This window comes from Frigoribacterium sp. AP1 (genome assembly GCF_056680555.1).
This window is the reverse complement of sequence record NZ_CM155288.1, coordinates 1,859,077-1,915,716: the sequence shown is the minus strand read 5'-3', so window position 1 is coordinate 1,915,716 and position 56,640 is coordinate 1,859,077. Positions and strand designations below refer to the sequence as shown.

At 72.8% G+C, this 56,640-nt stretch carries 51 protein-coding genes and 2 pseudogenes (2 of these 53 cut by a window edge); 17 read left to right on the top strand and 36 right to left on the bottom strand.

The features are described from left to right. A protein-coding gene (locus tag AC1MBW_RS09170; protein WP_480024259.1) for an MFS transporter crosses the window boundary here: on the top strand, positions 1-1,265 show its 3' portion. It extends 175 nt beyond the left edge of the window; 1,265 of the gene's 1,440 nt are visible here — the last part of the coding sequence; its start codon lies off the left edge, out of view; it ends in the stop codon at positions 1,263-1,265. A gap of 27 nt (positions 1,266-1,292) precedes the next feature. Here AC1MBW_RS09170 and AC1MBW_RS09165 read toward each other — a convergent pair whose 3' ends face one another. The 3 genes from AC1MBW_RS09165 to AC1MBW_RS09155 all read right to left on the bottom strand — a co-directional run bounded on the left by AC1MBW_RS09165 (position 1,293) and on the right by AC1MBW_RS09155 (position 3,130). Next, positions 1,293-1,838 carry an MOSC domain-containing protein gene (locus tag AC1MBW_RS09165; RefSeq protein WP_054147088.1) on the bottom strand — a complete coding sequence of 182 codons (546 nt, stop codon included), beginning with the start codon at positions 1,836-1,838 and terminating at the stop codon, positions 1,293-1,295. Positions 1,839-2,042: 204 nt separating this feature from the next. Continuing rightward, positions 2,043-2,546, bottom strand: coding sequence for a hypothetical protein (locus tag AC1MBW_RS09160; RefSeq protein WP_480024258.1), 504 nt, complete (start codon positions 2,544-2,546; stop codon positions 2,043-2,045). 65 nt (positions 2,547-2,611) lie between these two features. Beyond that, positions 2,612-3,130, bottom strand: coding sequence for a DinB family protein (locus AC1MBW_RS09155; protein ID WP_480024257.1), 519 nt, complete (start codon positions 3,128-3,130; stop codon positions 2,612-2,614). Between the two features lie 261 nt (positions 3,131-3,391). Here AC1MBW_RS09155 and AC1MBW_RS09150 point away from each other — a divergent pair, with 261 nt between their 5' ends. Continuing rightward, positions 3,392-4,366, top strand: coding sequence for a hypothetical protein (locus AC1MBW_RS09150; RefSeq protein ID WP_480024256.1), 975 nt, complete (start codon positions 3,392-3,394; stop codon positions 4,364-4,366). Between the two features lie 18 nt (positions 4,367-4,384). Here AC1MBW_RS09150 and AC1MBW_RS09145 read toward each other — a convergent pair whose 3' ends face one another. After that, a complete protein-coding gene (locus AC1MBW_RS09145; RefSeq protein WP_480024255.1) occupies positions 4,385-5,110 on the bottom strand; it encodes a nucleotidyltransferase family protein in 726 nt (241 codons plus the stop codon). 144 nt (positions 5,111-5,254) lie between these two features. Between AC1MBW_RS09145 and AC1MBW_RS09140 the strand changes: the two genes are divergently transcribed. Continuing rightward, positions 5,255-6,229, top strand: coding sequence for an XdhC family protein (locus AC1MBW_RS09140; protein WP_480024254.1), 975 nt, complete (start codon positions 5,255-5,257; stop codon positions 6,227-6,229). Between the two features lie 73 nt (positions 6,230-6,302). Here AC1MBW_RS09140 and AC1MBW_RS09135 read toward each other — a convergent pair whose 3' ends face one another. The 11 genes from AC1MBW_RS09135 to AC1MBW_RS09085 all read right to left on the bottom strand — a co-directional run bounded on the left by AC1MBW_RS09135 (position 6,303) and on the right by AC1MBW_RS09085 (position 19,704). Beyond that, on the bottom strand, positions 6,303-8,435 hold the full coding sequence (locus AC1MBW_RS09135; RefSeq protein WP_480024253.1) for a xanthine dehydrogenase family protein molybdopterin-binding subunit: 2,133 nt from the start codon (positions 8,433-8,435) through the stop codon (positions 6,303-6,305). Next, positions 8,432-9,559 (bottom strand): FAD binding domain-containing protein, encoded by a 1,128-nt coding sequence (locus AC1MBW_RS09130; RefSeq protein WP_480024252.1) that lies wholly within the window; start codon positions 9,557-9,559, stop codon positions 8,432-8,434. The genes AC1MBW_RS09135 and AC1MBW_RS09130 overlap by 4 nt, the downstream gene beginning before the upstream one ends. Continuing rightward, entirely contained in the window at positions 9,556-10,161 is a 606-nt protein-coding gene (locus tag AC1MBW_RS09125; protein ID WP_054147082.1) for a 2Fe-2S iron-sulfur cluster-binding protein, read from the bottom strand. The genes AC1MBW_RS09130 and AC1MBW_RS09125 overlap by 4 nt, the downstream gene beginning before the upstream one ends. Before the next feature lie 124 nt (positions 10,162-10,285). Then, entirely contained in the window at positions 10,286-10,525 is a 240-nt protein-coding gene (locus AC1MBW_RS09120) for a hypothetical protein (protein ID WP_480024251.1), read from the bottom strand. 116 nt (positions 10,526-10,641) lie between these two features. Beyond that, positions 10,642-12,750, bottom strand: a complete 2,109-nt coding sequence (locus AC1MBW_RS09115) for a hypothetical protein (RefSeq protein WP_480024250.1) — start codon at positions 12,748-12,750, stop codon at positions 10,642-10,644. A gap of 74 nt (positions 12,751-12,824) precedes the next feature. Next, entirely contained in the window at positions 12,825-13,880 is a 1,056-nt protein-coding gene (locus AC1MBW_RS09110; RefSeq protein ID WP_480024249.1) for a glycoside hydrolase family 130 protein, read from the bottom strand. A 174-nt stretch (positions 13,881-14,054) separates the two neighbouring features. Continuing rightward, positions 14,055-14,888, bottom strand: a complete 834-nt coding sequence (locus tag AC1MBW_RS09105; protein WP_054147117.1) for a carbohydrate ABC transporter permease — start codon at positions 14,886-14,888, stop codon at positions 14,055-14,057. A 58-nt stretch (positions 14,889-14,946) separates the two neighbouring features. Beyond that, positions 14,947-15,819, bottom strand: a complete 873-nt coding sequence (locus AC1MBW_RS09100) for a carbohydrate ABC transporter permease (RefSeq protein ID WP_152970376.1) — start codon at positions 15,817-15,819, stop codon at positions 14,947-14,949. Between the two features lie 149 nt (positions 15,820-15,968). Next, positions 15,969-17,270, bottom strand: coding sequence for an ABC transporter substrate-binding protein (locus AC1MBW_RS09095; RefSeq protein WP_480024248.1), 1,302 nt, complete (start codon positions 17,268-17,270; stop codon positions 15,969-15,971). A gap of 37 nt (positions 17,271-17,307) precedes the next feature. Then, entirely contained in the window at positions 17,308-18,543 is a 1,236-nt protein-coding gene (locus AC1MBW_RS09090; RefSeq protein ID WP_480024247.1) for a glycoside hydrolase family protein, read from the bottom strand. 132 nt (positions 18,544-18,675) lie between these two features. Further along, the gene (locus AC1MBW_RS09085; RefSeq protein WP_480024246.1) at positions 18,676-19,704 is read right to left on the bottom strand and encodes a LacI family DNA-binding transcriptional regulator; all 1,029 of its coding nucleotides are present in this window, start codon (positions 19,702-19,704) and stop codon (positions 18,676-18,678) included. Positions 19,705-19,824: 120 nt separating this feature from the next. On the opposite strand from AC1MBW_RS09085, the gene AC1MBW_RS09080 reads away from it, so the two are divergent. From AC1MBW_RS09080 to AC1MBW_RS09065, 4 genes are read left to right on the top strand one after another with little or no spacing between them, the layout of a single operon-like run. Beyond that, entirely contained in the window at positions 19,825-20,238 is a 414-nt protein-coding gene (locus AC1MBW_RS09080) for a DUF1304 domain-containing protein (protein WP_480024245.1), read from the top strand. A gap of 40 nt (positions 20,239-20,278) precedes the next feature. Further along, complete coding sequence (gene purU, locus AC1MBW_RS09075; RefSeq protein WP_480024244.1) at positions 20,279-21,175, top strand: formyltetrahydrofolate deformylase; 897 nt, start codon at positions 20,279-20,281, stop codon at positions 21,173-21,175. Between the two features lie 34 nt (positions 21,176-21,209). After that, a complete protein-coding gene (locus AC1MBW_RS09070; RefSeq protein ID WP_480024243.1) occupies positions 21,210-21,605 on the top strand; it encodes a YrdB family protein in 396 nt (131 codons plus the stop codon). Then, a complete protein-coding gene (locus AC1MBW_RS09065; protein WP_480024242.1) occupies positions 21,602-22,900 on the top strand; it encodes an N-acetylglucosamine-6-phosphate deacetylase in 1,299 nt (432 codons plus the stop codon). Before AC1MBW_RS09070 ends, AC1MBW_RS09065 begins: the two co-directional genes overlap by 4 nt. Positions 22,901-22,957: 57 nt before the next feature. Here AC1MBW_RS09065 and AC1MBW_RS09060 read toward each other — a convergent pair whose 3' ends face one another. Beyond that, entirely contained in the window at positions 22,958-24,736 is a 1,779-nt protein-coding gene (locus AC1MBW_RS09060) for an AMP-binding protein (protein WP_480024241.1), read from the bottom strand. 69 nt (positions 24,737-24,805) lie between these two features. On the opposite strand from AC1MBW_RS09060, the gene AC1MBW_RS09055 reads away from it, so the two are divergent. Both AC1MBW_RS09055 and AC1MBW_RS09050 read left to right on the top strand, forming a co-directional pair. Next, entirely contained in the window at positions 24,806-25,708 is a 903-nt protein-coding gene (locus AC1MBW_RS09055) for a copper homeostasis protein CutC (protein ID WP_480024240.1), read from the top strand. 143 nt (positions 25,709-25,851) lie between these two features. Next, entirely contained in the window at positions 25,852-26,832 is a 981-nt protein-coding gene (locus AC1MBW_RS09050) for an NAD-dependent epimerase/dehydratase family protein (RefSeq protein WP_480024239.1), read from the top strand. A 157-nt stretch (positions 26,833-26,989) separates the two neighbouring features. Here AC1MBW_RS09050 and AC1MBW_RS09045 read toward each other — a convergent pair whose 3' ends face one another. From AC1MBW_RS09045 to AC1MBW_RS09035, 3 genes are read right to left on the bottom strand one after another with little or no spacing between them, the layout of a single operon-like run. Beyond that, entirely contained in the window at positions 26,990-28,696 is a 1,707-nt protein-coding gene (locus AC1MBW_RS09045) for a HAMP domain-containing sensor histidine kinase (RefSeq protein ID WP_480024238.1), read from the bottom strand. Further along, entirely contained in the window at positions 28,693-29,361 is a 669-nt protein-coding gene (locus AC1MBW_RS09040) for a response regulator transcription factor (protein ID WP_480024237.1), read from the bottom strand. Before AC1MBW_RS09040 ends, AC1MBW_RS09045 begins: the two co-directional genes overlap by 4 nt. 34 nt (positions 29,362-29,395) lie before the next feature. Then, positions 29,396-29,926 carry an SRPBCC family protein gene (locus tag AC1MBW_RS09035; protein ID WP_480024236.1) on the bottom strand — a complete coding sequence of 177 codons (531 nt, stop codon included), beginning with the start codon at positions 29,924-29,926 and terminating at the stop codon, positions 29,396-29,398. An 83-nt stretch (positions 29,927-30,009) separates the two neighbouring features. On the opposite strand from AC1MBW_RS09035, the pseudogene AC1MBW_RS09030 reads away from it, so the two are divergent. Together AC1MBW_RS09030 and AC1MBW_RS09025 are read left to right on the top strand one after the other, a co-directional pair. Then, positions 30,010-30,207 (top strand): annotated as a pseudogene (locus AC1MBW_RS09030) (DivIVA domain-containing protein); the annotation flags it as partial. Between the two features lie 45 nt (positions 30,208-30,252). After that, a pseudogene (locus AC1MBW_RS09025) lies at positions 30,253-30,369 on the top strand (DivIVA domain-containing protein); the annotation flags it as partial. Positions 30,370-30,478: 109 nt separating this feature from the next. Here the strand turns inward: AC1MBW_RS09025 and AC1MBW_RS09020 are convergent. Then, on the bottom strand, positions 30,479-30,733 hold the full coding sequence (locus AC1MBW_RS09020; RefSeq protein WP_480024235.1) for a DUF4287 domain-containing protein: 255 nt from the start codon (positions 30,731-30,733) through the stop codon (positions 30,479-30,481). Positions 30,734-30,871: 138 nt separating this feature from the next. Here AC1MBW_RS09020 and AC1MBW_RS09015 point away from each other — a divergent pair, with 138 nt between their 5' ends. Next, on the top strand, positions 30,872-31,765 hold the full coding sequence (locus AC1MBW_RS09015) for a hypothetical protein (protein WP_480024234.1): 894 nt from the start codon (positions 30,872-30,874) through the stop codon (positions 31,763-31,765). Positions 31,766-31,913: 148 nt separating this feature from the next. Continuing rightward, on the top strand, positions 31,914-32,147 hold the full coding sequence (locus AC1MBW_RS09010; RefSeq protein WP_480024233.1) for a hypothetical protein: 234 nt from the start codon (positions 31,914-31,916) through the stop codon (positions 32,145-32,147). Here AC1MBW_RS09010 and AC1MBW_RS09005 read toward each other — a convergent pair. Then, positions 32,134-33,645, bottom strand: a complete 1,512-nt coding sequence (locus AC1MBW_RS09005; protein WP_480024232.1) for an alanine racemase — start codon at positions 33,643-33,645, stop codon at positions 32,134-32,136. The two genes, AC1MBW_RS09010 and AC1MBW_RS09005, sit on opposite strands and share 14 nt — an antisense overlap. A gap of 138 nt (positions 33,646-33,783) precedes the next feature. Between AC1MBW_RS09005 and AC1MBW_RS09000 the strand changes: the two genes are divergently transcribed. Further along, positions 33,784-34,188, top strand: a complete 405-nt coding sequence (locus AC1MBW_RS09000) for a RidA family protein (protein WP_480024231.1) — start codon at positions 33,784-33,786, stop codon at positions 34,186-34,188. Positions 34,189-34,209: 21 nt separating this feature from the next. Here the strand turns inward: AC1MBW_RS09000 and AC1MBW_RS08995 are convergent, their stop codons facing one another. From AC1MBW_RS08995 to AC1MBW_RS08960, 8 genes are all read right to left on the bottom strand, one after another. Next, positions 34,210-34,836, bottom strand: a complete 627-nt coding sequence (locus AC1MBW_RS08995) for an NAD(P)-dependent oxidoreductase (protein ID WP_480024230.1) — start codon at positions 34,834-34,836, stop codon at positions 34,210-34,212. 260 nt (positions 34,837-35,096) lie between these two features. Next, entirely contained in the window at positions 35,097-36,815 is a 1,719-nt protein-coding gene (locus AC1MBW_RS08990) for an N-acyl-D-amino-acid deacylase family protein (protein WP_480024229.1), read from the bottom strand. Between the two features lie 53 nt (positions 36,816-36,868). Then, positions 36,869-37,654: a glucosamine-6-phosphate deaminase gene (gene nagB, locus AC1MBW_RS08985; protein WP_480024228.1), complete on the bottom strand. Its 786-nt coding sequence runs from the start codon at positions 37,652-37,654 to the stop codon at positions 36,869-36,871. A gap of 22 nt (positions 37,655-37,676) precedes the next feature. Beyond that, the gene (locus AC1MBW_RS08980; protein ID WP_480024227.1) at positions 37,677-39,398 is read right to left on the bottom strand and encodes a beta-N-acetylhexosaminidase; all 1,722 of its coding nucleotides are present in this window, start codon (positions 39,396-39,398) and stop codon (positions 37,677-37,679) included. 4 nt (positions 39,399-39,402) lie between these two features. Then, positions 39,403-40,356 carry a carbohydrate ABC transporter permease gene (locus AC1MBW_RS08975; RefSeq protein ID WP_480024226.1) on the bottom strand — a complete coding sequence of 318 codons (954 nt, stop codon included), beginning with the start codon at positions 40,354-40,356 and terminating at the stop codon, positions 39,403-39,405. Next, positions 40,353-41,354: a carbohydrate ABC transporter permease gene (locus tag AC1MBW_RS08970; RefSeq protein ID WP_480024225.1), complete on the bottom strand. Its 1,002-nt coding sequence runs from the start codon at positions 41,352-41,354 to the stop codon at positions 40,353-40,355. The genes AC1MBW_RS08975 and AC1MBW_RS08970 overlap by 4 nt, the downstream gene beginning before the upstream one ends. Before the next feature lie 114 nt (positions 41,355-41,468). Further along, the gene (locus AC1MBW_RS08965; protein ID WP_480024224.1) at positions 41,469-42,791 is read right to left on the bottom strand and encodes a sugar ABC transporter substrate-binding protein; all 1,323 of its coding nucleotides are present in this window, start codon (positions 42,789-42,791) and stop codon (positions 41,469-41,471) included. Between the two features lie 178 nt (positions 42,792-42,969). Further along, complete coding sequence (locus tag AC1MBW_RS08960) at positions 42,970-44,172, bottom strand: ROK family transcriptional regulator (RefSeq protein ID WP_480024223.1); 1,203 nt, start codon at positions 44,170-44,172, stop codon at positions 42,970-42,972. Between the two features lie 340 nt (positions 44,173-44,512). Between AC1MBW_RS08960 and AC1MBW_RS08955 the strand changes: the two genes are divergently transcribed. Beyond that, entirely contained in the window at positions 44,513-45,439 is a 927-nt protein-coding gene (locus AC1MBW_RS08955; protein ID WP_480024222.1) for an ROK family protein, read from the top strand. A 317-nt stretch (positions 45,440-45,756) separates the two neighbouring features. Here the strand turns inward: AC1MBW_RS08955 and AC1MBW_RS08950 are convergent, their stop codons facing one another. The 5 genes from AC1MBW_RS08950 to AC1MBW_RS08930 all read right to left on the bottom strand — a co-directional run bounded on the left by AC1MBW_RS08950 (position 45,757) and on the right by AC1MBW_RS08930 (position 53,653). Then, on the bottom strand, positions 45,757-48,831 hold the full coding sequence (locus AC1MBW_RS08950) for an alpha-mannosidase (RefSeq protein ID WP_480024221.1): 3,075 nt from the start codon (positions 48,829-48,831) through the stop codon (positions 45,757-45,759). A gap of 94 nt (positions 48,832-48,925) precedes the next feature. Next, entirely contained in the window at positions 48,926-49,762 is an 837-nt protein-coding gene (locus AC1MBW_RS08945; RefSeq protein ID WP_480024220.1) for a carbohydrate ABC transporter permease, read from the bottom strand. 2 nt (positions 49,763-49,764) lie between these two features. After that, a complete protein-coding gene (locus AC1MBW_RS08940) occupies positions 49,765-50,751 on the bottom strand; it encodes a carbohydrate ABC transporter permease (protein WP_480024219.1) in 987 nt (328 codons plus the stop codon). Between the two features lie 4 nt (positions 50,752-50,755). Continuing rightward, positions 50,756-52,144 (bottom strand): extracellular solute-binding protein, encoded by a 1,389-nt coding sequence (locus tag AC1MBW_RS08935; protein WP_480024218.1) that lies wholly within the window; start codon positions 52,142-52,144, stop codon positions 50,756-50,758. Between the two features lie 234 nt (positions 52,145-52,378). Continuing rightward, on the bottom strand, positions 52,379-53,653 hold the full coding sequence (locus AC1MBW_RS08930; protein WP_480024217.1) for an ROK family transcriptional regulator: 1,275 nt from the start codon (positions 53,651-53,653) through the stop codon (positions 52,379-52,381). A 98-nt stretch (positions 53,654-53,751) separates the two neighbouring features. Between AC1MBW_RS08930 and AC1MBW_RS08925 the strand changes: the two genes are divergently transcribed. Both AC1MBW_RS08925 and AC1MBW_RS08920 read left to right on the top strand, forming a co-directional pair. Then, positions 53,752-54,222 (top strand): GNAT family N-acetyltransferase, encoded by a 471-nt coding sequence (locus AC1MBW_RS08925; RefSeq protein ID WP_480024216.1) that lies wholly within the window; start codon positions 53,752-53,754, stop codon positions 54,220-54,222. 25 nt (positions 54,223-54,247) lie between these two features. Beyond that, positions 54,248-54,694 carry an MGMT family protein gene (locus AC1MBW_RS08920; RefSeq protein WP_480024215.1) on the top strand — a complete coding sequence of 149 codons (447 nt, stop codon included), beginning with the start codon at positions 54,248-54,250 and terminating at the stop codon, positions 54,692-54,694. 10 nt (positions 54,695-54,704) lie between these two features. Here AC1MBW_RS08920 and AC1MBW_RS08915 read toward each other — a convergent pair whose 3' ends face one another. Together AC1MBW_RS08915 and AC1MBW_RS08910 are read right to left on the bottom strand one after the other, a co-directional pair. After that, positions 54,705-55,493: a GNAT family N-acetyltransferase gene (locus tag AC1MBW_RS08915; RefSeq protein WP_054147433.1), complete on the bottom strand. Its 789-nt coding sequence runs from the start codon at positions 55,491-55,493 to the stop codon at positions 54,705-54,707. A 27-nt stretch (positions 55,494-55,520) separates the two neighbouring features. Then, positions 55,521-56,640 carry the 3' portion of an ABC transporter ATP-binding protein gene (locus AC1MBW_RS08910; protein WP_480024214.1) on the bottom strand. It continues 806 nt past the right edge of the window, so only the last 1,120 of its 1,926 coding nucleotides appear in the window; its start codon lies beyond the right edge, outside the window; it ends in the stop codon at positions 55,521-55,523.

The following is a 56,640-nucleotide window of genomic DNA, read 5'->3' as shown; positions in this document are numbered from 1 at the left end:
ACCTCGGCATCGGTGCCGACCAGGCGATCTGGCTCGTCGCCGCGCTCTACCTGGCCAGTGCCATCGGCCAGCCCACCATGGGCAAGCTCGCCGACCGCGTCGGACCGAAGAAGGTGTTCGTCAGCGGCATGGTGATCGTCATGCTCGCCGGCGTGTTGCCCGAGCTGCTGCCTGCGTTCGGCGGCGCGGTCGCGGCCCGGGTGCTGATCGGCATCGGCACCTCGGCCGCCTACCCCGCGGCGATGACGGCGATCCGCAACCAGTCGGACCGCTTCGGCGTCGCGACGCCCCCGCTCGTGCTGGGTGGCCTCTCGATCTCGTCGCTCGCGTCGGCAGCGGCCGGCCCGGCCCTCGCCGGCGCACTCATCGGACTGTTCGGCTGGCACTCGATCTTCCTCGTGAACGTGCCGCTCGCCGGCGTCGGACTCGTGCTCTCGCTGCTCTGGATGCCGAGCGACTCGCTGCGCCCGCCCCGCGACGGCCCGGCCACCCGGCTCTCGTTCGCCCGCGCCGTCGACCTGCCGGGTCTCGCCCTCTTCGCCGTGACGATCGCCGCGCTGCTGGTCTTCCTGCTCGACCTGCGGCAGGGCTGGTGGTGGCTGCTCGCCGTGGCCGTCGCCGCCCTGGCCGGCCTGATCGCCTGGGAGCTGCGTGCCGTCGCCCCGTTCATCGACGTCCGCGTGCTCGCCCGCAACGGACCGCTCACCCGCACCTACCTGCGACTCTTCCTCGTCTACGGCATCGCCTACACGGTGACCTACGGCTTCTCGCAGTGGGTGCAGCAGGTCGGGGGCATCGGCAGCGCGCAGGCCGGACTCATCCAGCTGCCCGGTGCGATCGTGGCGGGGGCCGTGTCGTTCGTCTTCGCCCGGCGGTCGGGCGTGCGGCTGCCGTTGATCGTGGCGGCGACCGTCCCGATCGCGGGAGGCGCGCTGCTGCTGGCCACCGCCTCCGGGTCGCCCGTCTGGTTGCTGGTGCTCGTGCCGGCCCTGTTCGGCCTCCCGCAGGGCCTCGCCTCGGTCTCGAACCAGGCCGCGCTCTACCGCCAGGTGCCGTCCTCGATGATCGGCACGGCCGCCGGGCTCTCGCGCACCGCGATCTACGTCGGGGCGATCGGCGCGTCCAGCCTGATCGGCGGCGTCTACGGGGACGCACCCACCACGGTCGGGCTGCACACGCTCGCCGGCGTCGTGATCGGGCTCGCGGTCGTGGCGACGGCATTGACCGTGTTCGACCGGTCGCTGCGAACTCCGACCCGGGGCTGAACGCGTCGCGGTGTCGTCGGGAGGCGGTCAGACGGGTTGCAGGGCGGACCAGGGCTCGGCGGGCAGGTCGACGCCGACGGGGTCGCCGGGGCGCACCTCTCCCCCGGCGAGCACCACGCCCATGACCCCCGCCTTGCGGACGAGCTCGCCGGCCTCGTCGCGCCCGACCACGGCCTTCAGCAGGCCCGACTCGAAGCGGTCGATCTGCAGGCACGGGTTGCGGAGTCCGGTGATCTCGACCCGCGCCTCCTGACCGAGGGTGAGCACCGTGCCGACGGGCAGGCCGAGCAGGTCGACCCCGTGGGTGGTGACGTTCTCGCCGAGGTCGCCGGGCCCGACGTCGTAGCCGACGGAGGCCAGCTCGGCGAAGAGCTCGGCGTGCATCAGGTGCACCTGCCGCAGGTTCGGCTGGCTCGGGTCGCGGGCGACGCGGGAGCGGTGCTGCACCGTGCGTCCGAGGTGGGCGTCGCCCTCGACGCCGAGCCCCGCGAGCAGGGTGACCCGCTCGACGGGCGGCTTGCTGAACCGGTGGGCGTCGTCGACGTTGACCGAGAGGACGGAGGCGCGGGTCATGTCGCCCAGTCTGCCCGCGTCGGGTGCCCGGGTCGAGGGCGCGTGCGGGGTCGGGCTCGGGGTCGGGCTCGGGCTCGGGCTCGGGCTCGGGCGGGGTCACACCGCCGGATGAACGTCGCACCGTCGAAACAGGCGGTGCGACGTTCGGTCGGCGGTGCGACAGCAGCGGTCCGGGGTGCGGGTTGTCGGGCGCGGACCGAGACCTCAGCGCGGCGGGCGGTCGGTGCCGGGGGCGGGCCGCACACGTCTCGACGGCGTGAATCGTCGGCCCGAGAGCGGGGCGTAGGCGTACCAGCCGCCACCGGGGTGTCTCGCAGCGATCTCTCGCGCCTCGGCCTCGACCTGCTCGGCGCGGGCGTTCAGCGCCCGAGCGGCCCGAGGGTTCGTCGGGGGTTCGGACGACCGGTGGACCTCGCGGCCGTCGAAGACGAGGTGCACCTCGAACCCGATGCCGAGCTCGTCCGCCAGTCGGTCGGCGAGGGCGGCACCGGTCAGCGCGACGGTGCGGTCGTCGGCCTCGGAGGGCGACCCGAGGTCGGGGTCGAGTCGTGACCGGTGGAAGGCGTCCCACGCGTCCAGACTGGCCACGAGCCCGGGCGACAGATGGACGTCCGAGTGGTCGACCGCATCACCGAGCCACAGGACGGTGCCCGTGAACCCGGCGAACATCCGCACGACGACGCGACCTTCTTCGGACCGGACGGACATGGCGGGAGCCTAACCGCGCCTCCTCGGGTCGTCGAGCCCTGGCGGCCGGTCGGCCGGGGCGCCGGTCAGCGGCGGACGTCGTGCAGGTGGTGCACGGGGTCGTGCACGAAGTAGCGGGCGAGCGAGTCGACCGTGAAACCCGAGCCGTCGCTGCGCAGGCCGGTGCGACCGAGCTGGTCGTCGGGCACCGACTCGAACGCGTCGGCCACGACGGCGGCTGCGGCCAGGAGCTCGTCGGCCACGACCGCGGGTTGCTGGGCGGCGTAGTCGTCGTCGAGCGCGGTGGCGTCCTGGTCCCAGTTCGCGAACGTCGGAGCGTCCTCGGCCAGCATCAGCCGGAGGCGCGTGTCGAAGACCCGGAACACGTCGCGCACGTGCGCCGCGTACTCGAGCGGCGACCACGTGGCGTCGTCCGGCCGGGTGCGGGCGTCGGGCCGGGCGAGCTCGGCGGGCCAGGCGGCGGCGTTCTCCCGGACGAGGCGCGGCACGTCGCGGAACACGACCTCGGCGGGGTCGAAGCCGCAGTCGGCGCAGGGGCGTTCGAGCACCCAGGTCCAGTTCTTCGTGTCGGGCGTGATCGGCATGGGACCGACGCTAGGACGCACGGCCCGGCACGCGCCATCGAGTTCCTGCCGACGTCGGTGCCCCTGGCGCCAACCGCGACCACGCGATGAACCCGGTTTCGAACCCTGCACCCGGTTGCTACCGGGTGCGCGGTTCGAAACCGGGTTCATGGCGGGGCGGGGACGTGCTCGCAGGACGGCGGCTCGTGCCGGGGCCGTCGCACGACCGACATCCGCCTCCGGGATGACGTCTGCCCCGCGACCCGCCGCTAGCGTCGACCCATGACGAACACTCAGCACGAGGGCCGGCTCGCGGGGGCGGCGGCGAGCCTCAGGCGGCGGGTCGACCGCCGTGAGGTGGCCTGGGTGATCGGCACCACCGCGGCCCTGTTCGTCGTCGGCGGGGCACTCTTCACCGTGACGGCCTCGGCCGGCCGCGTGGTGGCGTCGTTGCTCGAGCTGCCGGCCGCGCTCGCGCAGACCTCGCTCGTGCCCTTCGTCGTGTGGTCCGTCCTCGTCGTGGTCGTCGCGTGGCGGTGGTCCGACGCCCCCGCGTCACGCCGGGCCTGGCTCTCCGTCGCCGCGGCGGCCGTGGCCCGGGCCGGCGTCGAGCTCACCGTCGGGTCGGGCGTCACGTCGGGCCTGCGGGCGGGCTTCTCCCTCTACACGCTGCCCACCGTGGTCTTCGTCAGCCTGCCGTTCGTCGCGACCGTCGGCCTGGCCTCCTTCGTCGTGCTCGCCGCGCGCTCGGACCGTGGCCGCCGCGACGGGTCGTCCGACGCCGGAGCACGTCCGGCCGAGCACGCGTCCGTCCACGCAGCACCTCCGGCCGACCGCGCGCCCGCCGACGCACCCGCGGCCCGGGCGCCCCGACACCTCGTGCACCGCGTCGCCGTGATCGTCGAGGCACTCGCCCTCGCGGCGGGCATCGTGCTCACGCTCTCGCTGGCCGGGCAGTGGTTCTCCGCCGAGTTCAGCCTCGTCGGTTCCCCCGTGACCGTCAGCGAGGAGGCCGCGCAGAGCTGGCTGACGACCCTCGTCGCCTGCCTGGCATGCCTGGTCGTGGCGCTGTTCGCCGCGATCACCGCCGGGCACCGAGGCGTCGTCGTGGCGACCGTCGTCGTCGCCGGGCTGGTCGTGATCGGTGCCGTCGGCGCACCCGTCCCCGGCGACCGGTGGGAGTCCACCACGCCGCGCCAGGAGCCCCTGCCCGCGAACTACACGCCGTGTTACAGCGGCAGCGGGAAGTGCAACTGACCCCCGGGTGCAGCCAGGTCAGGCGGGCGCGTCGACGTCGCGGCCGTCCCAGAGGTCGGAGCAGTCGACCGGCTCGGCGGCGTGGGCCCGCAGGTAGGGGCCCGCCCCGCGATCCCCGGTGAGGGACGCCGCGAGTGCCGACCAGTGGGAGCGACCGACCACGACGGGGTGACCCGGGCGTCCGTGGAAGACCGACTGCCGCAGCGCACCCGGGCCCAGCGGCACGTCGGCGGCCGGGGGCGACAGCAACCGCGCGACGGCGGGCGACGGCAGACCCGGGTAGTCGACCAGCGTGATCACGGCCAGCCGCGCCTCCTCGGGGTCCCCCGCGGAGAGCGCCTCCAGCCCGGCCCGCAGGGACGCCGCGAGGCCGTCGGCCCAGTCGTCCGCGACGACGACCGACACCCTCGCCCGACCGTCGACCCCGAGGAGGCGCGGGTCGGCCGAGGGCGCGCCCGTCACCGCGTCCGACGCAGGCGTCTCGACGGGCAGGAGGCGCGGGTCGGCGGCCAGCAGCGCTCGCGCCTCGGTCGTGCCCGCACCGAGAACGACGACGACGCGGTCACAGCCCCCGTCGAGCAGCGTCCCCACGGCCCGGGTCAGCCAGGGCCCGTGCTCGTCGACCACGAGCGCCTTGGGGCGGCCCATGCGCGTCCCGGCACCGGCCGCGAGGAGGAGGCCGACCGTCGCAGCGGGCGCGTCGGCGCGCGCGTCGGCGGTCGTCGGGCGGGCAGCGTCGGGCATGCGATCAGGCTAGTCAGGCCGTGCGCCGGGGCCGACCGTCCGGCTGTCCACGCGGCGAACGTCCGGTGGCGCGGTGTGCCCCGGGGCCCGGGCCGTGGCACCATCGAGACCTGGCGCCACCCGACGCCGCCCCCGAGGAGTCCCGTGTTCGAGATCGCCGACCGCCTGCTGGCCCGGCTCGACGCCGGCGAGCGCCTCGCCGTCGCGACGGCCGTGTCGGTCGTGGGCAGCGCGCCGCGCACGGTCGGCACGTCGATGGCCGTCACCGTCGACGGCACCGTCATCGGCAGCATCTCGGGCGGCTGCGTCGAGGGCGCGGTCTACGAGATCTGCACGCAGGTGCTCGACGACGGCACGCCGCAGCTCGAGACGTTCGGGTTCAGCGACGAGACGGCGTTCGAGGTCGGGCTCAGCTGCGGCGGGCGCATCGAGGTGCTCGCCCGGCTCGTCACCCCCGATGACACCGAGACGATCGCCGCCCTGCGCGACGCCGCTGCCGGGCGGGAGGCGTCGGCCCATGTCGTGCTCGGCCCGGTCCGCACCGGCGAGGTCGTGCCGACCGTCGACGACTGCGAGGGTCTGCGGGTCTTCAGCGAGCGCTCGGTGCCGCCGCCGCGCCTCCTCGTCTTCGGGGCGGTCGAGTTCGCCGTCGCCCTCTGCAACGCCGGGGCCGTCCTGGGCTACCGCGTGACGGTGTGCGACCCGCGCCCCGTGTTCATGACCCGCGAGCGTTTCCCGTCGGCTGACGACGTCATCGTCGAGTGGCCGCCGAACTACCTGGCGCGCACCGACGTCGACGAGCGCACCGTGATCGCGGTGCTGTCACACGACGACCGGTTCGACGCCGACCTGGTCGAGGCGGCACTGGCGTCGCCCGCCGCGTACGTCGGGGCGATGGGTTCGCGGACGACCCACGACCGTCGCATCGCCGCGCTGCGGTCGCGCGACGTGGGCCCGGACGCGCTCGCACGTCTGCACTCCCCCATCGGGCTCGACCTCGGCGCGAGCACGCCCGAGGAGACCGCCGTGTCGATCCTGGCCGAGGTGCTCGCCGTGCGTTCGGGTGCCTCGCGGGCCCCGCTGCGCGACCGCGACGGCAGCATCCACCTGATCCGCTGAGGCGAGACCCCAGGTACTCGCCGAGACCCCCGTGCGCGCACGGGGGTCTCGGCGAATTGCTGGGGTGTCGGCGCTAGTACCGCGTCGGCAGGCCGGCGAGCAGCTTGTCGGGCTGGATCGGCAGGTCGCGCACCCGGATGCCGGTCGCGTGGGCGACGGCGTTCGCCACCGCGGCGGCCGCGCCGACGTTGCCGATCTCGCCGATGCCCTTGCCGCCCATCGGGGCGAGGTGCGGGTCCTCCTCGTCGAGCCACTCGACCTCGATCGAGCCCACGTCGGCGTTGGCCGTCACGTGGTACGTCGCGAAGTCGTGGTTGCCGTAGTCGCCCTGGGTCGGGTCGAGCATGCCGTGCTCGTGCAACGCCATCGACAGGCCCATGGTCATGCCACCGATGAACTGCGACCGGGCCGTGCGGGCGTTCATGATGCGCCCGGCCGCGAAGACGCCGACCATGCGCGGCACGACGACCTCACCCGAGTCGAGGTCCACGCGCGCCTCGACGAACTGGGCGCCGTAGGCGAAGCGCGAGTGGTCGCTCATCGCGGCGATGTCCTCCTCGATGTCGACGACGACCTCGAGACCTTCCGGAGGCACGGGCTGGCCCTGCGAGAGCAGCTCGGTCACCTGCCGACTCGCCTTGGTCACCGCCCACCCCCACGACGCCGTGCCCGACGAGCCGCCGGCCACGCCTGCGGTCGGAAGCCGGCTGTCGGCGATGTGCAGGTCGACGAGGTCGAGGGGCACCCCCAGCTCGGCCGCGGCGATCTGCGCCATCACGGTGCGGGCCCCCTGGCCGATGTCGGTCGCGTTGACGCCGACCTCGAAGCGACCACCCGGCAGCGCGGTGACCCGGGCACCCGCGGGCATCACGCTCGCGGGATACGTCGCGGCGGCGACGCCCGTGCCGACCAGCCAGCGTCCGACCCGGTGCACGGCCTGACGCGGGTCGCGGCCGTCCCAGCCGAACAGCTCGGCCCCACGCCGCAGGCAGTCGACGAGGTGCCGGCTGCTGAACGGCTGCCCGGTGTGCGGGTCGACCTCGGGCTCGTTGCGGACGCGCAGCTCGACCGGGTCGAGGTCCAACTTCAGCGCCAGCTCGTCCATGGCGGACTCGACGGCGTAGATGCCGGGGGCCTCGCCGGGCGCACGCATCCAGCGCGGCGTCGGGACGTCGAGTCGGGCGAGCCGGTGCGTCATGAGACGGCTGGGCGCGGCCCACAGGTGCCGGGTCGGCTCGGCCGTCTGCTCGGTGAACTCCTGCAGCGTCGACGAGTGCGACCACGTCTGGTGCGACAGCGCCGAGAGGTGCCCCTCGGAGTCGGCGGCGAGACGGATGCGCGAGATCGTCGGCGTGCGGTAGCCCGCGATCGCGAACATCATCTGACGCGTGTAGGCGACCTTCACCGGACGACCGGTGAGCATGGTGCCGATCGAGGCGAGGACGACGACCGGGCGGGCCGAGCCCTTCGAGCCGAAGCCGCCGCCCACGTGCTCGGCACGGACGCGCACGGCGGACGGGTCGAGCGAGAACAGCGTGGCGAGAGACGTCGCGACGCCGCTCGTGCCCTGGTTCGAGTCGAGCACGTCGAGCTCGCCGTCGGACCAGGTGGCGACCGTGGCGTGCGGCTCCATCGGGCTGTTGAACAGGGCCGCCGTCTCGTACGTCTCGTCGATCACGACGGACGAATCGGCCATCGCCGCGTCGACGTCACCCTGCGAGGTGTCGGTCTCGAAGCCCGCGTTGACGGTCTCGGGGGCGTAGAGGCTGGGGTGGTCGGTGCTCAGCACGACGTCGATGCCGCCCTCGTCGTACTCGAAGGCGAGCGCCGACGCGGCCTCGCGGGCGGTGTCGAAGGTGTCGGCCACGACGAGCGCGACGGGCTGGCCGCGGTAGGCGACCTCGGCCGACTGCAGGACGAGCAGCTCACCGTCCTCGGCGTCCTCGAGGTGCGGAGCCTGCTCGTACGTGATGACGTCGTGCACGCCGGGCATCGCGAGCACCTCGTCGCGGTTCGAGCCGGTGATCGTGCCGGTCGTCACCGTCGACTGCACGATCCAGCCGTACAGCACGCCGTCGGGCGTGTGCTCGTAGGCGTACCGGGCGGCACCCGTCACCTTGTCCCGACCCTCGAGCCGGGCGACGGGGGCGCCGAGACCGGTGGGGACGCTCGTGTCGACCGGCGTGACGACGTCGACGGCGGTCACGACGCGCTCCCCTCGGTGCCGGTGGCATTCCGGGTGCCGGGCTCGACGTCGGCCGCGACGCGACGGGGCGACCCGTTGGCGCCGGTCGGGCGGAACGGCGACGGGTCGACGTCCTCGGCCGGGTCGTCACCCTGGTGGTCGAGGCCGGCGAGCTCGCTCAGCACGCCCACGACGAGCCGGGTCAGGAGCGGCACCTTGAAGGCGTTCTGCTCGGTGGTCGTCGCGGCGGCCAGCTCGAGCTGCGCGGCGGCCGCGAACGAGGCGAGCGTCGCCGGAGAGCCGACCAGCGCCTCCTCGGCCTTGCGGGCACGCCAGGGCACGGGCGACGCGGCGCCCAGGGCGATGCGCACGTCGGTCACGAGACCGGCCTCGTCGACCGAGAGGGCGGCGGCGACCGAGCCGAGGGCGAAGGCGTACGACCGGCGGTCACGCGCCTTGCGGTACGTGGAGTTCGTGGCGACCGGCAGGGACGGCAGCTCGACCGCGGTGATCAGCGCTCCGCCCGGCAGGTTCGTGTCGCGGGTCGGGTCGTCGCCCGGCTCACGGAAGAACTCGTCGATCGGCAGGCGCTGCTCGCCCTCGACGGTCTCGAAGACGACGACCGCGTCGAGCGCCGCGAGGGCGACGGCCATGTCGCCCGGGTGCGTGGCGATGCACAGGTCGTTGACGCCGAGGATGCCGAGTTCACGTGACAGCCCCGCGATCGCGCCGCAGCCCGTGCCGGGTTCGCGCTTGTTGCAGGGCTTCGTGGTGTCCATGAAATAGGTGCAGCGGGTGCGCTGCAGCAGGTTGCCGCCGGTCGTCGCCTGGTTGCGCAGCTGACCCGAGGCCGCGCTGACGAGGGCACGGGTCAGGGCCGGGTAGCGGGTGCGGACGAGGGGGTGCGCGGCGAGGTCGCTGTTGCGGACCCCCGCCCCGATGCGCAGGCCTCCGTCGGGCAGCTCGTCGACCCCGCCGAAGTCGACGCGGCTGACGTCGACGAGCAGGTCGGGACGCTCGACGCCGAGCTTCATCAGGTCGACGAGGTTCGTGCCGCCGCCCAGGGGCTTGGCGTTCGGGGTGCGGTCGAGGGTGGCGACGGCGGAGGCGACGTCGGTCGCGCGCTCGTACTCGAAGGTCTTCATCGGGTGGCTCCCCCGGTCGCGTCGGCGTCGTGCGCGCAGGCCGCGTCGTGCACGGCCGGGACGATGTTCATGTAGGCCCCGCACCGACACAGGTTGCCGCTGAGACGTTCGCGGACCTCCTCGTCGTCGAGGTCGATCTCGCCGTTGGTGATGTCGGTGGTGACGTGGCTCGGCATGCCGGCCCGCGCCTCCTCGAGCATGCCGACCGTCGAACAGATCTGGCCCGGCGTGCAGTAGCCGCACTGGTAGGCGTCCCGGTCGAGGAACGCCTGCTGCACCGGGTGCAGGGCGTCGCCGTCGGCGAGCCCCTCGACGGTCGTGACGTCACTGCCCTCGGCGCTGACGGCGAGGACGAGGCAGCTGTTGGTGCGTCGTCCGTCGACCAGGACCGTGCAGGCGCCGCACTGGCCGTGGTCGCAGCCCTTCTTCGAGCCCGTCAGGTCGAGGCGCTCGCGCAGGGCGTCGAGCAGCGACGTGCGGTTGTCGACCTCGAGCCGGTGCGGGCTGCCGTTCACGTCGAGCGTGATCGTCGTCGTCGGGACGCCGGGCGGGTTCGCGCCCGCGCTCGGTGGACTGGTTTCTACGCTGACCTGGGACACCATGCGTGCACGGTATGCCTGGGGGCAGGCGGGTGCCCGTGTGCTGTCCCGTTTGCGAAGCCCGGGGCGGCCACACCGAGGAGGCGCGGGTCGGCCGCCGCGGACGGCCCGCCGACCGGCACCCGCGTCAGTCGGCCTTGCCCGGGCGGACCTTGGCGGTGTCGGCGACGTCGATGCGGGTGACGCCGTCGCCGCGGTCCTCGGTCGTGATGCGCGGGGCGGCGTCCGACTCGTCCGACTTCGGGGCGCGGGTCAACTGGTCGTGCCGCTTCTCGTCGTCGGTCATGCCGGTCGGGTCGTGGTCGACCTCGTGCCCCGGGCTCGTGTCGCGGTCGTCGGGACCGGGGGCCTGCGTGTCGTCGCTCATGCGCTCGACCGTACCCGCGCCTCCTCGGGTCACGGCGCGACGAGACCCCAGGAACCTGCCGAGACCCTCGCGCGCGGCGTGGGGTCTGAGCGGGTTCCTGGGGTCTCAGGGGCGCGCTACCGGGTGACGACGGCGAAGCCGCCGGGCTTGACCAGCACGATGCTGCGGCCCTGCACGTCACGCTGCTGCACGAGTCGGCCCTGCGCGTCGTACGACGAGGCCGACGACCGGGTGCCGCGCACGCCGACCGAGGCCGGCAGCGGCAGCCGCGAGGTCGACGACAACAGCTCGGTCGTCGTCGCCCGCCCGTCGGCCGCCGTGCCCGCGAGCACGAGTCGCTGCACGAGCGGCCGCACGATCAGGGCGTCGACCACGGTCGCGTTCCGTCCGGCGGTCACGGTGATCGTGGTCACTCCCGCACCGATCGGCACCGGCAGCGTCTGGGGCAGCAAGGCCCCGGAGGCGGCGGTCACGCCCTGCGCCCCGGCCTGCGTCGTCAGCGTCCCGAGGGGCACGCGTCCCGTCTTCCAGACCGACGTCGAACGCACTCCCTCGGCGACCAGCAGCACCGGCTCGACGTGCCGCAACCCGGAGCCCGCGGGCACCGTGATCGTCGCGCTCTGCCCGGGCTCGAGCCGCAAGGCCGAGCCGCCGCCGTACTGCGACTCGCCCGTCCACGCCGAGTCGGGCGTGACGACCGTGCCCGTCGTGGGCGCCGCCGTCTCGGCCTCGACCACCGTCAGGCCGTCACGCGAGGTGACGCTCGTCAGCCCCTGCGCCTCGGCCGAGACGTCGGGAGCACCGTCGAGGGCGATCATCGACAGCAGGCCGTGGATCGTGCTCTCGGCCCCGCTGTTGCGGTTCACCGTGCCGTCGGCCTGCACGCCGTCGAACGTCACGCCGGTGGCCGGGTCGTACACGGGGGTGCCCGAGCGGTTCGTGCCGAAGTACCAGCTCGCGGCGACGGCCGCGATCCGCTTCAGGCCCGGCGCACCCGCACCGGCGCCGGCCACGGCGAGCGCCGACTGCAGCCGCGAGTCGGCCCCGTAGGCGATCTGCGTCTGGTCGACGGGCGTCGGGTACCAGGCGTTGTCGGGCCCGCTCGCGCTGAGCAGCGTCGTCGTGAACGAGGTCTGGTCGAGCACGGCGGGCTTCAGCAGGTCGGGTCGGCCGAGCGTGGTCGACGCCCGGGCCAGGGCGACGGGCATCTGCGACGACCAGGCGTGCCACATCGAGCGGGACTTCGCCCAGGGCAGCACGGCTCCGTACGGCCAGGTCTGCCCGTCGCCGGACGACATCGCGGCGACGCCCTCGGCGAGCTGCGTCAGCGCGGTGCGCGAGGCCGCGTCACCCGGCACGACGGCCGAGTAGGCGGCCAGCCCGAGGACGGCCTCGGCCGAGGCGTCGGCACCGGAGCCGATCAGCCACGCGGGCACCTTCGCCCCGTCGGCCACGTCGTACTGCCCGTAGCGGGCGAGCGTCTCGCGGTTCAGCGCCGTCACACCGAGTTGCAGCCGCTGCTGCAGGAACGCGGCGAACTCGGGGTCGTCGTCGGCGAACGCGGCGTATCCCTCGCCGAACGCCCAGATGCTGCGGGCCAGCCAGTAGCTGTTGCCGCTGTCGGAGGGGTCGGGCAGCTCGACCGGCACCGGGCTGCGGTTGAAGGTGCCGTCGGGCTGCATCCAGAGCACGACGTTGCCGGCGTCCTCACCGGTGGTGGTCTGGAAGTACGCGGTCGCGCGCAGCAGCTCGTACGCCTTGTCCCGGCTCGCCTCCGAGCCGGTCTGCCGCCAGTCGCGCAGGTACACGACGGCCGTCCGCGAGACGTCGTCGCTGTTGTAGGCGCCCTGCCCCCAGTACCCGGTCGCGGGGTCGAGGGGGCCGCCGCCCACCCGGGCGAAGGTGCCACCGTCACGGGCGTCGGCGTAGGTCCACGGCACCGTGAGCGTCGGCTCGCTGCTCTGCCGGTAGGTCGAGTGGCCGGCCTCGGGCGCGGGCGTCGTCCGGTCGAGCAGGAAGTCCAGGTGCGCCAGGTTCGTCAGCGGCGCCACGGCCGGTGCGGCCGTCGGCGGGGCGGTCGGCGCGGTCGGCGCGGCCGTCCCGCTCGGCGCAGCCGCCGGACCAGGAGGCGCGGCGGCAGCCGGCAGCGCCCCCGTCACCCCCAGCACGGTCGCCAGGGCCGCCGCCAGTGCCGCGCCCGTCCATCGTGAGTTGCGTGCGATCATCGTCGACCGCCTCCTTCTTCTCAGTGATCCGTGGTCGCCGTCGGACCGTGCCCGACGTCGGTGTGTGAGGGAGCTCAGGCCCGGTCGAGGCGGGCGACGCCGATCTTCGAGTCGGCCATGCCGTAGAACACGTACGGGACGCCGTCGACCTGCTCGATCGCGGTGGGGAACACCACGTTCGGCACGATGCCGTCGCGTTCGTCGGCGGTCTCGGCCTCGAGCAGCGGCACCTCCGACCGGGTGACGACGCGCGACGGGTCGTCGGCGTCCAGGATGATGCCGCCCGCCGCGTAGTTCACGTTCTGCTGCTGGGCGAACGCGTCCTCGATCACCCCGGTGACGCCGTGGTGCAGCAGCAGCCAGCCCTCGGGCACGCGCAGCGGGGGCGGGCCGCCGCCGATCTTGAGCTCTTCGAAGGGGAACGCGGGGCCGGCGACGAACCGGTGCTGCCCCCAGCGCGCCAGCGCCCGCGGGTCGGCGGCGACCGCGTCGACCGGCACGTAGCTGATCCAGATCGAGTGCCGCCCGTCGGTGACGCCGGCCGGCAGTGGGCTGCCCTCGCCCGGCACCGTCGCCCCGATGTGCCACATCGGCCGGTGCAGGACGGCGTACGACAGCACGCCGTCCGGCGCGGTGACCGGCGACGGGAAGAACACGGTGTCCTTGTTGTGGAACAACCCGAGGTCGGTGTCGAGCTCGTCGACGTACTCGAAGGTGGCCGGCCCGAGTCGTCTCCAGTCGCGCAGGTCCCCGCTCACGGCGACCGCGGTGCGCGGCCCGAGCGGTCCGTAGGCGACGTAGGTCATCACGTGCAGCCCGAGCGCGTCGATCCACGTGACGCGCGGGTCCTCGACGCCGGCGTGGGTCGCGCCGCGTTCCCACCCGCGGTCGGGGGCGAGCACGACGCCCTCGCGGGTGACGCCCACGGGTACGCCGTCCTCGACGACGACCCGGGCCAGCCCGATCCGCGACACGTTGCCCGTGGCCACGAGCCGCGGCAGCAGGTAGAGCTCGCCGTCCGGCCCGCGACCCGAGCCGGGGTTGAGCACCCCCTCGGCCTCGTCGGGCGAGTCGGGGTCGGGGGTCATCACGACGCCCAGGCGGGTCAGTCGGTACGGGAAGTCAGCCATGGGAGGCCCTTTCGAGAGGCGGGAGGCGACGGAGGCGCGGTGCGAGGGGGGATCGCACCGCGCCTCCTGCGGTGGGGGCCGCCGGCACGGCGACCCGGTCTGGAGGTGGGGAGCCGAGGAGGCGCGGCGAACGGTGGTCGCGCACCGCGCCTCCTCGAGGCCGGGGGCGGTCGGTCAGCCCTTCACGCTCGAGCCGACGTCGGTCGAGATGAAGTAGCGCTGGAACACGATGAACAGCAGCACGACCGGTGCGGCCAGCACGACGGCGCCCGCGAGGGTCGCACCGAACGGGTTCGCCGCGGTCGCCGCCACGTTGCTGATGTAGTTCGCCAGCGACACGGCGAGCGGCTGCATCGACGCCTCCTTGGTGATGAGGAACGGCCAGAGGAACTCGTTCCACGGGCCGATGAAGGTCAGCAGCAGGGCCGTGACCAGCGCGGGTCGCACGAGCGGCAGCGCGATGTTCCACAGCAGCCGGAACTCACCGGTGCCGTCGATGCGTGCCGCCTCGAACAGCTCTTTCGGCAGCTGCAGGAAGTACTGCCGGAAGATGATCACCGCCGTCGAGTTGATCGCGAACGGCAGGATCATGCCGAGGTAGTTGTCACTCAGCCCGTAGTTGCGCGCGATGAGCACGTACAGCGGGATGATCAACAGCTGGAACGGCACCACCTGCACCAGCAGCGCCAACGCGAAGGTGACCCCGCGACCGCGCCACTGCAGCACGGCCAGCGCGTACCCGACCAGCACGCCGAACACGAGGGTGCAGGCGAGCACGCCGACCGTGAAGATGCCCGAGTTGAGCAGGCCGCTCAGCAGCCCGATGCGGCTGTCGATGGCGGCGTAGTTCTCGACCGTCAGGTTCGACGGGTGCGGGAACGCCCCGGCCACGGTCGGGTCGGGCTTGGTCTGCAGCGAGCCGATCACCATGTAGTAGAACGGGAACAGGAACGCCAGGGCGCCGAGGGCGAGCACGACGCCACGCAGCGTGGTCTGGGCCCGGGTCAGGGTCGGCTTCTTCGCGATCCGCCGGGGGCGGGCGGTGGTCTCGTCGGAGACGGTCACGTCAGTCCTCCTTTCCGCCGGCGAACCGGTTCTGCAGCAGGGCGATGACCAGCACGAGGATCACGAGCACGACGCCGATCGCGGCGGCCTGGTCGGGGTTCCCCTGCTCGATGCCCTTCTGGTACATCAGCAACACGGGCGAGGTCGACGCGCCGTTCGGCCCGCCTCCCCCGGTCAGCAGGTACGGCTCGGTGAAGAGGTTCGCCCCCGTGACGGTCGAGACGAGCAGCACGAGCACGGTGGCCGGCCGCACGCCCGGCACGGTGACCGTGAAGAACGACCGGATCGGGCCGGCACCGTCGCTCGAGGCCGCCTCGTACAGCTCTTTCGGGACGTTCTGCAGCGCCGCGAGGTACAGCAGGATGTAGAACCCGAGCTGCTTCCACGTGACGAACAGCGCGATCGAGGGCATGGCCCACGCCGAGTTGATCAGCCACGACGGGGTCGGTGCCAACGGTCCGAGCAGGTTGTTGACCAGACCGTCGCCGTTGAACAGGAAGAGCCAGACCGCGACGACGGCGACGCTCGCCGTCAGGTACGGCACGTAGAACGCCACCCGCAGGAAGCCCCGGAAGTGCGCGACCTTGTCGAGGGCGGTGGCGAGCACCATGCTCAGCACCACGGTCAGCGGCACGTTGATGACCAGGAAGACGCCGACGTTGCCGAAGGACCGGATCACGGCGGGGTCGGTGAACGCGGTGACGAAGTTCTCGAGGCCGACGAAGGGCCGCGCGACGACGGCACCGGGCGCCGTGAAGAAGTAGTCGTGGAACGCGATGTAGACCGCGTAGACCAACGGGTACGCGAACACCGCCAGCACGAACACCAGGTAGGGCGCGCTGAACAGCAGGCCGAGCGGGTGCTTGCCGAGCAGGCCGCCCCGCCGACGCCCGTGCGGGTCGTCACCTCGGCGACGGCCCGCCCGGTGCCCGGAGCCGGGACCCCCCGAGGAGGCGCGGTGCGCCTCCTCGGCTCGTCCGGCGGTCGGCGACGCTGCCGCCGCCTCGTGCACGGTGGACACGATCAGCCCTGAGCCGCGAGCTCGTCGATCTTGTCCGCAGCGTCCTTCAGCGACGACGCGACGTCACCCTTGCCGAAGATCACGCTGCTCGACCACGCGTCGCGGAACGCCTGCAGCTCGGCCACCGTGTTCGGGCCGGCCGGCACCTCGACGGTCCGGGCCGCCTGGTCGCCGAAGAGCGCGTACGAGGGGTTCGCGTCGAAGTAGTCGGCGTAGGTCGAGGCCAGGTCGGTGCGGATCGGCATCTGGCCCGTGGTCTCGAGCAGGGCGCGGTCCTGGTCGCTGCTGGTCGAGAACTTCAGGAAGTCCCACGCCGTGCCCTGGTTCTCGCAGGCCGTGTACATGCCGACGTTCTTCGCGTCGCTGAACGTGTAGGTCTCGTCGGCGCTCGTGCCGTCCTTGGTCGGGACGGGCACGGCACCCCAGTTGACGTCCTCGTACACGGAGACGGCCCACGGCCCGACGATCGACATCGCGGCCTCGCCGTCGGCGAACGAGTCGCCCGTGTACTGCTCCTGGCCGGCCAGTCCCTGCTCGTAGAGCGAGCGCCAGAAGGTCGCGACGTCCTCGCCGGCGGTGTCGGCGAAGGTCGCCTTGCCGTCCTCGACCAGGCCGGTGCCGCCGGTCTCGGCCGCGTAGAGCGGCATGAAGTCGAACTGCGACTGGAAGAACTCGCTCGTCGGCGCCGGGTGGATGGCGTATTTCGAAACGCCCGCGTCGACCAGGGTCTTCGACGTCGCGAGGAAGTCGTCGTAGGTCGACAGGTCGGGGTTCTCCGCATCGAGGCCGGCCTTGGTGAAGAGGTCCTTGTTGTAGAAGATCATCACCGGGTTCGACTTCCAGGGCAGCTGGTAGTACTTGCCGTCGGCGTCCTGGTACTGCTTCGCGAGGTCGCCGCTGCGCTCCTCGATGTAGCTCGCGCCGTCGTCGAAGCTCGACAGGTCGACCAGACCGCCCTGCTTCTGGAACTGCCCGACCGCGCTGGGGGCCGTGTTGTAGACCAGGCAGGGAGCGTTGCCGGCCGTGATGGCGGCGCCGATGACCTCTTCGCTGGACTTGCCGGCTGGGATCTCCTGCCCCTTGACCTGCTCGTCGGGGTGGTCGGCGTTCCAGGCCTCGACCATGGCCTTGCCCCAGGTGACCTCCTGCTCGTTGTTCGAGTACCAGATCGTGATGGGGCCCTTGGCGGTCAGGGCGTCGCTCGAGGCTCCGCCGCCGCCCGAGCAGGCGGTCAGGCCGAGGGCGGCGACCAGGACGGTCGCGCCGAGGGTGGCACGGCGGGTGAAGCGTGTGCGTCGTTGCACGGTGTTCTCCTTGGGTGGGGTGGTGCTGCGGGTGTGACTAGGGGGTCGTGTGAGGTGCGGGGGTGTGCGGGTCGGCGGGGTCGGCGCGGGCTGCGTCGGCGCGGTAGAAGTACAGGTCGCGGTGACCGGCAGGGGCGTCCCAGCCCTGGGCGAAGGTCCAGCGGCCGCCGATCTCCTGCAGGCCGCCCCAGCTGAGCGAGCCGCCCGGTGTCAGGGCGAGCTGGTCGACCGGGCGGTCGACGTCGTACAGCGCCTGGCTCGCCGCGAAGACCCCGTCGACGTCGTGGAAGACGTCCAGCACGAGGTGGCCGTCGCCCGTGACGATCGCGGCGGCGACCTCGTGCAGGTGGCCGCCGACGCCCGACAGGTCGAGGTACGGCACGGGCTCGAAGGTCCAGTGCCGAAGGTCGTCCGAGCGGCCGACGTGCAGCACCCCGTCGAACCCCTCGCTGACGAACATGAGGTAGTCGCCGGCGTCGTCGTCGCCGGTGCCGCCGAGGCGGACGGCGTTCCCGTGCTCGTCGCGTGGGATCACGGCGCCCTTGGCCCACAGGCGCGTCTGCTCGTGGTCCGCGATCGGCCCGAGCTTCTGCCAGGTCACGAGGTCGTCGCTGACGGCGACCAGCATGTCGATGCCGACCGCCTGGACGGGGTACCCGGAGCTCGGGTGCGCGACCCGCGCCTCCTCGGTGATCGGGAAGACGCCGTTGTAGAACATCCAGAAGCGGCCTTCGGCCCGGTAGACCTTGGGGTCCTCGGTGCCGAACAGCTCGTCGTCGAGGGTGGGACGGACCACCGGGTTGGCCGGGTCGTCGACCCAGGTGGCGCCGGGGGCGGGCCCGCCCTCGGGCGTGAGCGCGAGGGTGGCGTGGCCGATGCGGCTGCCGAGGCTCTCCTTGCGGGGCGAGGCCCGGTAGAAGAGGTGCAGGGTGCCCTCGTGCTCGATCAGGCTGGGGTTGTAGAGGGACTCGCTCGTCCAGCCCAGGCCGTCGGGGTCGGGCCACTGGCCGTCGAGCGTGAAGGTGAACGCCGGGTCGACGGCGAAGGGGCCGACCGCCCAGTCGGGCCGGGCCGGCTCGTACGCGACGGGGCTGGAGAAGGTCAGCTGCGAGAGGGCGCCGGTCAGCTCGTTGCGGTGGACGAGGGCCTCGTCGAGCACCGTCCGGAGGCGCGCCCGGGTCAGCGGGACGAGGTACGGCTTCGAGGCGGCGCGGGCCGCGTCGGCGTCGGCCGTCGTCGCGTCCGCCGTCGTCGCGTCGGCTGTCGTCGTCATCGGGGCTCCCACGTCGTCGTGTGCGGTCTCGCTCGCGTACCGAAACGTTTCGGTAGATCGAGAAGCTAGCACGCTGACGGTCCGACCGGAACCCCCTGCGACCTCACCCCCCTGGCCGGCCGCAGCCCGGGGTCAACGGGCGGCGGGGCCCGTCGACACCCGGACCAGCAGCCGCGCGGGCTGGATCTCGGCGTCGGTGACGGTCTCGCCTTCGACGGCCGAGAGCAGGAGGCGCGCCGCCTCGGCCCCGATCAGCCGCGGAGCCGTCGTCAGCGTGGTCAGCCCGGGGCGCACGTACGACCCGAGCTCGATGCCGTCGAACCCGGCCACGCTGACGTCGCCGGGGACGCGGACCCCGAGCCGGTCGAGTTCGGTCATGAACCCGATCGCGGCCAGGTCGTTGGCGCAGAAGACGGCGGTGGGCCGGCCGTCGACCGGTGCGTCCGGGCCGAACAGGCGAGCCGCGGCCCGGGCTCCCCCGTCGTAGGTGAAGTCGGCCTCGACGGCGACCCCGGGGTCGTGTCCGGCCACCCCGAGGGCGTCCCGCCAGGCGGCTCCGCGGCGCCGTGAGTGCACGAAGCGACCAGGTCCGGCGACGTGCGCGAACCGTCGGTGCCCGAGCGACACGAGGTGCTCGACGAGCTCGCCGATGCCGGCCGAGTCGTCCTGCCGCACGGCCGGCAGGGGGAAGTCGCCGGCGGGGTTGACCCCGACCGCGGGCAGGTCGAGCTCGCGGACCAGGTCGACGCGCGGGTCGTCCACCGTCAGCTCGTTCAGGACGACGCCGTCGACCCGGCGCCCGGCCGCGAGCCGCCGGTAGCGGTCGAGCGGCTCGTCCGCCGCCGACCCCATCTGCAGGATGAGCGCGTACCCGCGCGGGTCGAGCACCGATTCGAGCCCGCCGATGAAGCTGCCGAAGAACGGGTCGGACTCGAGCACGAACGGGTCGCGGTGCACGACGAGCCCGACGGTGAAGGCCCGCTTGGCACTGAGGCTGCGCCCCCGGACGCTGGGCACGAAACCGAGGTCGTCGGCGGCCTGGCGGATGCGCGCGCGGGTCTGCTCCGAGACGCCGGGGCGACCGTTGAGGGCACTGCTGACCGAGCTGATCGCGACGCCGGCCCGGGCCGCGACCTCGACGATGGTGACCCGCTCTGCCACGCCGCGCCTCCTCGTCCTCGCCTTGTCCGCTACCCCGGTGCGCCCGCCGCGCCCCCACGATGCTACTGACCCGCCGTGGCCGCCACCCTCGCGTGGGCCGCCCGGCCCTAGGGTCGGGGCATGCTCATCGTCTCGCTCGTCGCGGCCTCGCTCGCCGCCCTGCTGCACGTCTACATCTTCGTGATGGAGTCCTTCCTCTGGACCACCCCGCGGGTCCGCGCCACCTTCGGCATCACCGACGACGCGCAGGCCGAGCACACGAAGCCGCTCGCCTACAACCAGGGCTTCTACAACCTGTTCCTCGCGATCGTCACGATCGTGGGCGTCGTCCTCGTCCTCGGAGGGGCAGGAGGCGCGGGCAGCGCGTACGAGGCATCAGCCGCGGGCACCGCCCTGCTGGTCGCGGGCACGGGGTCGATGCTCGCCGCCGCGCTCGTGCTGCTCTTCTCCGACCGGACCAAGGCCCGGGCCGCGATCACGCAGGGAGCCCTCCCGCTCATCGCCCTCGTCACCCTGCTCGTCTCGTCGTACTGACCTGCCCGCCCGCCCCCGTCGGCCGCACTACCCTGGGCGGGTGACCGACGTGACCGACGCCACCCGCGCCTCCTCCGCTCCCGCCGCCCCGACGACGCACTGGACGCTGACGCTCGTCTGCCAGGACCGGCCCGGCATCGTCCACGCGATCAGCGGCGCCGTGGTGCAGGCCGGCGGCAACATCACCGAGTCGGCGCAGTTCTCGAGCCACGACACGGGCACGTTCTTCATGCGGCTGCAGGTCGAGGCCCCCGGCGAGCGCGACGCGTTCGAGGCCGCGCTGGCGCCCGTGCTCGCGCACTACGACGTGCAGGCGAAGCTCGACGTCGTCGGTCGCCCGACCCGCACGCTCGTCCTGGCGAGCAAGGCGGCGCACTGCGTCAACGACCTGCTGTTCCGGCAGCGCGCCGGCCAGCTGCCGATCGAGGTGCCGCTGATCCTGGCGAACCACGACGACCTGTCGGGGCTGGCCGAGTTCTACGGCAAGCGGTTCGAGCACCACCCCGTCACCGACCCCGAGTCGAAGGCGGCGTTCGAGGCCCGCGTGCTGCAGGTCGTCGACCGGTACGACATCGAGCTCGTCGTGCTGGCGCGGTACATGCAGATCCTCAGCCCCGAACTCTGTGCGGCGCTCGAGGGGCGGGCGATCAACATCCACCACTCGTTCCTGCCCGGGTTCAAAGGGGCGAACCCGTACCGCCAGGCGCACGCCCGCGGCGTGAAGCTGATCGGCGCGACAGCGCACTTCGTCACGAGCGACCTCGACGAGGGGCCGATCATCGAGCAGAACGTCGTCCGCGTCGACCACACCCGCAGCGCCCCCGAACTGATGGCGATCGGCCAGGACGAAGAGAGCCGCACCCTGACCCAGGCCGTCCGCTGGTTCGCCGAGGACCGCGTGCTGCTCGACGGCGCCCGCACCATCGTCTTCCGCTAGCCCGGCGCGGGCACACCGGCCGTACGCTGGCCGTGTGACTCCGACCGACCCCGCCCCCTCCCCCGCCCCGTCCCGCGGCGGCCCGGTCGACGCCCTCGACGTGGTGCGGTTCGTCACGCTGATCCTCGCCTTCCTGAGCCTCGGCTTCTGGGGCTACCTCGCCTGGCCGTTCCCGTTCCCGTCGCTGGCGTTCATGATCGGGGCGCCCCTGTTCGCCATCGTCGTGTGGGGCCTCTTCCGCTCACCGCGCGCACCGATCGCGACCGACGCCGTCGGCAAGGCCCTGGTCGAGATCGCGATCATGGGTGCCGTGGTCGCGGCCTGGGCCATGCTCGGCTACCCGGTCGTCGCCGTGGCGTTCGCCGTCCTGGCCGGCGTCACGGGCGTCCTGGCCTTCCGTCGTGAGAACCGCCGGGGGGCCCGCCGATGACCACCACGCTGTTCACGAACGCCCGCAAGGTCGACGCCGACGGCGAGGTCGACGGCTTCTGGATGCTCGTCGACGGCGACGTCGTCGTCGCCACCGGTGCCACGGTGCCGGGGTCGCGCGCGGCGGCCGAGGTGACGGGCGGGGTCGACGCGACCCGCGCCTCCTCGGCGCCGTCGGGTGCACCCGACGACCCGACCGCAGGAGGCGCGGTGCCGCCCCCGGCGGACGTCACGGTCGACCTCGCGGGTGCCACGCTCACCCCGGGGCTGATCGACCTGCACACGCATGGCGGCGGCGGGCACGCCTTCGACGGCGGGCCGGACGACCTCGACGCCGGTCTCGCCCTGCACCGCCGGCACGGCACGACCCGCTCGTTGATCAGCCTCGTCGCGAACCCGGTGCCCGTGCTGTCCCGGTCGCTCGGGCTGGTGGGCGACCTCATGCGGCGCGACCCGCTCGTGCTCGGGGCACATCTCGAAGGGCCGTTCCTGGCTCCCGACCGGCGGGGAGCCCACGCCCCGCACTTCCTGCTCGAACCCGACGCCGCCACGGTCGAGAGCCTGCTCGAGGCCGGCGACGGCATCGTGCGGCAGGTCACCCTCGCCCCCGAGCTGCCCGGCGGACTCGACGCGATCGACCGCCTCGTCAGCTCGGGCGTGGTCGCCGCCGTCGGGCACACCGAGGCCGACTTCGACCTGGCGCGCGCGGCGTTCGACCGGGGCGCGAGCCTCGTGACCCACGCGTTCAACGCCATGGCCGGCATCCACCACCGCGACCCGGGGCCGCTCGTCGCCGCGGTCGGCGACGAGCGCGTGACGATCGAGCTGATCCTCGACGGGGTGCACGTGCACCCGGCCGTGGCCGACCTCGTGCTGCGGTCCGCTCCGCGGCGGGTCGCGCTGATCACCGACGCCATGGCCGCCGCCGGAGCCGCCGACGGCGACTACCGCATCGGCGAACTCGCCGTGACGGTCGAGCACGGCGTCGCCACGCTCACCGGCACGTCGACGATCGCCGGCTCGACCCTGACGCAGGACGCCGCCCTGCGCATCGCGGTGCTGCAGACGGGGCTCGCGGACGTCGACGCCGTCGCGGCGCTGACGCTCGTCCCGGCCCGCGTGCTCGGCCTCGACGCCGGAGGCCGACGAGCGGGCGCGCGCGCAGCGCAGGTCGGCGAGGCCAGGCCGCCGCTCGGCCGGCTGGCCCCCGGGCACGCCGCCGACGCCGTCGCGTGGCACGACGACTGGACGGTCGCCCGGGTCTGGGCCGCCGGCCGCGAACTGCCCGTCGGCTGACCTCCGGCACCGCCCCTCACGCCACCGCGCCGTGGGCCGTGGGGCTCGTCGAGCGCCCTACCCCTTCAGGTCGGGGAAGTCCGCGTCGCGCCACTCGGCCGCAGCCCGCTCGCCCGACCGGGCCAGCGCCTCCTCGCGGTCTCGCAGCTCGACGCGGCGGATCTTGCCCGAGATCGTCTTCGGCAGCTCGGCGAACTCGACCCGCCGCACCCGCTCGTAGGCGGGCAGCGACACCCGGGCGTGCGCCAGGACGGCCCGGGCGGTCTCGGCGTCGGGTGCCCACCCCTCGGCCAGGGTCACGTACGCCTTGACGATGTTCAGCCGGGTGTCGTCGGGCGCCGGCACGACCGCGGACTCGGCGACGGCCGGGTGCTCGATCAGCATGCTCTCGACCTCGAACGGCGAGACCTTGTAGTCCGACGACTTGAAGACGTCGTCGGTGCGGCCGACGAACGTGATCATGCCCTCGGAGTCGCGCACGGCCACGTCTCCGGTGTGGAACAACCCGTCGCGCATCGACGACTCGGTGCGGGCGGCGTCGCCGAGGTAGCCGGTCATCAGGTTGACGGGCCGCGTGGTGAGGTCGAGGCAGACCTCGCCCTCGTCACCGACGACGCCCGTGACGGGGTCGACCAGCACGACCTCGACGCCGGGCAGGGCGCGCCCCATCGAGCCGGCCTTGATCGAGCCGCCGGGCGCGTTCGCGACGATGGCGGTCGTCTCGGTCTGCCCGTACCCGTCGCGGATGTCGAGACCCCAGCCCTGCTGCACCCGCCCGATCACCTCGGGGTTGAGCGGCTCGCCGGCCGACAGCGCCTCGCGGAGGGCGCTCGGTCGCGAGCCCAGCGACGACTGGATCAGCATGCGCCACACGGTGGGCGGTGCACAGAACGAGGTCACCCGGGCGCGCTCGAGCTGGTCCCGGAGCTCGGCCGGCCGGAAGCGCCCGTAGTTGTAGACGAACACGGTGGCCTCGGCGGTCCACGGCGCGAAGAAGCAGCTCCAGGCGTGCTTGCCCCAGCCCGGCGACGAGATCGTCATGTGCACGTCGCCCGGCTGCACGCCGAGCCAGTAGGTCGTGGTCAGGTGCCCGACCGGGTACGAGGCGTGCGAGTGCACGACCATCTTCGGCTTGCTCGTCGTGCCCGACGTGAAGTAGACGAGGCAGGCGTCCTCGGTCGCGGTCGCGACGTCGGGACGAGTCCAGGAGGCCCGGTGCGAATCCCCGAAGGACGTCCAGCCCGCGGGGGCCCCGTCGCCCTCGGGGACGACGGCGATCCGCGTGACGGCCTCGACCCCCTCCACCCCGGCGAACGCGGGGGCGTCGGACGCGTTGGCGATCACGTGCCGGACGAGCCCGCGGTCGATGCGGTCCGCGAGGTCGGCGCTGCCGAGCACGGTCGACGTCGGCAGGATGACCGCGCCCACCTTCATCACGGCGAGCATGGCCTCCCACAGCTCGACCTGGTTGCCGAGCATCAGCATGACGTGGTCGCCCGTCGCGACGCCGAGGCCGTGCAGCCAGGCGGCGACCTGGTCGCTGCGGCGGCGCATGGCGTCGAACGACACCCTCTGCTCGGAGCCGTCCTCCTCGACGATCCACAACGCTGTGCGGTCGTTGTCGCGGGCGACCACGTCGAACCAGTCGGTCGCCCAGTTGAAGCGGTCGCCGACGTCCGGCCAGCGGAACTCGTCGCTCGCCCGGTCCAGGTCGTGCCCGAACCCCAGCAGGTGGTCGCGGGCAGCGCGGTAGGCGGCGGTGGCCGGGGCCTCGGCGGGTGCAGGTGCCTCGGAGGATGCAGCGGGCGTGTCGGCGGGTGCGGGTGCGTCGGACATCCCGCCATCATGCACCCCCACCCATGCCGGGCCCGGCATGCGGGAGGGCCGCTCGCCTAGGGTCGTTACATGACGAACGACGCGACCCGCGCCTCCTCATCCGCAGCCACGTCCGCACGCTCGCGGCCCGCCCTCGAGATCGCGGTGACGAGCGCCGCCGGAGCCGTCACGGCCCGGGACGGCGGAGCCGACCGCGTCGAACTGTGCAGCGCCCTCGAGCTCGGGGGCGTCACCCCGTCGCAGGGGCTGGTCGAGGCGACCGTCGCTACGGGCGTGCCCGTGCACGCGCTGGTGCGGTGCCGGCCCGGCGGCTTCGTGTACGACGCGGACGAGCTCGACGTGATGGTGCGCGAGATCCGGGCGCTCGTGCGGTCGGGCGTGGCCGGCGTCGTCGTGGGTGCGCTGCGCGAGGACGGCTCGCTCGACGTCGACGCCCTCCGCTGGTTCGTCGAGGCCGCGCTCGACGCCGCCGCACATCAGCCGCGCACGACACCCCAGGAATCCGCCGAGACCCCAGCTCGCGCCCCGGGGTCTCGGCGAGTTCCCGGGGTCTCACCGCTCGAGCCGCGCCCGCTGGAGATCACCGTGCACCGGGCCGTGGACCGCGCGGCGGACCCGGTCGCGGCGGTGGCGGCCCTCGTGGGGCTGGGCGTCACGCGCGTGCTGACGTCGGGCGGGGCGTCCCGGGTCGGGGCGGGTCTGGCGTCGGGGGTGCTGCCCCACATGATCGAGGTCGCCGGCGACGTGCAGGTGATGGCCGGGGGCGGGGTGCAGCTCGGCGACGTCCCGGCACTCGTGGCCGCGGGGGTCGACGCCGTACACCTGTCGGCGAAGCGGGCACAGGCCGTGCGCGCCTCCTCGTCCCGGTCGGGGACGACCGTGTCGCTCGGCACCGAGGCGTCCACCGACTCGTGGTTCGAGACCGACCCCGAGCTGGTCCGCTCCGCCCGTCACGCCCTCGACCAGGCCTGAGGCCGCGGCCGACCGCGACACCGCCGCGCACCGGCGACGCGACCCGTCCCGGTGTCCCGACCCGCGCCTCCCGACCCGCGCCTCCTGCCCGCCCCGGCCGACCTCGACGACCGCCGCCGGTCGCGGGGGTGCACAGTGGAGCGATGACATCGACGTCCCTCCTCGTGATCGGCGGCACCGGGCAGATCAGCGCCTCGGTCGTGCGACAGGCCCTGCGCGACGGCCTGGCCGTGACCGTGCTGAACCGCGGCAGCACCACCATCCGCCCCGTGCCCGCGGGTGTCGAGCAGCTCGTCGCCGACGTCCGGGACGAGGAGGCGCTGGTCGCCGCCCTGAACGGACGTCGCTTCGACTCGGTGGCCGACTTCCTGACCTTCACGCCCGACCAGCTCGCGTCGATGCTGCGGGTCGTGGCGCCGCTCACCGATCAGTACGTGTTCATCGGCTCGGCCTCGGCGTACCAGAAGCCCCCGGTGTCGTTGCCGATCACCGAGGCGACGCCGCTGTTCAACCCGTGGTGGTCGTACTCGCGCGACAAGATCGCCTGCGAACGCCTGCTGCGCGACGAGCACCTCGCCGGGCGGGTGCAGGCGACGGTCGTGCGCCCCTCGCACACCTACGACGAGACGGCCGTGCCGTTGCTCGGCGGCTGGACCACGATCGAGCGCATGCGACGTGGCGACCCGGTCGTGCTGCACGGCGACGGCACCTCGCTCTGGGCGCTGACCCACTCGGCCGACTTCGCCCGCGCCTTCGTCGGGTTGCTCGGGCACCCCGGAGCCCTGGGCGAGGCCTTCCACATCATGTCGCCCGAGCTGCTCACCTGGAACATGATCGCCCGCGACCTCGCCGACGCCGCGGGGGCGTCGCTGCACGTCGTCCACCGCACGACGCAGGTGCTGACCGACGAGGTGCCCGAGTGGACGGCCGACCTGTGCGGTGACCGCAGCCACCCGGCCGTGTTCGACACGTCGAAGATCCGCGCGTTGGTGCCCGGTTGGGAGGCGCGGGTCCCCTTCGCCGAGGGAGCCCGCCACATCGTCGCCTGGCACGACGCCGACGCCTCACGCCGCACGGTCGACCCCTGGGTCGACGACGCCTACGAGCGGCTCGTCGCGCTGTAGCCCGGGTCTGCGGGAGCTCCGGGGCGAGGTCGCACCCCTCGGGTCGAGGTCGCACCCCTCAAGGTCGAGGTCGCACCCCTCAAGGTCGAGGTCGCACCACCGTCGCGCCGTCGAACCACCCACGAGCGTGGTTCGACGACACATGCATGGTGCGACCTCAGCCGGTGGTGCGACGCAGCGCGGGCGCGGCGGTCGGGGCGCCCGCCGCGGCAGCCGCCTCCGAGCCGGCCTGCACCGCAGGCACCGCGACCGGCAGCGTCAGCCGGAACACCGCTCCGGGCCGGCCGGACCCGGACGCCTCGCAGACCAGGTCGCCGCCGTGGGCGCGCGCGAGACCGCGGGCGATGGGCAGACCCAGACCCGCGCCTCCGTCCCCGGACCGCCGGGCCTGGTCGAGCCGCACCAGCCGGTCGAACACCCGCTCGCGGTCGGCGTCGGGCACGCCCGGGCCGTCGTCGGACACGAACACGGCGACCTCGTCGGCCCGGGAGGCGTCGAGCCAGAGCGTCACCTGACCCGTGCCCCCCGTCGCCCGGGCAGCGTTGTCGACCAGGTTGCCGACGATCTGCGAGACCCGTCCCGCGTCGGCGGCGACCACGACCGGCCCGTCGGGCAGCACCACGCGCAGGTCGAGCGACGGCCGCCGCAGCCGATGGCGTTCGACGTCGGCGAGCAACGACGCCCCGAGGTCGACAGGGGCGACGACGAGCGAGATGCCCTGGTCGACGCGGGCCATCATCAGCATGTCGTCGATCAACCGGGAGGCGCGCTCGGCCTCGCGCACCACGTGCGTCGCCAACCGCTCGCGTTCGTCGGCCGTGCCGGGCGACCGCACGAGGGTGTCGGCCGCGGCGCGCATGCCGGCGACGGGGGTGCGCAGTTCGTGGGCGGCGTCCGACACGAACGCCCGCACCCGTGTCTCGGCGTCGAGGGCTGTCCGCTCGGCCCCCTCGACGCCGTCGAGCATCTCGTCGAAGGCGACGGCGACCCGACCGATCTCGGTGTCGCGTCGGGCCGGCCGCAGGCGTCGACCGCGGTCGCCGTGCGCGATCGACCGGGCGACGCTCGTCATCCGGTCGAGCGGTCGCAGGGTCGCCCGCACCACGAGGGCGAGGCCGATCGCCGCGATCAGCAGGAAGGCCGTGGAGGCGCCGATCATCACCCAGCGCAGCTGCACCAAGGTCTCGCCCACCGACCGCGAGTCCGTGGTCAGCGTGATGGTGGACCCGTCGCTGAGCTGCGAGACGAGCGTGGTCACCTCGTCGTCGCCGCGCACCTCGGACGACGTGACCGTGACCGCGTCGGACGAGGAGGCGCTGCCCGCGTCCCCGGCGTCGGTGCCGGAGTCGGTGCCGGTCGCCCCCGTGCCCGAGCCGGTCGCGCCGGTGCCGGGGCCGTCCTGGGCGTCGGTGCCCGCGCCTCCTCGTCCCTCGTCGAGACCCGAGGCGGGGCCGCCGCGTCCGGGACCGTCGCCGAGCGAGGGCGGCCCGTCGCGCAACTGGTCGGGGCTCGGGCCGGCGACGATGGCGTCGCCGTTCGCGTCGCGGATGACGACCGAGAGCCCCTGGGCCGAGAGCCGGTCGGCGAGCTCGTCGCCGTCGACCGTGCCGACCAGGGCGGCGGCGGCCGCGGCACGGTCGGACAGCCGGTCGACGACCTGGGAGCGGAGCCGCTGGCCGAGGGTGAGCTCGACGGTCACGGCGAGCGCCGCCAGCAGGACGGCCAGCAGCAGCAGCACGGCGACGACCGTGCGGACGCGCAACGAGCCGGTGCGCAGCCCGGGGGCGGTGGTGTCGGGGGCGGGCACCGCGCCTCCTCGGGGGTGGTGTCCCGTCGAGAGCGCGGCGGGGCGGCGGCGAGTCACGCGCTCATCCGGTAGCCGAGGCCGCGGATGGTGTGGATCAGGCGGGGGCCGCGGGTCTCCATCTTGCGGCGGAGGGCGCTGAGGTGCACCTCGACGAGGTTCGGGTCGTAGTCGTCGTAGCCCCAGACCTGGGTGAGGATCTGCGTCTTCGAGACGGTGCGTCCGCGACTCTCGGCGAGGAAGCCGAGCAGGCGGAACTCGGTCGCGGTGAGGTCGAGCGGTTCGCCGCCGCGCGTGATGCGGGCCGCCTCGGGGTCGACCACGAGGTCGCCGATCTCGATCACCGAGGGGATGCGACCGCGGCGGCGCAGGACGGCCGTGACCCGCGCGATCAGCTCGGCCACGGCGAACGGCTTGACCACGTAGTCGTCGACGCCCTCGGAGAAGCCGCGCAGCCGGTCGTCGACCTCGTCGCGGGCGGTCAGCATGACGACGGCGGCGTCGGACGAGGTGCGGATGGTGCTCGCCAGGCGGATGCCGCTCGCCCCGGGCAGCATCCAGTCGAGCACGACGAGGTCGGGCACGAACGCCGTCAGCTGTTCGGGCAGGTCGGAGCCGTCGGCCAGACCGTGCACGGCGAAGCCCTCGGCGCCGAGCGCGGTGACGACGGCGGTGCGGATGGTCTCGTCGTCGTCGATCACGAGGACGCGGGCGGGGCTGAGCATCCTCCGAACGGTAGGTGCCCTCGGTGGGCGGAAGCTATGGACGGGCTGGAGGCGCGGTGTGGGTCGGGTCGCCGGAGACGCCGAGGTCGGGGTCGAGGTGGGCGAGCACGAACGGATCGACGCAGCCCCGGGCGAAGCCACGGATGCGTCGGTCGATGTCGCGCTGCAGGAGGACCGCGCCGATGCGCTCGGCCACCGGCGCCAGCCACTTCGGCTTGCACGAGAAGTTGTAGCGCCACACGGCCTCGGTCGAGGTCGGGTCACCGTCGACCTCGCGGAATCGCCAACCGCCGCCGAGGCGCTCGAAGAACCACGACCCCTTCGTCATCTTCATGCCGACGTTCGACGGCGGGTTGTACGAGACGTACTCGCTCTCCATCCGGAATCCGAAACGCTGCACGGTGAAGGTCCGGACGCCCTTGGCGGCCCGTGTCGCTCCACCGACGAGGTACTGCCGACGGATGAAGGGGTCCCACCGCTTGCGCGCCTCCCCCTGGGTCTGGGACACCGCGAAGGCGACGCGCACGTCGACGGGGACGACACACCGGGACTCGACGACAGGCATGGGTTCATCGTCGCACCTCCGGCGGACGGGCGACGGCTCGCGAATCGTCGGTCGCCGGAAGTGCGTCAGCGTTCGTCGGGGTCGTGGAGTCCGGGACCGGCACGACCGCCCGCCGCGGCGTGGAAGGATCGGGACAGACCTGTCGACCCCGAACCCCGAACCCCGAACCCCGAACCCCGAGGAGCACCGTGCTCGCACGCGACGTGACCGAGAAGAGATTCACTCCGACCCGCTTCCGCGACGGCTATGCGATGGACGACGTGGACGGGTTCCTCGAGCGCGTCCACGCGGCCCTCACGGCCTACGAAGGAGGGACGGCCTTCGGCGTGCTGTCGGCGACGGACGTCGTGAACGCGCGATTCCACCCGACGAAGTTCCGGGAGGGGTACAGCCAGGACGAGGTCGACGATTTCCTGGACCAGGTCGTCGCCGAGCTGAGGCGCCGCGAGTCGGCCGGGGGCCGCTGACCGCGTCTGGCTCTCGCGTCAGCCGCGCTGTCGCGCCGTCGCGTCAGCCGCGCTGTCGCGCCGTCGCGTCAGCCGCGCTGTCGCGTCAGCCGCGGGCGTGCCGCACGTACGCGACGATCGCGTTGGCGTGACCGTGGCCCAGGTCGTGCTCGGACTTCAGCCACGACACCACCTGCATGTGCGCGTGCTCGTCGTCGTCGAGGCGTTCGGTGGTCAGGTCGAGCCACTCCTGGATCGGCCAGCCGTAGGTGCGCTCGATGCTCGGGAAGTACGACGCCGGGCCCGTGACCTTCTGGCCCTCAGCCGGCGGCTCGGGTGCCAGGACTCGTCGATCGGACATGCGCCGACGGTAGCAGCCGGGCCCCACGCGACTTAAGCCCCGCTTCAGATTCGGTTCCGAGAGTGGTGTGTGCCGGCGGGAACGCCCCGACCGCCAGCCGCCCAGCGGCTCGCCCGGCACCCGACATCTGGAGACACCATGGCGAAGGACACCACCCCCGACGGCCGCGACGACCGTCGCGACGAGAACACCCCCTCGCAGGACGACGCGTGGTCCGAACGGCTGCGCCGCGAGGACGAGGACCAGGACGCCCGCGCCACCACCGAGCTGCCCACCGCGGCGCCCGGGCAGCCCACGGCCCCGACCACGCCGATCGTGGCCGACGACCAGCGCACCCGCGAACTGCCCGCGGACGGAAGCGCGTTCCGGACCGCGTCGGCGGCGGAGACCGCCGGGACGACGAGCAGCCGCCGCCCCACCAAGCGCCTGCTCGTGGGCATCGGCATCGCAGCCGCCGGCCTCGCCCTGGTCGGCACCAGCACCGCCGTCGCCGTGTCGAACGCCGGGAGCTCGACCAGCGCCTCGTCGACCGCGACGCCGGGCCAGGACGACGCGGCGAGCCAGGGCGACGGCTCACGACAGGAGCCCGGCGGACGAGGCTCGGACGACGGCGCCACCGGTGCACCCACGGACGCGCCGACCCCGCCGGCCGCGGGCGACGACTCGGACGGGAGCACGCCTGCCGAGGGCACCGGCCCCGACGGGAAGGCGCTGCCGACGCCGGGCACCGGTCCCGACGGCGACGCACTGCCGACCCCCGGCGACGGCTCCGGCGGCAAGGCGCTGCCGGACGCGCCTGAGGGGGGCCCGGCCGCAGGCGGACCGAAGCCCGGCCCGGCCGCAGGTGGGCCGAAGCCCGGCCCGGCCGCAGGTGGGCCGAAGGGCGGACCCGGCCACGACCCCCGGCACGAGGACGCGGCTGCACCCGACGATGCGAAGGGTGACGACTCGACGAAGCCGATGCCGACGCCGCCCGCCGACGCCCCGACTCCGAGCGACTCTCCCGACGCGGAGTCCGGCACGGGGAGCTGACCCCCCGACGGGCCGGCTCGTCGACCTGCTCGGCTGACCGGTCGGCCGGGCACGGGCACGGGGAGGGGCAGCGGCCGGGGCACGGGCCGAGTCGGGGTCGGACCGGGCTCGAACCCGGGGTCGAACGGCTCGGGCTTAACCTCGATGCATGAGCAGCAGTACCTGGTCGAGACCTCGACGAGTCCTCACGGTCGCGGCCGCTCTCGTCGCCGCCCTCGTCGCCGGCGTGGTGGTGGTCCGCACGGGCCTGACCCTCGTCGACGAGTGGGTGCCGACCGGCCCGCAGGCCGAGTGGTCGTACCTGCTCGTCGCGCTGCACGGGCTCTCGGTGTGGTTCGGGTGTTCGGCCCTCGCGGTCGTGGCGGCGATCAGAAGCAGGTGACGATGCTGCCCTCGACCACGGGCGGCACACCCCGGCGGACGGCCGAGCCCCGCACCGTGGCGATCTCGTTCCACTTGTCGATCGTGGTGCAGGGGTGCGAGACGCCGAGCCTCACCAGGTCGCCGACCTGCAGCCCCGAGGACGGCTCGAGCCGCAGGAAGGCGTGCTGGTCGTTGAGCGCCGACACGTGCGATCCGTCGAGCACCCCCGGGAGGCGCCGGTCGGCCGCCTGCGGACGCCACGCCTCGAGGGGCATCGGGAACCCCTCGTCGTCCGACGTGTCACGCCGCCCGACGTTGAGCAGAGCCAACCCCGGCTCGGGACGGGACACCACGGACGCCCACAACTCGAGGGCCGGCAGGAACGACGGCTCGGTCGACGCCTCGCCAGCGGGCCCGATCCGGGGCGAGACGGTGGGCTCGGCCGACGGCCCCGCGGGCCGCTCGGCCCCGAACCCCTCGGCCGCTCCGTCGAACCCGGTCAGCTCGCCGTCGGTCGGACCGCCCATCTCGCGATCGGCCTGCGACCCCGCGGAACCGTCGCCGACGACCACCGTGACGTCCGAGTCGGCGCCACCCGCGCCTCTTGCGGTCGTGGGCCCGGTGTCACGGGCGAACGGCGTCAGTCGGCGGTAGAGGTCGTGGTCGTGGGCGACGTACGAACCCGACCGCAGCACGACGCGTGTGCGCGGCCCCTGCAGCCCCGAGGGGTCGTGCCGGTCGCCGAGCACGGCGACGACCCGGTCGAAGTACACGCTGCCGCCGGCGGTGAGCACCACGTCGTGACCGGACGACAGCCACGGGTCGAAGGCCGGGGCACCGATGCCGTCGAGCACCTCGAGGAGTCCTCGCAGGTAGTCGTCGACCACGGCGATGCCGGCCGTGTCGACGTCGTGCGTGAGGGCGCCCTCGTAACCGGCCACCCCGGCCAGCACGAGGTGCGACGCGGTGGAGACGGCCTCGGCGACGAGCAGGGCCTCGCGCACCGATCGGGCACCCGTCCGACCGAGCGGGGACCCGAACTCGACCAGCACGGCGAGCGGACGCTCGGCCTCGGCCCGCGCCAGGGCGGCGTCGACGAGCCGGACGGTCTCGACCGAGTCGACCCACATGAGCACGTCCGTGCCGGGTGCGGCGAGCGCCGCCAGGGTCGCGGGCGCGAACGCGGTGCCGGCCAGGACGACGGTCGACACCCCGGCCTCGCGGGCGACGGCGACCTGGAACGCCGTCGCGAGCGTGATGCCCCACGCCCCGGCGTCGAGCTGCCGCCGCCAGATCTCGGGAGCCATGGTCGTCTTGCCGTGCGGTGCCAGGTCGACCCCGGCCTCGCGGCACCAGGCCGCCATGGTGCCGACGTTGTGGTCGAGGGCGTCGAGGTCGATCGTGAGCAGCGGGGTCGCGAGGTCGATCAGCGGGACGGGCCGGGGTCCGCGGCCGAAACCGACCTTGGTGATCGACGTGACGGCGGGGCCGGACGGGGTCGAGGGTGACGTGGTCATGGTGCCTTCCGACGGGGCGGGTGGGGTGGTGCTGCGGTCAGGCCGTGTGTCGGTGCCTGACGGTAGTTTTGCAGTCACCCCCGACACGCGACACATCACGTCGGGTCCACGGACCACCGATCAGAGAAGAGCAGACCTGTGAGCGAGAAGACCGAAGTCCGCACCGGCGGCGCCCCCACCCCCATCTCGACCTTCTCGCAGGGCGTGCTCAAGAACGGCTTCCTCAGCGTCTCGGGTCAGGGGCCGCAAGACCCCGCCACGAGCGAGTACCTGCACCCCGGCGACCTGACGTCGCAGACCGTGCGCACGCTCGACAACGTCAAGGCGATCGTCGAGGGCGCCGGCGGCACGTTCGAGGACGTCGTCTCGCTGCGGGTCTTCCTCACCACGCGCGACGACTTCGCCGAGATGAACGCCGCGTACGAGACCTACCTGCTGCAGAACGTCCCGAGCGGCGTGTTCCCCACCCGCACGACGGTCTTCGTCGAGCTGCCGAACGAGGCCATGCTCGTCGAGATCGACGCGCTCGCCGTCCTCGGCTGATGTCACCGCAGGAGGCGCGGGTCAGCCCGCCGCGCCCGTCACGACCACGGTCTTCCGTGACCACGTCGAGTCGGTCAGCTGGGCCAGCATGAAGCGCGCCACGTCGGCCCGGGTCACGTGGATGCCCGCCCCCTGGGGCAGCCGCTCCCCCGTGGCGAGCGACCCGGTCGCCGGGTCGTCGGTGAGCCGCGTCGGGTAGACGAGCGTCCAGTCGAGGCCGCTCGTGCGCACCTCGGCGTCGGCGACCTCCTTGGCGGCGTAGACCTTGCCGAGCACGGTGTGGAAGAACATCCTCTGCAGGGTGTTCGCGTCGGCCCGACTGTCGCCGACGCCGAAGGCCGAACAGACGACGAGGCGGTCGACCGCCGCGTCGCGCATCGCCGGCAGCAGGGCGCGGCCGACCTCGACCTCGACCGGGTGCCGCATGTTCCGCGAACCGATCGCGTCGAGCACGGCGTCTTGGCCGGCGACCGCGGCGTGCACGTCCTCGGCCGAGGTCGCGTCCCCGGTGAGCACCCGGACGCCCTCGGTCACGTCGAGGGTGGACGCGTCACGGACGAGCACCGTCACCTCGTGCCCCGCCGACAGGGCGACCCGCAGCACGTGGGAGCCCGTGCCCCCGGTCGCACCCAGCACCAGAACCTTCATCGCGCCTCCTGTCGTTCCTCGAAGCGAACACCGCCCGGCCAAGAACGGGCCGAGAGCAGGCCGAGAGCTCCACCGCCGAATCCGTACCCGCGCCGAACCCGACCTCCAGGCACCCCGGATGCGTGCCGAACCCGACCTCCGGGCACCCCGGATGCGGGCAAATCCCGACACCTGCGGGCCGGCACGCCGCTCATCTTCCCCCCGAGGCGGCGTGTCGCCCGGCGGTTGTCGCGAATTGCACGGAGGGGCGGGGGCAAGGGTCAGCGGAGGCGGCGGCCGGCGGCCCAGAGGCCGACCAGCCCCGAGGGGCCGAGGCGCGGCGTCGCGTAGGTGGCCCGGTCGGCGTAGGCCCCGGGATCGACCAGCTGCAGGTCGGCGACGGCCCCGGGGGCGATGCCGAGCGCGCCTCCTGCCCCGCCGACGCGCGCACCGCCGCCACCGCGACCGCCACCGCCACCGCCCAGCCCGAACCGCGAGGAGGCGAGGGTCGACATCCGCGCGATCGCCTCGCCCCGGGACAGCACGGCCCGCGGCCCCGACCCGGCGTACTCGTCGAGCACGCGCGAGAACGTGCCGTACAGCCGCGGGTGCACGGTGCCGGTCTCGCGCGGCAGACCGTCCGAGCCGACCAGGGTGTGCGGCCAGGCCAGGGCCGTCCGCATGCCCTCGAGGTCGGTGTGGAACACGATGACGGTGAGGGCGCCCCGCTCGGCGAGGACGAGGTCGGCGAGCACCTCGCGCGGGTCGGCCCCGACCGACGCGGCGATGTCGGACAGCGGCCGCCCCTCGAAGCCCGCGTGCTCGGCTCGCGTGAACCCCGCCAGCGAGATGCGTGCGGGGCCGATCGCGGCGTACTGGTTCTCGAGCGTCGATCCGGCCCAGGGCTCGAGGAGCCCGTCGAGCACCTGCCGCCGCGAGCGCGTGCCGGGCCGGAGCGCCTCGAGCAGACTCTCGACCCCGCGGTCGGCCGTGGCCGGAGGGAACAGCGACGCGACCGTCGTGCTGCCCGCGTCGTAGGGGTAGACGTCCGCGCTGACGTCGACCCCGGAGTCCCGCAGGGCGTCGAGGTGCTCGACGATCGCGGGCATGCCGCCGACGTTCCGCGGTCCGGTCACCTTGAGGTGGCTGACGTGCACGGCGGCTCCGGTCTCGCGTCCGAGCGAGGCCAGCTCGTCGATCGAGTCGCGGAGCCCGTCGGCCTCGTTGCGGACGTGCGCGACCAACAGCGCGCCCCGGACGGCGCACTCCCGGGCCAGCGCCACCAGCTCGGGCCGGTCGGCGGCGTCGCCGGGTGCGTACATGAGGCCGAGCGAGACGCCGAGGGCCCCGGCGTCGAGCGCCTCGCCCGCCGACGCCGCGACGAGCGACCGCTCGGCGGCGTCGGCCGGGCGTCGCTCGAAGCCGAGCACGCCCGCCCGGAGCGGTGCGTGCGGCACGAGGGTCGCGGTGTGCAGGCCGAACCGCCCGTCGGCGTCGCCCTCGGCCAGCGTCCGCACGTAGTCGGCGAACGTCCCCCATCGCCGTGCCGGGAACCCGCCCAGCACCGGCCGGGAGTAGTCCTCGAGCGACCGGTCGTCGGGGTCGGACGGCGACGGCGCGACGCCCTGGCCGCAGTTGCCCACGATAGTGGTCGTCACGCCCTGCCCGGTCTTGGGAGCGACCCCGCCCGGGCGGAACAGGGCCGCGTCGTCGTGCGCGTGAACGTCGACGAACCCCGGCAGCACGTCGAGCCCTGTCGCGTCGACCACCTCGACACCGTCCGGAGTCCCGGACGAGGAGGCGCGGTGCCCGCCGCCGACGGACGCCGCCGCCCCGGCCCGCTCGCCCAGACGGCCCGTGCCGCCCGTGTCCGTGACCGACGCCGCCGCCCCGACCCCGACCGCGGTGACCACGCCGTCGCGCACGACGACGTCCGCGACGCGACCCGCGCCTCCGGACCCGTCCCAGACCGTCCCGCCCGCGAGCACCAGCACCGTCACGAGAGCACCGCCGCCGTCACGAGAGCACCGCCGTCATCGGGAGGGGGACCGAGCTACTCGAAGCGCTGCCACACGGGCTTGTTCGCGTACGTGTAGCGGTAGTAGTCCGCCAGCTGCAGGTCGGCCGCGGCGGCCTCGTCGACGACGATCGTCGCGCGCCGGTGGAGCTGCAACGCGCTGCCCGGGCACATCGCGCTGAGCGGCCCCTCGACCATGCCCGCGACGGCCGACGCCTTCGCCGACCCCTGGGCCACGAGCACGACCTCGTGCGCGTCGAGGATCGTGCCGAGCCCCTGGGTCAGGCAGTGCGTGGGCACCTGCGACGGATCGTCGAAGAAGCGCGCGTTGTCGGCCCGGGTCTGCGGCGCCAGCGTCTTGATGCGGGTTCGCGAGGCGAACGACGAGGTGGGCTCGTTGAAGCCGATGTGCCCGTTCGCGCCGATGCCGAGGATCTGGATGTCGATGCCGCCCGCGTCGGCGATGGCCCGCTCGTAGTCGACGACGGCCGCCTCGATGTCGCTCGCTCGACCGTCGGGGACGCGCACCTTCGACGCGTCCATGCCCAGCGGCACGACGACGTCGCGCTCGATGACCGACGCGTAGCTCTCGGGGTGCTCGAGCGGGATGCCGACGTACTCGTCGAGCGCGAACCCGGAGGCGCGGCCGAAGTCCAGCTCGCCCGCCGCGACCCGGGCCGCGAGCGACGCGTAGATGCCGGTCGGCGACGACCCGGTCGCGAGGCCCAGCACGGCCTCGGGGTCGCGCTGCACGACCGACGCGATCTTGAGGGCGGCCACGCGGCCGACCTCGTCGGCGTCGCGGACGATGATGATCTCCATGGGGCTCCTTGCTGCCGTGGCCTCAGCTGATGTTCGCCACGACCGACGCGATGTACGCCTCGCGTTCCTCCCGCGAGGCCGGCCGTCCGGGCACGCCCGGACGCTGCTGCCACGGTAGCGGCCCCGACTCGTGCCGGTACTCGACGCCGATCGCGTCGAGGCGTCCGAGGTGCACGGCGAGGCGTGTGGAGAAGTCGTCGAAGTCGCGCGGCTCGGTCGTCCACAGCGCCTCGGCGACGGCGCACAACCGCGGGAAGGCGAAGAAGTCGACGGTGCGGGGCGAGTCCATGTGCTCGGTCCAGATGTTGGCCTGACCGCCGAGCACGTGGCGGGCCTCGGCCTCGTCGAGGACGGCCGGCACCGGTTCGAACGCGTACACGTCGGCGAGGGTCAGCGGGATCGACACGGGGATCGGCTCGTCCTGCCCCTCGGACTGCCGGTAGTCGAGGTAGACCTGGTCGTCCGGGCAGGCGACGACGTCGTACCCGCGTCGCGCGGCCGTGACGGCTCCGGTCATGCCCCGCCAGGACGCGACCGTCGCGCCGGGCGACATCGTCGCGTTGCCCTCGAGGATCTCGTCCCAGCCGAAGGTGCGTCGCCCGGCCGCCGTGAGGTGCGCGTCGAGCCGGCCGATGAACCACGCCTGCAGCTCTTCCTCGTCGGCGAGGCCGCGTTCGCGCATCAGCTCTTGTGTGCGCGGGTCGGCCTGCCACTGGGCCTTGGGGCATTCGTCGCCGCCGATGCCGATCCACGTGCCCGGGAAGAGCTCCATCACCTCGTCGAGCACGTCGGTGTAGAAGTCGACCGTCGACTGCTCCGTGTTGAGGACGTCCTCGAAGATGCCCCACTCGGTGCCGACGGCGATCTGTCGCGGCTCCGCCACGGGCGTGCCGCCGACCTCGACGGCGCCGACGCCCAGGTGCGGGTACGCCGTGATCGCCGCCATCGAGTGGCCCGGCACGTCGACCTCGGGCACGACCGTGATGTGGCGGGCGGCGGCGTAGGCGACGACCTCGCGGATGTCGTCCTGCGTGTAGAAGCCGCCGTGCGGCCGACCGTCCTGGGTCGCGTCCGGCCCGGCCCCCACCTGCGACGACTCCCGCCAGGCACCGACCGAGGTGAGGCGCGGGTACTTCGTGATCTCGATGCGCCAGCCCTGGTCCTCGGTGAGGTGCCAGTGCAGCGTGTTCAGCCGGTGCAGCGCCATCAGGTCGACGAACCGCAGGACGTCGTGCTTCGGCAGGAAGTGCCGGGCGACGTCGAGGTGCGTCCCCCGCCACCCGAAGCGTGGCCGGTCCTCGACGTCGACGGCGGGCACGACCCAGTCGACGCCGGTCACGAGGGCCGTCCGGTACACGGCCGCGGGCAGCAGCTGGCGTAGCACCTGCGCCCCGTGGAACGCGCCGGCCGCGTCGCCACCGGTGATGCGCACCCCGGCGGGTCGCGCCTCCAGCCGGTAGGCCTCGGCCCCGAGGGAGGCGTCGAGGTCGAACGAGATGCCGGTGCCGTCGGCGCTGCCCTCCCGCAGCGGCAACCCGGTGGCCGGACGCAGCGCCTGCTGCAGCCAGGCGACGACGCCCGCCAGCTCGTCGGGCGCCGAGACGCGCGTCGCCGAGTCGAGCCGGAACGCCCCGGAGGCGCGGGTCAGCCTCGCCGGGCGGGGCACGATCGCGACCGGTGCGGTCTCGGGCGTCCCGGTCCCGGTCCGCGCGGTGATCGAGGGGGTCGAGGGTGCGTTCGTCACGGGGTCAGCCCTTCACGGCGCCGGCGGACATGCCGGTCACCAGGTTGCGTTGGATGATCATGAAGAAGACGACGACCGGCAACGAGAACAGCACGGAGGCCGCCATCTGCCCGCCGAAGTCGGTGCCGCTGGTCGGCGTGCTGAACGAGGCCAGCCAGACCGGCAGCGTGTACATCGACTGGTCCTTCATGAACGTGTAGGCCACGAGGTAGTCGTTCCACGCCGCGATGAAGGCGAAGATGCTGGTCGCGATCATGCCGGGCAGCACGAGCGGGAACATGATGCGCGTCAGCACCTGCCAGGTGCTCGCGCCGTCGAGCTGCGCGGCCTCTTCGACCTCGACCGGGATCGCCAGGAAGAACCCGCGCATCACCCAGATCGAGAACGGCAGCGTCGACGCGACGTACGCCAGGATGAGCCCGCCGTAGGTGCCGAGCAGCCCGAGGCTGTTGAAGATCAGGAACTGCGGGATCAACAGGGCCGTCGCCGGCAGCATCTGCACGATCAGGATGAACACCATGATCGTGCGCCGTCCGCGGAACCGGAACCGCGACAGGGCGGCCGAGGCGAACAGGCCGAGCACGATCGAGAAGACGACGGCCCCGACCACGACGATCACGCTGTTGCGCAGGTTCGTGAAGAAGTCGGACTGCGTGACCGCGACGACGAAGTTGTCGAGGGTCGGGTTCTGCGGCCAGAACAGCGGGGTCGCCGTCATCACCTCCGGGCGCGGCTTGAACGCCGTGTTCACCATCCAGTAGACGGGGAACAGCCAGACGAGGCTGAAGACGATCGCGATCGCGTTGCTGACCCAGCGGGGCTTCCGGCGGCGACGGGTCGGGCGGGCGGCGGACGGGCGGCCGGTGCCGTGGCCCGAGCGCGCCTCCTCGGTCCTCTCGTCGCGTGCGACGGTCTCGGTCGTCGTGGTGCCGACGCCGGCGGGTGCGGTCGTGGTCACAGGTCTTCTCCGGATCGGACGAGGTTGCGGACGTAGAACGCGGTCAGGACGACCAGCAGCAGGGTGGTGACCACCGAGATGGCGGCGCCCTGCCCGATGTCGAAGCCGACGAACGCGGTGACGTAGGTGAAGACGCCGAGGGTCGAGGTGGCGTCGTCGGGGCCGCCGGCCGAGACGAGCCAGATCTGGTTGAAGACGTTGAAGTCCCAGATGATCGACAGGATCGTGATCAGCAGCAGCGTCGGCTTCAGGAAGACCAGGGTGACGGTGCGGTAGACCCGCCACTCGCTCGCGCCGTCGAGTCGCGCGGCCTCTTTGTACTCGAGCGGGATCTGCGTCTCGGCGGCGTACATGGTCAGCGCGATGAACGGCACGGCCTGCCACACGATCAGCAGCCAGATGCTCGTGTAGGCGAGCGCGGCGTCGTTCGACCAGTCGACGTCGGTCATGTCGCCGACCAGGCCGGTCTGGGTGAGCAGCCAGTTGACGACGCCGTAGCCGGGCTGGAACAGCCACTTCCAGACGATCGACGACGCCACGTTCGGCATCGCCCAGGCGAGGATCAGCACGACCGTCACCGTGTAGCGCATCGGCGTGCCGAGCCGGGTCAGCAGGTGCGAGACGCCCGTGCCGATCAGGACGCTGCCGCCGACCATCGCGGCCGTGAAGACCAGGGTGCGGACGAGCGCCCACCAGAAGTCGGTGTCGGCCAGCAGGGTCGCGTACTGCTGCACGCCGACCGAGTCGTAGGCGCCGGTGAAGAGCGAGCGCTGGTCGTAGTCGGTGAACGAGGTGAAGACCAGGAAGACGATGGGCGCGACCGTGACAGCGAGCAGGACGATGCCCGCGGGCGACAGCAGCCAGAGCGGGGCGAGCTGGCGCTTCTTCCCCGGGCGCACCGGAGCCTTCCGCTCGTTCTTCGGGCGCCGGCCGCCCTTCTGGTCGGGCGCCGCGCCGGGCGGGGTCTCGGTGAGACCGGGGGCGATCGAGAGGGCCACGGTTCCTCTTTCGGGTCGAGTCCAGGAGGTGCGGGTCGAGGATGCGGGAGCGTCGCGCGATCAGATGGTGGCGCGACGCCCCCGGAGGCAGCAGGTGCTGCCGGTGGCTCGGTGCTAGTCGTTCAGCGCCTCGTCGGTGGCCTCGTCGAAGGACTTCGCGGCCGCCTCGGGCGACTTCGAGCCCGAGACCACCGAGGAGAAGAGCTGGTTGATGCTCTTGTCGCCCTCGAGGGCCGCCCAGTTCGCGCTGGCCGGCGTGGCCTTCGAGTTGAGCGCGGCGTCGAAGAAGCCCTTCTGGATCGGCGTCACCACGCTGCCGGCCGCCTCGATGCCCTCTTCGCTGTTGGGGATCCACCCGTCGTTGCCGACGACCCACTCGTTCTGGATGTCGGGACTCGTGGCGATCTTCGTCCACTGCAGCGCCAGGTCGGAGTTCTGGCTCTTCGCCGCGATGCCCCAGTCCGAACCGCCCAGCATGACCGGCTGCGTCTCGCCCGACTTGCCCGGCATCGGGAAGGTGCCGAAGTCGTCGTCGGTCAGGGCCGGGTTGGCCTTCTGGATCAGGTCGATCGAGCCGTTGGTGTGCAGGATCGTCGCGGTCTTGCCGTCGGCGAAGACCTGCGTCTGGTCGGGGGCGTCGGTGTCGAGGGTCTGCGAGGCGGGGGTCGAGTAGGCGTTCTGGAACTCGGTGAAGTCGGCCAGACCCTGCTGCGCCTCGTCGCTCTCGAGGCCGGCCGTCCAGGTGCCGTCCTTCGACGTGGCGATCTCGCCGCCGGCGTCCCAGACGAACTGCATGCCCGCGTACCAGTACTGGCCGGGCAGATAGAAGGCCGAGAAGTCGGACTCCGTGTTGGCGGCCTTCACCTTGTCGAGGTCGGCCGTGAGCTCGTCGTAGGTGGTGGGTGCCTCCGTGACGCCGGCCTCGGCCCACATCGTCTTGTTGTAGATGACGGCGCGGGCACCGGCGAAGCCGGGCACGGCGTAGAGCGAGTCGTCGACGGTCGCGGGCTCCTCGAGACCGGTCAACCAGGTCTGCCCCTGCTTCAGGTCGTCGCGGTACGGCGTCAGGTCGAGGAGCGCGCCGTTGGCGGCGTAGCTGGCGACCTGCGTGTTGCCGAGGTCGAGCACGTCGGGCGGCGTGCTGGTGGCGAGCGCCGTGCTGATCTTCGTGGTGATGCCGTCCCATTGCTGGATCTGGACGTCGACGTCGGCACCCGTCTGCTCGGTGAACTCGGCGTTGATGGCATCGATGGTCTCGGGCGTGTAGTCGCCCGTCATCACCCAGACCGTCAGGGTCTTGCCGTCACCCTTGGTGGTGGGCACGGCCTGGGGCTCGTCGGACGAGCTGCCGCCCGTGCCCGAGCTCGAGCAGGCGGTCAGGGCGAGTGCCGCGGCCAGGCCCAGGGCCCCGACCGCCGTGTAGCGTTGGATTCGCAATTTCATCTCCTCGTTCTCGAAGCGGGGATGCCGCATCGCTGTGGTCCCGGCCCGCGCTCGCACAAGCGTCGGGTCGGGAATGCGGCACGGGCCGAGGCCCTCGCCGCCTCCGGGGGTGGGCCCCCGAGGTCTGTGGTGGGGCGTTCGCCCCGGGCCGCCGACGAGCCGCTCGCCGGGGTCACGTCAGCCCCAGTTCGGCCTGCAGCACGAACGACGCCGCACCCCGCAGGGCGAGGTCGGTCCCGCTGCCCGCGATGCGCATGGTGAGGCCGTTGCTCACGGCCGACAGCGTGCGCTGCCGCACGGTGTCGCGGGCGGCCCGCAGCAGGGCACCCTCGACCAGGTCGGCGGGGCCCGACAGCACGACCTCGTCGATGTTGAGCGCACTGATGATGGGGGCGAGCACGAGGCCGAGCGCGCGGCCGGCGTCGTGCAGCACCGCCCCCCGCGACCCCTCGTCGTGCTGCAGGAGGCGCGCCCTCAGCTGCGGGGCGGCCAGCACCTCCTCGAGACAGCCGCGTCGACCGCACGCGCACACGTCGCCGTTCTCGTCGACCGTCACGTGGCCGATCTCACCGGCCGAGAACTGGTCGCCCTCGACGAGAGAGCCGGCCACGACCAGCCCGACGCCGACACCGTGGTCGATCGTCACCACCATGAGGCTCTGCCCGGCCGGGGCTCGCCCGTTCACGCCCTGCCCGGGCGCGGTCTGCCCGGCCGCGCTCTGCCCGGCCGCGGTCTGCCCGGCCGCGGTCTGCCCGGCCGTCTCGCCGAAGGTGCGGATGCCCACGGCCGCGGCGTTGGAGTCGTTGCCGACGTGGACGGGCAACCCGACGTGGTCGGAGAGCCGGGACCGCAGGGGCAGGTCGTACCAGCCGAGGTGGACGGCGGTGCGCACGACGCCGTCGTGGTCGACGATGCCGGGGGTCGCGACGCCGACACCGAGCAGCGGGCGGGTCGTGCGCGAGCCGAGGTCGTCGACGAGCCGTTCGACCAGGGACACGGCGGCCTCGCCGACGGCCCCCTCGAGCTCGACGCTGGCGCGCTCGACGACCCCGCCCCGCAGGTCGACGACGGCCCCGACGAAGCGATCGGCGCTCGACAGGTCGACCGTGACGATGTGGAAGGCGTCCGACTCGATGCCGACGAGCGTCGCCGGTTTGCCGACCCGGGCGTCGTCGCGGACGCCGAGCTCGCGGGCGATGCCGTCGTCGATCAGTTCGGCGACGAGCGCGGAGACGGTGGGGCGCGTCAGGCCCGAGCGACGAGCCAGGTCGGCCCGGCTCATGGAGCCGTCGCGGTAGAGCGCCTCGAGGACGAGCGAGCGGTTGTGCGCGCGGACGGGTGGTTGCTGCTGCCGGGTGATCGTCGTGATGGTCACGGGCGCGTCCTCTCGTCTCGGCATCGTCGCCGACCTCGGACCCGTCAGCAGGGCCCGTCGGCAGCGGTGCCGGGTGGCGTCGCCGTGGTGGCGTGCCGTTAGTAAATAGGCCTTACAAACACGTGTCAAGGTGCGTGGCGGCGAGTTTACGCACACGAAACACCGGCGGTCAACACCCGAAACATCGTGATCCTGACGCGGCGACCCCCTTGTCCGGACCTGGTTCGTAAGCTTTACTAACAAACATGTCCACGCTCGCCACCGTGATCGTCTCCGCGCCTCCCGGTGCTCTCGGCGGTGCGCTGGCGAGTCCCTCCGCAGTCGGGTCGACGGGGCGGCCGTGAGGGTCGGCCTCGACATCGGCGGCACCAAGATCGACGCGGTCGTCGTCGACGGGTCCGGCGCCCCCGTCCACCGGCTCCGCCTGCCCACGGGGTTCGGCCCCGACGCCGTGTTGGCCAACGCAGCCACGGCGGTCACGTCGTTGGCGGATCGCGTCGGGGTCGCCGTCGGGGCCTTCGAATCGGTCGGCGTCGGCATCCCCGGCCTGGTCGACGGCAGCACCGGTCGCGTGCGGCACGCGGTGAACATCGGCTTCGACGACGTCGCGGTGGGCTCCACGTTGAGCACCCGGCTCGGGGTGCCGGTCCGGGTCGAGAACGACGTCAACGCGGCCGCTCTGGGCGCGTACCTCGCCATGTCGCTGTCGGGGTCGGTCGGCTACCTCAACCTCGGCACCGGCCTCGCCGCGGGCCTCGTCGTGGACGGCGAACTCTGGCGCGGCTCGCGAGGCGTCTCGGGCGAGATCGGTCACGTCCCCGTCGACCCCGGGGGCGAGCTGTGCCCGTGCGGGCAGCGTGGGTGCCTCGAGACCGTCGCGGCCGGTGCCGCGGTGTCACGTCACTGGCCGACCGAGGGGGCGTACCCGGCCGTCGCGCTGTTCGCGGCGGCCGACGCCGGCGACCCCGAGGCCGTCCGCGTGCGTGCCGACCTCGCGGCGGGGGTGGCGGCCGCGGTGCGCCTCCTCGTCCTGACGACCGACGTGGACTCCGTCGTGATCGGGGGCGGGCTCAGCAACCTCGGTCGCCCCCTGCTCGATGACGTCGCCGGGGTGCTCGACCGCTGGGCGGCGGGGTCGCCGTTCCTCGCCTCGCTCGAACTCTCGTCGCGCATCGAGCTGCTGCCGCCGGGGTTCCCCGTGGCGGCCGTGGGCGCGGCCACGGTCGGAGCCCGCGGGACGGCCACGGCGACCGCAGCCGCCGTCTGACACCTGACCCACACCTCCCGCACCCGCGTACCGAACCCGACCCACACCTCCCGCACCCGCGGTCCGAACCCGACCCGCACCTCCCGCACCCGCGGTCCGAACCCGACCCGCACCTCCCGCAATCGCGTACCGAACCCGACAAGCCGGGCTCGACACGCCGGGGGAAGGTGGTTGATCGCCGCATTCGGGCTGCAGCTGTCGCGATTTGCACACGCGGGCAGGCGGGCGGGGCCGGGCGGGCATGCGGACGAGGGCGGCCACCACCGGGTGACCGCCCTCGTCGGCAGGCGGGAAGCAGGAACAGGAGGCCGGAGGCGCTACGCCCGGGCCACCCGCAGGGTCACGATCTCGAACGGGCGCAGCGTCAGCTCGACGGCCGAACCCGCGGCCCACCGACCTGCCCCGGCGGTGCCCGGCTCGAGCGCGCGCTCGATCAGGTCGGTTCGCCACGCGTCGCCGAACCCGCTGTCGGCGTCGACCGTGATCGTGGTCGCCGCCCGCGCGCCGCGGGCCTCGTACAGCCGCACGATCAGATCACCCGAGCGGTCCTCGGCCGACTTGACCGCCTCGACCAGCACGGCGGGCGACGACGAGGTGACGAGCGGTGCGACGGCCGCACCGGACGACCCGTCGACCCGCCGGACGGGCAGGTTGAGGCGGTAGCCCGCGGTCGCCGCGTCGAGCACGTCGGGGGCGACCCGCACCGACGAGCGCAGCACGTGCCGCCCCTGGTCGGCGTGGGGGTCGGGGAAGGTCGGCGCCCGCAGCAGCGACTGCCGCACGAGCGTCGTCGTGCCGCCGTCACCGCCGTCGGCCGTGTCGCGGGTGCTCCGCGTGATGTCGTGGCCGTAGGTGGCGTCGTTCGCCACGGCCACTCCGAAGCCGGGCTCGGCGACGTGCACCCAGCGGTGCGCGACGGTCTCGAACCGGGCGAAGTCCCACGACGTGTTCTGGTGGGTCGGGCGCTGCACGTGACCGAACTGCACCTCGGAGGCGGCCCGGTCGGCGTGCACGTCGAGCGGGAACGCCAGCTTGAGCAGCTTCTGCCGCTCGTGCCAGTCGACCTCGGTCTGCACGTGCAGTTCGGCCTCGCCGTCGTCGAGCCACCAGCGCTGCACGATCGTCGAGTCGCCGACGCGACGCGTCACCACGAGCGCCCCGCCGTCGGCGACGACCGACTCGGCCTCGACCAGGTCGGTGCGGACGTTCTTGTAGGCCTGGTCGACGTCCCACGCGTCCCACTGGTTGGGGGTGTCGCGGAAGAGCTGCAGCAGCCCGAGCCGCGAGCCCGGAGCGACGAGGTCGCGCCCCGACGTCGCGTCGACGAGCGAGGCGACCAGGCCGTCCCCGTCGAACGCGGCGCGCACGAGCCCGTTGTCGAGCACCCAGCCACCGTCGGAGGCGACCGGCGTGACCGACCCGACCCCCGCCTCCTGCGCCTGACCCGCTGCCGAGCCGGCCGACGCGTCGACCCCGGCGGCCGGGACCGGCCCGGCGTTGAACGTGGTCGTCGCCGACCCCGACCCGGCGAGCGCCCGCTGGGCCGACCCGATGATCGTCTCGAGCTGCTCGGCGACCCGGGCGTAGTGCCGTTCGGCCTCGTGGTGCACCCAGGCGATCGACGACCCGGGCAGGATGTCGTGGAACTGCTGCAGCAGCACGACGTGCCAGATCTGCTCGAGCTCGTCGTAGGGGTAGTCGAGCAGGCCGCGCGCCGTCGCCGTGGCGCTCCAGAGCTCGGCCTCGCGCAGCAGGTGTTCGCTGCGTCGGTTGCCCTGCTTGGTGCGGGCCTGCGAGGTGTAGGTGCCGCGGTGGAACTCGAGGTACATCTCGCCCGACCACACGGCCGGGTCGGCGAGTTCGTCGCGCGCCTGGGCGAAGAAGGAGGCGGGGGTGCCGACGGTCACGCGCGGCGACCCCTCGAGGTCGCCGGCCCGTCGCGCGGCCGCCATCATCTCGCGGGTCGGGCCGCCGCCACCGTCGCCCCAGCCGAAGGGGACGATCGAGACGTTCGAGAACCCCTTCTCGGCGTAGCCGCGCTCGGCGTGGGCGAGCTCGGCCGGCGAGAGGTCGGAGTTGTAGGTGTCGACCGGCGGGAAGTGCGTGAAGACCCGACTGCCGTCGATGCCCTCCCAGAGGAACGTGTGGTGCGGCATGCGGTTCGTCTCGTTCCAGGACTCCTTCTGGGTGAAGAACGAGCTCGCCCCCGCGGCCCGGGCGATCTGCGGCATCGCCCCCGTGTAGCCGAACGAGTCGGGCAGCCAGACCTCGTCGGCGTCGACGCCGAACTCGCGGAGGAAGAACCCCTTGCCCGCGACGAACTGACGGGCGAGCGCCTCACCGCCGGGCATGTTCGTGTCCGACTCGACCCACATGCCGCCGACGGGCACGAACCGACCCTCGGCGACCTTCTGCTTCACGCGCTCGAACAGCTCGGAGTAGTGCTCTTTCAGCCAGGCGTACTGCTGGGCGCTCGAGGCGGCGAACACGAAGTCGGGGTCGTCGTCCATCAGCGCGACGACGTTCGAGAAGGTGCGGGCGACCTTGCGCTGCGTCTCGCGGACGGGCCAGAGCCAGGCCGAGTCGATGTGCGCGTGTCCGGTCGCGACGACCCGGTGAGCGCTCGCGTTCGCCGGCGCCGCGAGCACGTCGGCGAGCGCGGCGCGACCGGCCGTCGCCGACCCCGCGACGTCGGCGTGGTCGACGACGTCGCACATCCGGTCGAGGGCCCGCAGGATCTCGTGCCGTCGCGGCGAGGTGAGCTCGAGGGTGCGCATCAGCCCGACGAGCGTCCAGACGTCGCGGTCGAGTTCGGCGACGACCTCGTCACGTTCGGCGAGCACGATGCTGCGCAGGGCGTAGATCGGGGCGTCGCCCGAGGTCTCGGGGTCACCCAGCGGGGTCTCGCCGTGGAAGTCGTCGCCACCGATGTCGGGGTTCGACGCGGCCTCGACGTAGACGTCGATCGTGCTGCCCGGGGTCACACCCGCACCGATCGCCGTCAGCGGCACGTAGCCGTTGTACGGCTCGATCGCTTTGACGATGGTGCCGTCGGGTCGCCAGACGAGGCCCTCGGCCTGGAACCCGGGCTGGCGGATGCTGAAGCCGAGGTCGACGACGAGCTCGAGGGCGGTGGCCGGGTCGGTGCCGAAGTCGTCGGGCACCGTGCCCGTGACGTGGAACCACGTCGTGCCCCAGGGGCGGCTCCACGGCGAGCCCACCGCGAACGGCACGTACGTCTGCGAGACGGCCTCGGCGAACGGGACGGGTTCGCCCGGGGCCTCCCACGCCGTGATCGTCAGCGGCACGGCGCGGCGGTAGACCGCCGGCGTGATGCGGTCGCGGACGAAGCGGTCGATGCGGGCTTCGACGAGGGAGGTGTTGTCGTGCATGGGATCAGTCTCCTGACGGGCGCGCCAAGGCGCGCGGTGGGGCGGGTCGTTCTGTGGATCGAGAGGGCGTGGGGGGCACTGGTGGGGAGGCGCGTCACCCCTTCACGGCGCCGGCGAGCGCGTTCGAGCCGCCGAGGGTGCGCGAGACGAGCACGTACAAGGCGATGACGGGAACCGAGTAGACGATCGAGAACGCGGCGAGCTGCCCGTAGGCGACCGATCCGTACTGACCGAAGAAGTTGAAGATGCTCACGGCAGCCGGCTGCTTGTCGGGGCTGAGCAGCAGCACGAACGGCACGAAGAAGTTTCCCCAGGCCTGGATGAACACGAAGATGAACACCACGGCGATTCCCGGCCGCATGAGCGGCACGACGATGCGCGTCAGGGTCGAGAACATCGAGGCCCCGTCGGTCCACGCGGCCTCCTCGAGCGAGATCGGCACCGAGTCCATGAAGTTCTTCGCCATCCAGATCGCCATCGGCAGGCTGGTCGCGGCCAGGAAGAACACCGTGCCGCCGATCGAGTCGATCAGGTTCAGCGAGACGAACAGGCTGTAGACCGGCACCATCATCGCGGTGATGGGCAGGCCGGTGCCGAACAGGATGCCGTAGAGGAACGGCTTGTTGATGCGCATCCGGTACCGCGAGAGCGGGTACGCCGCGAGGATCGCGACGACGACGGTCACCAGGGCGCAGCCACCCGACACGATGAGGCTGTTGGCCAGCGGGACGAACGAGATCTCGGGCGTCAGCACGGCGGTGAAGTTGTCGAGCGTGAACTGCGACGGCACCTTGGCCGACAGCGTCGCCGACGGGTCGAACGAGGCCAGCAGCAGCCAGGCGAGCGGCACCGCGAAGCAGATCGCGATGACGATCAGCACGGCGTTCGAGACGGCCTTCATGCTGCGGCCGCTGGGTGAGGTCATGCCCATGGTCAGTCGACCTCCGGTTTCAGGGCCCTGATGTAGATGATCGAGAACACCGCTCCGACGAGCAGCATGATCGTGGCGATGGCCGTGCCGAAGCCCAGCTGCGAGAACTGGAAGGCCTCCTGGTAGGCCAGGATCGGCAGCGTCGTGCTGTTCGTGCCCGGTCCGCCGCCGGTCATCACGTAGATCAGCGTGAAGACGGAGAGCGTCTGCAACGTGGTCAGCATGAGGTTGGTCGAGATGCTGCGTCGGATGACCGGCAGCGTGATGTAGACCAGGCGTTGCCAGCCGGTGGCGCCGTCGACCTCGGCCGACTCGGTGATCTCGGGGGGCACCTCCTGCACCGCCGCCGAGTAGACGAGCATCGAGAACGCCGCGCCGCGCCAGATGTTGGCGAGGATCACCGAGAGCATCGGCATCGCGTAGAGCCAGTTGGCGCCCGTGATGCCGAACCACGACAGGACCGTGTTGAGCGTGCCCGCGTCGTTGAAGAACGCGTACGCCGCGAAGGCGGCGACGATCTCGGGCAGCACCCACGCGGCGATGACGAACGTGCCGACGATCGAGCGCACGACCTTGTGGCCGTTCCGCATCAGCAGGGCGAGCCCCAGGCCGACGACGTTCTGGCCGACCACGGCCGAGAAGAAGACGAAGGCGAGCGTCAGCAGCACCGACTTCGGGAAGTCCGGGTCGGCGAACAGCTCGGTGTAGTTGCGGAATCCGATGAACTCCGACCCGCCGGCGGCGTAGCCGGTCAGCGAGGCGTCGGTGAACGAGCCGTAGAAGCTCGAGATGACGGGCCCCAGCAGGAACAGGGCCAGCAGCACGAACGCCGGGACGAGCGGCAGGGTGCGGGCACCGGTGCGCAGGGCGCGCGCCTTCGACGTACCCGCCCGGCGACCCGACTTCTCGCCGTGGGGCCCGGGGCCGGGCCCGGAGGCCCCCGGTCGGCCGCTCTCACGGCCGACCGGGGTGGGGGCGATGGTCGCCATCCGGCTAGTCCCCCGCCTTCTGCGTCTGGTCCTCGCCGACGATGCCGACCAGTTGGTCGTCGAACGCGGCCGCCGCCTCCTCGGGCGACTGCTGCCCGGTCATGACGGCCTCCATCGCGACGGTGATCTCGTTCGAGATGCGGCTGTAGTCGGTGGTCGCCGGACGGAAGTGCGTCACCGGCACGATCGACGAGAAGAACTCGAAGGTCGGGTTGCTGCCGACGTACTCGGGGTCCTCCGCGACGTCGCTGCGCACCGCGATCTGGCTGGCGGCGATGTCGTAGCTCTGCGAGCCGTCCTTGTCGAGCGCGTCGGCGATGAACTCGAACGCCTTGTCGGGGTTCTTCGTCTTCGAGCCGACGGCCAGCGTCCAGCCGCCCGACATGCTCGTCGCGCCCGGCTTCGCACCGTCCTGGGTGGGCATGGGCGCCTGGCCCATCACGTCGTTCCACTCGGGCCACGGGTTGGTGCCGGTCTCGAGCCAGGTGCCGCTCATCCACGAGCCGTCCAGGGCGATGGCGAGCTTGCCCTGCGGAAGCCACTCACCACCGACGATGGTGGCGATGTTGGTGTCCAGCGCCTCCTCGGGTTTCGGTCCGATGCCGCCCTGGTAGACGTCCTCGATGAAGCCGAGCGAGTCGACGAAGCCCTGCGAGTCGGTGAGCCACTTGCCGGTCTCGTCGTCGTAGAGGGTGCCGGTCGGCGTGCCGTAGAGCAGCATCTCGAAGCCCTGCATGGTCGCGCCCTCGCCCTGCGGCTTGCCCGAGTAGACGTTCAGCGGGACCACGTCGGGCACCTTCGCCTTGACCGTCTCGGCCGCGTCGAGCACGTCCTGCCAGGTCTTCGGCTCCCACGGCACGGGCAGCCCCGCCTGCGCGAAGAGGTCCTTGTTGTACCAGAGGGCCCGCGTGTCGGTGCCCATCGGGATGCCGTAGGTCTTGCCGTCCTCGCCGACGCCCGCCTCCTTGGCGTTGTCGTAGAACTTCTCCCAGTCGTCCCACGCGTCGGTGTACTCGTCGAGCGGCAGCAGATAGCCGGCCGCCGCGTCGCTCTTCACCTTGAACGTGTCCTCGTACATGACGTCGGGTGCGGTGGCCGCCGACCGGTTCATCAGCGCGAGCTTGGTGAAGTAGTCGTCGTTCTGCGCCGCGATGGGCACGAACTCGACCTTCATGCCGGGGTTGGCCGCCTCGAAGGTCTTCGCGGTCTCTTTCATGTGGGCGTCCATCTGCGTGAACGTCCCGAACTTCTGGTACGCGACCTTGATGGTGTCGGAGTCGCCGCTACCGGCACCCCCCGAGCATCCCGAGGCCAGCAGGGCCGTGGCGACCGCTGCGGCGGCGACGGCCAGTGCGCGCTTGCGCCCCCGGGCCGAGGTGAACGTGCGTGACATGGTGCTCCCTTGCTCCAGTCGCGTCGGCGTCGGGCTGCTCTGCCCGACCGCGATTCGATTACTACATCGTATGGAGTAACTCGTGTCAAGATCCTCGCGCGCAACGGTCCGGTAACGACGCGACGGCCGAGGAGGCGCGGGCCACGACCGCAGGAGGCGCGGGTCACGCAGGAGTCGCGGGTCACGACGCCAGGAGGCGCGGGTCCCGACCGCAGGAGGCGCGGCTCGGCCCCGTCAGGCGCGGATCAGCAGGGCGGACGGTCGCGGCGAGAACGTCTGGTCGAGCACCAGGCAGGCCGCTCCGACGGCCGCGACGTCGATGCCGATCGACGACTCGACGAGCCGGATCGGGTGCTTCGGGACCAACGCCGGGTCGTCGCGGAGCGCGGCCGGCAGCACCGCGAGGACGTGCCGCGACAGCGGCGCCCAGAACGGCCCGCCGAAGACGACCTCGTCGAGGTCGAGCAGGTTGACGATGGTCACCAGGGCCCGGGCCAGGTGGCGCCCGGCTCCGTGCAGCACGTGCGAGGCCCCGGCGTCACCCGCGTCGGCCTTGCCGACCAGGGCGCCGAACGCCTCGTCGATGCGACGCATGTCGACGTCGTCCCCGCTGCGTGCCGCCTCGGCGAGCGCGTCGTCCGACACGTCTCCCTCGACCAGCACGCCCGTGGCGACGGCCTCGCGCACGAGGGCGTGCGGCGTGATCAGCTCGCCCACGCAGCCGATCCGCCCGCAGGTGCAGCGGTGACCGTGGTCGTCGACCATCACGTGCCCCGAGTCCCCCGCGTTCGCGCTGGCCCCGCGCAGCACGTCGCCGCCGAGCACGAGCCCGGTGCCGTAACCGGTGCCGTAGTAGACGAAGGCGAAGTCGCTGCGCTCACCCGCGCCTCCGTCGCTCAGCCAGAGCTCGGCGACCGCGCAGGCCGTGACGTCCTTCTCGAGCAGGACGGGCAGGCCGGTGGCCTCGCTGAGCGCCCGGCGCAGCGGCACGTGCCGCCAGAGCGGCATCATCGGCGGGTCGAGCACGAGGCCGGGCCCGATGTCGACCGGGCCGGGTGAGGCGATGCCGACGCCCAGCAGCAGGTCGCGGTCGACGCCGCTCGAGACGACCAGCCCGTCGATGGCCCGCGCCATCAGGGCCACCACCTCGTCGGGTTCGCTGGCGGACGGGGTGAGCTCGCGGGCGTGGGCCACGACCGTGCCCACGAGGTCGAGCAGCACGAACGTCAGGACGGCCGGATCGACGTGCACGCCGACCGCGAAGCGCCCCCGGGACTCGAGCTGCAGCATGGTGCGGGGCTTGCCGGGGCCGCTGATCACGGTGCCGCTCTCCCGGATGAGGCCTGCCTCGATCAGCCGGCGCGAGACGTTCGTCACGGCTTGCGGGCTGAGTCCGGTGCGCCCGGCGATCTCGGTCCGGCTGAGGCCCGCGCTCTCTCGCCGGATCGCGTCGAGCACGACCGACCGGTTGTAGCCGCCGATCGCCGGCAGGTTCGTCCCGCGGTTCATTCTCGTCATCATCCACGACGTCGGGGGTCGCGCGCGCGCCGCGACCCGTCATCCGTCCGGCGGTGGTGCCCGTCGGGAGGCCCCGTTACCCTGATGCCATGTCTGGTCTGCGCCTCGAAGAACTGTCCGCCGCCACCGTCGTCGCGGCCAACAACCTCACGCTCAAGCCGGGGCAAGAGCAGTTCGTCGCCCCCGTCTCGCACTCGATCGCCGAGGCCTACGTCAACCCGACCACGGCCTGGCCCCGCGTCGTCGTCGACGACGACGGCACGGTCGTCGGCTTCATCATGGGCAACTTCGACGCCGAAGCCGACGACGAGGCACTGCGCAGCTGCATCTGGCGCATCAACGTCGAGGCCGACGCCCAGGGCCGGGGCATCGGGCGGTTCGCCGTCCACGCCCTCGCCGACGAGGCCCGCAGCCGCGGCTTCGACCGCGTCACCGTCATCTACGAGCCGGGCGACGACGGCCCCGAAGAGTTCTTCCACCACATCGGCTTCGAGGTCATCGGCGAGACCCCCTACGGCGAGCACGTCGCAGGGTTGACCCTGGCGTCGTCGCAGGTCTGAGTCGGCACCGCGTGGGGCCGTCGTCGTGACGCCGGACGCGCCCGGCCCCGGGGACGAGCCCGGGTCCGTCGCCGGGACCGGATGCGACCCCGGGCCCGTTCCCGACACGGGGCCCGTTCCCGACACGGGGCCGGGGCCCGGGCCCGGGCCCGCAGCCGACTCCCGGCCCCACCCCGACGACTTCGTCTCGCGGGTGATCGCCGTGGTCGAGTCGATCCCGCCGGGACACGTGATGACCTACGGCTCGGTCGCCGCGGCCCTCGGCTCACGGGCCTCCCGTGGCGTCGGCCAGGTGATGGCGTACGCGGGGGCCGACCTGCCCTGGTGGCGGGTGATCCGCGCGTCGGGCCATGCCCCGCGCGACCACGAGCAGCGGGCCCTCGAGCAGTACCGCGTCGAGGGCACGCCTATCGTGTGGAGCCGGTCGGGTACCTTCCGCGTCGATCTCGAGCGCGCCTCCTACCGTCCTTGACGGGGTGCGCTCAGCGCGTCCGGTCGTACGGGGTCGTCGTCGACACGGCGACCAGGCCCGACCGCTCGAGGATCGGACGCGAGTCGTCGGTCGAGTCACTGTGCACGAGGGTCTTGCCCTGCGCGAGGGCGGAACGCGCCCGTGCGGCGGTCAACGCCCGGTAGATGCCGCGGTGGCGGTACGCCTCGAGGGTGGCACCGCCCCAGATGCCGACGAACTGCGTGCCGGGCACGGGTTCGAGTCGGCCACCGCTGACCATGCGTCCGTCGACCTCGGCGACCCAGAGCTCCATGCCGTCGTCGCGACCCAGCCGCGAGAGCAGCGCGTCGGCCGTCCGCGCGTCGACCGCTTCGCCGAACGCCTCGTCGACCATCGCGCTCATCGCCCGCACGTCCGCCCCGGTGATGACCCGACGGATGGTCACCCCCTCGGGCGCGTCCCCGAGACCCGCCAACGCCGTGAGCGGTCCGATCATGACGGACTCGGGCTCGCCGGGCTCGAAGCCCGAGGCCACGAGCGCGTCGTGCAGCCCGGGCGCCCGGTCGTGGCCCCGCGTCTTCCACTCGACCCGGGTGATCTCGGCGTCGGCGTCGAAGTGCTCGACGGCGGCGGCCACGAGCGCGCGCACCGCGTCGGCGTCGGCCACGCCGAGGTCGCGGTAGGTGACGAACCCGCGGCCACCGGCGAAGGTGACGAGCCGCAACGGACCGTGCCGGGTGACGCCGATCGCGCTCGGCGTCTCGGCGTCGGTGCGGAGTTGCTCGTCGTAGGTCTGCAGGTAGGTCGTCGCGTCGATCATCGGGGCCACGCTAGCCGGGCCGCGATCTCACACGAGCGAGTCGCGCCACGCGGCGTGCAGCTGCGCGAAACGGCCGGTGCCCGCGATCAGGTCGTCGGGGGTGCCGTCCTCGACGATGGTGCCGTGCTCCATGACGAGGACCCGATCGGCGATGGCCACCGTCGACAGACGGTGCGCGATGATGACCGCGGTGCGGTCGGCGAGCAGGGTCTGCAACGCCTCCTGCACCATGCGCTCGGACGGGATGTCGAGCGACGCCGTCGCCTCGTCGAGGATCAGCACGCTCGGGTCCGCGATGAACGCCCGGGCGAACGACAGCAGCTGACGTTGCCCGGCCGACACCCGACCGCCGCGCTTGTTCACGTCGGTGTCGTACCCGTCGGGCAGGGCCTCGATGAACTCGTGCGCCCCGACCGCCTTCGCCGCGCGCACGATCTCGTCGCGCGTCGCGTCGGGCTTGCCGAGCGAGATGTTGTCGGCCACCGAACCCGAGAAGAGGTACGCCTCTTGCGTGACCATGACGATCGCGCGGCGCAGGTCTTTCGGGTGCAGGTCGCGCAGGTCGATGCCGTCGAGCGTCACCGCCCCGCGCGTCGGGTCGTAGAAGCGCGAGATGAGCTTCGCCAACGTCGACTTTCCGGCCCCGGTCGACCCGACGAGGGCGATGGTCTGCCCCGCCGGCACGTGGAGGTCGAAGCCGGGCAGCACGACCGTGTCGGCGTTGTAGGCGAACTCGACGTCGTCGAAGTGCACCTGTCCCTTCGCGTGCCACAGGTCGACCGGGCGCGTCGGGTCGGGCACGCTCGGCTGCTCCTCGAGCACGCCCGAGATCTTCTCGAGCGCGGCCGACGCCGACTGGTAGCCGTTGTAGAACATGGCCATCTCTTCGGCCGGGTCGAAGAACCGCTTCGCGTAGAGCGCCACCGCGAGCAGGGCGCCGATCTCGAGCGAACCGTCGATCACCCGGAAGCCGCCGAAGAGCACGACCGCCGCGAGGGTCGCGTTGCCGATGAGCACCAGGCCCGGGTCGAAGGTGCCGAACAGCGTGAACACCTTCGAGTTGGCCTGCCGGTAGTCCTCGACGTGACCGGCGTACTCCTTCTCGTTGCGCGCCTCCTTGCGGAAGGCCTGCACCGCGCGCATGCCC

Bases quoted from the DNA above. Each gene is read 5' to 3' on its own strand.
- AC1MBW_RS09165 (WP_054147088.1), bottom strand. From the start codon at position 1,838: ATGACCCGCGCCTCCGTCCTCTCGGTCAACGTCGACGACGCCCACCGG.
- AC1MBW_RS09160 (WP_480024258.1), bottom strand. From the start codon at position 2,546: ATGTCCGTCCGGTCCGAAGAAGGTCGCGTCGTCGTGCGGATGTTCGCC.
- AC1MBW_RS09155 (WP_480024257.1), bottom strand. From the start codon at position 3,130: ATGCCGATCACGCCCGACACGAAGAACTGGACCTGGGTGCTCGAACGC.
- AC1MBW_RS09150 (WP_480024256.1), top strand. From the start codon at position 3,392: ATGACGAACACTCAGCACGAGGGCCGGCTCGCGGGGGCGGCGGCGAGC.
- AC1MBW_RS09145 (WP_480024255.1), bottom strand. From the start codon at position 5,110: ATGCCCGACGCTGCCCGCCCGACGACCGCCGACGCGCGCGCCGACGCG.
- AC1MBW_RS09130 (WP_480024252.1), bottom strand. From the start codon at position 9,559: ATGAAGACCTTCGAGTACGAGCGCGCGACCGACGTCGCCTCCGCCGTC.
- AC1MBW_RS09125 (WP_054147082.1), bottom strand. From the start codon at position 10,161: ATGGTGTCCCAGGTCAGCGTAGAAACCAGTCCACCGAGCGCGGGCGCG.
- AC1MBW_RS09120 (WP_480024251.1), bottom strand. From the start codon at position 10,525: ATGAGCGACGACACGCAGGCCCCCGGTCCCGACGACCGCGACACGAGC.
- AC1MBW_RS09115 (WP_480024250.1), bottom strand. From the start codon at position 12,750: ATGATCGCACGCAACTCACGATGGACGGGCGCGGCACTGGCGGCGGCC.
- AC1MBW_RS09110 (WP_480024249.1), bottom strand. From the start codon at position 13,880: ATGGCTGACTTCCCGTACCGACTGACCCGCCTGGGCGTCGTGATGACC.
- AC1MBW_RS09090 (WP_480024247.1), bottom strand. From the start codon at position 18,543: ATGACGACGACAGCCGACGCGACGACGGCGGACGCGACGACGGCCGAC.
- AC1MBW_RS09080 (WP_480024245.1), top strand. From the start codon at position 19,825: ATGCTCATCGTCTCGCTCGTCGCGGCCTCGCTCGCCGCCCTGCTGCAC.
- AC1MBW_RS09065 (WP_480024242.1), top strand. From the start codon at position 21,602: ATGACCACCACGCTGTTCACGAACGCCCGCAAGGTCGACGCCGACGGC.
- AC1MBW_RS09060 (WP_480024241.1), bottom strand. From the start codon at position 24,736: ATGTCCGACGCACCCGCACCCGCCGACACGCCCGCTGCATCCTCCGAG.
- AC1MBW_RS09055 (WP_480024240.1), top strand. From the start codon at position 24,806: ATGACGAACGACGCGACCCGCGCCTCCTCATCCGCAGCCACGTCCGCA.
- AC1MBW_RS09050 (WP_480024239.1), top strand. From the start codon at position 25,852: ATGACATCGACGTCCCTCCTCGTGATCGGCGGCACCGGGCAGATCAGC.
- AC1MBW_RS09040 (WP_480024237.1), bottom strand. From the start codon at position 29,361: ATGCTCAGCCCCGCCCGCGTCCTCGTGATCGACGACGACGAGACCATC.
- AC1MBW_RS09035 (WP_480024236.1), bottom strand. From the start codon at position 29,926: ATGCCTGTCGTCGAGTCCCGGTGTGTCGTCCCCGTCGACGTGCGCGTC.
- AC1MBW_RS09020 (WP_480024235.1), bottom strand. From the start codon at position 30,733: ATGTCCGATCGACGAGTCCTGGCACCCGAGCCGCCGGCTGAGGGCCAG.
- AC1MBW_RS09015 (WP_480024234.1), top strand. From the start codon at position 30,872: ATGGCGAAGGACACCACCCCCGACGGCCGCGACGACCGTCGCGACGAG.
- AC1MBW_RS09010 (WP_480024233.1), top strand. From the start codon at position 31,914: ATGAGCAGCAGTACCTGGTCGAGACCTCGACGAGTCCTCACGGTCGCG.
- AC1MBW_RS09005 (WP_480024232.1), bottom strand. From the start codon at position 33,645: ATGACCACGTCACCCTCGACCCCGTCCGGCCCCGCCGTCACGTCGATC.
- AC1MBW_RS08995 (WP_480024230.1), bottom strand. From the start codon at position 34,836: ATGAAGGTTCTGGTGCTGGGTGCGACCGGGGGCACGGGCTCCCACGTG.
- nagB (WP_480024228.1), bottom strand. From the start codon at position 37,654: ATGGAGATCATCATCGTCCGCGACGCCGACGAGGTCGGCCGCGTGGCC.
- AC1MBW_RS08950 (WP_480024221.1), bottom strand. From the start codon at position 48,831: ATGCACGACAACACCTCCCTCGTCGAAGCCCGCATCGACCGCTTCGTC.
- AC1MBW_RS08945 (WP_480024220.1), bottom strand. From the start codon at position 49,762: ATGGGCATGACCTCACCCAGCGGCCGCAGCATGAAGGCCGTCTCGAAC.
- AC1MBW_RS08940 (WP_480024219.1), bottom strand. From the start codon at position 50,751: ATGGCGACCATCGCCCCCACCCCGGTCGGCCGTGAGAGCGGCCGACCG.
- AC1MBW_RS08935 (WP_480024218.1), bottom strand. From the start codon at position 52,144: ATGTCACGCACGTTCACCTCGGCCCGGGGGCGCAAGCGCGCACTGGCC.
- AC1MBW_RS08930 (WP_480024217.1), bottom strand. From the start codon at position 53,653: ATGAACCGCGGGACGAACCTGCCGGCGATCGGCGGCTACAACCGGTCG.
- AC1MBW_RS08925 (WP_480024216.1), top strand. From the start codon at position 53,752: ATGTCTGGTCTGCGCCTCGAAGAACTGTCCGCCGCCACCGTCGTCGCG.
- AC1MBW_RS08915 (WP_054147433.1), bottom strand. From the start codon at position 55,493: ATGATCGACGCGACGACCTACCTGCAGACCTACGACGAGCAACTCCGC.